Source organism: Pseudomonas sp. PA-4-8C (assembly GCF_021606625.1).
In the GTDB taxonomy this organism is placed as follows: Bacteria; Pseudomonadota; Gammaproteobacteria; order Pseudomonadales; family Pseudomonadaceae; genus Aquipseudomonas; species Aquipseudomonas lactis.
This window is the reverse complement of the sequence record NZ_WKCD01000002.1, coordinates 55,994-109,821: the sequence shown is the minus strand read 5'-3', so window position 1 is coordinate 109,821 and position 53,828 is coordinate 55,994. Positions and strand designations below refer to the sequence as shown.

The window sequence follows — 53,828 nt, the reverse complement described above, 5'->3', positions numbered from 1 at the left end:
CTGTTTACGGCCAACAAGGCCCAGGCTATGGCCGGCGTGCCGGACTGGATGGTCACCGCCGAAGAAGCCGGCGCGCAGATCAAGCTGATTCCCCAGGAACAGATCTTCGAAAGCATGGCCCAGGCCATCCTCGCCTCGGATGACGCCATCAAAAACCACCCCCAGGTGGTGCGCGGTGTGGTGCAGGCCACGCTCAAAGGCATGCACGACATTATCCAGGACCCGCGTGCCGCCGCCGTCACCTTTGCCAAAGCGGTCCCGACCTACGCCGGCAAGGAAGACTCACTGGAGAAAATCTTCAAGCTCTATGTCGAGCACGTCTACGCCAACCAGCGCGTACTGGGGCACATCGACCCCGAGCGCCTGGACAAGGTCCGCCAGTTCTACGTGAGCGAAGGCATCGTGCCCCGGGAAACGCCGCTGGATGAGCTGTTCACCAACCAATTCGTCGACAGCCCGGTCGCCGCGCAATAACGCACCGGACAACAAGGTACGCATACGATGAAAAACTTGAACTCCTCCGTGCTCGGTAGCGTGGCGCTGCTGATCCTGTTCCTGGCGCTCTGGCAATGGGGCCCCGGGCTGCTCGGCATGCCCGAATTCGTCATGCCCAAACTCAGCCGCGTGGCCCAGGAAAGCCTGGTGATGTGGCACAGCGGCGGCCTGCTGGAACACACCCTGATCACCGCCATGGAGATCATCGTCGGCTTCGCCCTGGGCGCCTTGCTGGGCTTGATGATTGGTGTGTCCCTGGGCTTGTCGCCCGCGGCTGAAGCCATGCTGTCGCCCTACATCCTGGCGTTGCAGATTGCACCGAAAGTCGCCTTTGCGCCGCTGTTCGTGATGTGGCTGGGCTACACCATCTACCCGAAGATTCTGATCGCGATTCTGATCGTGTTTTTCCCGGTGATGATCAACGTGCTCTCGGCGATCCGCACGGTCGATCCGGACATGATCAACCTGGTGCGCACCATGAACGCCAGCCGCTGGCAGATCTTTTGCCTGGTGGAATTCCCCTCAGCCATGGCCGCGCTGTTTTCCGGCCTGCGCATCGCCTCCACCCTGGCCGTGATCGGCGTCACCGTCGGCGAGCTGGTCGGCGGTAACCAGGGCCTGGGCTTCCTGTTGGTGGACGCCGAGGGCCAAGGCAACACGGCCGGTGTATTCGTCGCCATCGTCATGCTCACCCTGATTGGGGTGGTCGCCTACGGCGCCGTGGTGTGGGCAGAAAAACGCGTCCTGCACTACATGCCCAAAGCCATGTTGAGCACGCAATGATGACCGACCGTAATCGTTTGCTCGAAGGTCGCCGCGTACTGGTGACCGGCGGCGCCCGTGGCCTGGGTTACGGGTTCGCCCAGGCCATCGGCCAGGCCGGTGCTCGCGTGGTGATTGCCGATGTGCTGCAAGACCGTGTGCAACAGGCGGCGTGTGAACTGCAAGCCCTGGGGCTGGACGTGCAGGCTGTCACTGTCGACCTGGCCCAGCCTGAGTCGATCCAGGCATGCATCAGCGCGACACTCGATTTGCTGGGCGGCCTCGATGGCCTGGTGAACAACGCCTCCATCACCAACTCCGGTGGCAAAGGCTGCGAAGACCTGAGCATCGACACCTGGGACCAGGTGATGCAGGTCAACGTGCGCGGCACCTGGCTGATGACTACCGCCTGCCTGCCGGCACTGCGTGCCAGTGGCCACGGCGCCATCGTCAACCTGGCCTCCGACACGCCCCTGTGGGGCGCGCCAAACCTGTTGGCCTACGTTGCCAGCAAGGGCGCAATCATCGCCATGACCCGCAGCCTGGCCCGCGAGCTGGGCGCCGACAACATCACGGTCAACGCCATCGCCCCTGGCCTGGTGCTGGTGGAAGCCACCGCCTACGTGCCCGAGGCTCGTCACCGTTTGTACAACGACCAGCGGGCCATCCAACGCCCGCAATTGCCCGAAGACGTCAGCGGCGCCGTGCTGTTCGCGCTGTCCGACCTTGCCCGCTTCATCACTGGACAAACCCTGCCGGTCAACGGCGGGTTCGTCATGCCTTGATCTGGAGACTGTCATGACTGATCTATCTGCCCAAAACGACACCCCGAAAAGCTGGGACCGCCCGGCCGGCGCCAGCCTGGAAAGCTGGATGAACACCCGTATCGCCCGTTACGAAACGCGCAAGTACGACTGGGATGCGCTGAAGTTCCAGGCCGACTACGACCCCAAGTTCCGCCGCGCACAAATGCGCTACATCGGCACCGGCGGCACCGGCATCAGCACCGACATGAACACCATCCCGTCGGAGCATTTCACCTTTTCCACCATGGTGATCCCGGCTGGCCACGAAGGCCCGCCGCACCTGCACATCGACGTCGAAGAAGTGTTCTTCGTGCTACGCGGCAAGCTCAAGGTGGTGCTGGAAAAAGACGGCGAGCGCTTCGAGACCATCCTCACTGACCGCGACGTGATTTCCGTGCCACCGGGCGTGTACCGCGAGGAGATCAACATCGGCGATGAAGACGCGTTGATGTGCGTGATGCTCGGCGCGAAAAAACCCATCACGCCGACCTACCCGCCAGAGCACCCTCTGGCTTCGATCAAGCGCGGATAAGCCCATGCTGCCAGGACTCTCTCAAGCCGCGCCGACGGCCGACCTGCAAGCCCAACTGGAGCGTGATTTCCCCCAACGCCTGGTGGCCTCGGCCGGTGGGCAGCAGGCATTGCGCGAATGTGGCGCGGGGCCGGTGGTGGTGTTGCTGCACGGTATCGGCTCCGGAGCGGCATCCTGGCTGCAAGTGGCGCGGCAACTGGCGCCCCAGGCCAGGGTCATCGCCTGGGACGCTCCCGGCTACGGCGATTCCAGCCCGCTGGAGTCGGATGCGCCCAAAGCCGAGCAATACGCAGCCCGTCTGGCGCAGATGATGGATGCACTGGGTGTGGAGGAATGTGTGCTGGTCGGCCATTCCCTCGGCGCCCTCACCGCCCTGGCATTCGCCCGTAGTTCACAGGCCCATCGCGTCAACCGGCTGGTGCTGATCAGCCCGGCGCGCGGCTATGGCGCACCAGCCCTTGGCCAACAGCGCCAGCAGGTGCGTCAGCAACGCCTGGACAACCTGCAACGCCTGGGCATCGCCGGCCTGGCTGAACAACGCAGCGCTCACATGCTGTCGCCCCGTGCCACGCCCCAGGCCCTGGCTTGGGTGCGCTGGAACATGGCGCGCCTGAACCCCGTTGGTTATCGCCAGGCCATTGAATTGCTGTGCGGCGATGACCTGCTGCGCCATGGCCAACCGGCCATGCCCTGCGAGGTTCATTGCGGTGAAGCCGACAGCATCACCCCCGCCGAGGCCTGCCTGAGCGTGGCCAAGGCGCTGGGCGCCAGCTTCAACCTGATTGCCGACGCCGGCCACGCCAGCCCCATCGAGCAACCCCAAGTGGTAGCCGGGCGCCTGGCCTGCGCCATTCATCAATCCCTGACAGGTAGAACCCTATGAACGATTCCGATCTGCTCAAAGACGCTCAGGACAAATACATCGTTCCAGGCCTGGAGCGCGGCCTGCTCCTGCTCTGTGAGTTCAGCCGACGCAACCGCACCCTGACCGCGCCGGAGCTGGCACGCCGGTTGGCACTGCCTCGCTCGACCATCTTCCGTCTGCTGACCACCCTGGAGACCATGGGCTTCGTCACCCGCAGCGGCAATGAATACCGCCTCGGCATGTCCGTGCTGCGCCTGGGCTTCGAGTACCTGGCGTCGCTGGAGCTGACCGAGCTTGGCCAACCGCTGCTGGCGCGCCTGTGCGACCGGGTCAATTACCCGAGCAACCTGGTGGTGCGTGATGGTCGCTCGATTGTCTACGTGGCCAAGGTTTCACCGCCGTCGGTGTTCTCCAACGCGGTCAACGTCGGCACTCGCCTGCCCGCCCACGCCACTGTGTTGGGGCGCATCCTGCTCGAAGACCTGTCGTTGGCCGAGTTGCGTGAGTTGTACCCCGAAGAGCACCTGGAACAACACTCGCCCTGCACACCAAAAACCGTGATGGCCTTGTTCGACCTGGTCCAGGCCGACCGCCAGCGCGGTTTTGTCAGCGGCGAAGGCTTTTTCGAGTCGGCGATTTCCACGGTGGCCGCGCCGGTGCGTGACCAGAGCGGCGGCATTGTCGCAGCCCTGGGCGTGACCATCCCTACCGCGCAGATCGGCCACGTCAACTTTGAAGAACTCTTGAATCAGGTCCGGCGCAGCGCCGACGAGCTGTCACGCCTGCTCAACTACAACGGCGGCGCCCATAACGGCCAGCCCCGCGTTACCGCCTTGATGAGAGACTGACATGAGCCTTTACCAATTGCAGGGCCGCGTCGCCATTGTCACCGGGGGTTCTTCGGGCATTGGCCTGGCCTGTGTCGAACTGCTGCTGGAAGCCGGTGCGGCAGTAGCCTTCTGCGGTCGTGATCAAGAGCGCCTGCGCCGTGCTGAAGCCGGTTTGCGCGAGCGCTTCCCAAAGGCCCGCCTGCTGGCCCAGGCCTGCGATGTGCTCGATGCCGAGTCGGTCAACGCGTTTGCCGCCGCCAGCCTGGCTGCGCTGGGAGCGGCCAATGTGCTGATCAACAACGCCGGGCAAGGCCGGGTCTCGACCTTTGCCGACACCACCGACAGCGCCTGGACCGAAGAGCTGAACCTGAAGTTTTTCTCGGTGATCAACCCGGTCCGCGCGTTTAAGCCTCAGCTGGAAAACCAGCCTGACGCCGCCATCGTCTGCGTCAATTCGCTGCTGGCCAGCCAGCCCGAACCGCACATGGTCGCCACCTCTGCCGCACGCGCCGGGCTCAAGAACCTGGTGCGCTCGATGGCCACTGAATTCGCCCCGCAGGGCATCCGCGTCAACGGCATCCTGATCGGCCTGGTGGAATCCGGGCAATGGCGCAGGCGTTTCGAAGCGCGCGAAGAACGCGACCTCGGCTGGGCGCAATGGACCGCACGGCTGGCACAACAAAAACACATTCCCTTGGGGCGCCTGGGCCTGCCGATTGAAGCGGCCCGCGCGATCCTGTTTCTGGCCTCGCCTCTGTCGGCTTACACCACAGGCAGCCATATCGATGTATCCGGAGGCCTGTCCCGCCATGCGTAATGAAAACAACACTGTCACCGTGGGCGCTGCCATCACCGCCTTTCTCGAGCAATGCGACGTCAAGGCTGTGTTCGGCGTGATCTCGATCCACAACATGCCGATTCTCGATGCCTTTGCAGTGCGCGGCAATATCCGCTTCGTCATGGCCCGGGGCGAAGCCGGCGCCGCCAACATGGCCGACGCCTATGCCCGCACCACCGGCGGCCTGGGTGTGTGCCTGACGTCCACCGGCACTGCCGCCGGCAATGCCGCAGGCGCGATGGTCGAAGCCCAAACTGCAGGCACCCCGCTGTTGCACATCACCGGCCAGATCGAAACGCCGTACCTGGACCAGGAGCTGGCCTACATCCACGAAGCCCGCGACCAGTTGAACATGCTCAAGGCCGTGTCCAAGGCCGCCTTTCGCGTACGCAGTGTCGAGACCGCCCTGAGCACCATGAAGCTCGCGGTGCAGACCGCCCTGACCGCGCCCACCGGGCCGGTCAGCGTCGAAATCCCCATCGACATCCAGTCCACCTTTATCCCGATGCCCACCGACCTGTCGCCCCTGCCGATCCCGGTGGCCGTGCCCGCGCCGGATGCCCTGGACCTGATGGCCGACCGCCTGGCCAGCGCCAAGCGACCGATGCTCTGGCTCGGCGGCGGCGCCCGCCATGCCGGCGTACAGGTCAAGCGCCTGCTGGCGATGGGCGTGGGCGTGATCACCTCCACGCAAGGTCGCGGCGTGGTCAATGAAGACGACGAGCGTTGCCTGGGGGCTTTTTCGCAGAACAAGCGGGTCGAACAGTTCCTGCAAACCTGCGATGCGCTGCTGATCGCCGGCTCGCGCCTGCGCAGTAACGAAACCTTCAAGTACGCACTGAAACTGCCTTCGAATCTCTTGCGCATCGACGCCAACCCGGCGATCGAAGGGCGCAGTTACGCCAGCGAACTGTTTGTCTGCGGCGATGCGGCGCTGGCGCTCGAGGGCCTGGCGGATCGCCTGGAAGGTCGCTTGCACACCGACCCGAGCTTTCTCACTGAACTCAAAGCCGTGCGCGAACAATCACGTAGCCAACTGATGGCCGACCTCGGGCCGTACTCGGCCATGGTCGAGCAATTGCAGGCCGTGACCGGGCGCAACTTCTCCTGGGTACGCGACGTGACCCTGTCCAACAGCATCTGGGGCAACCGCCTGCTGACCCTGTATCACCCACGCGCGGGTGTGCATGCCTTGGGCGGCGGGATTGGCCAGGGGTTGGCCATGGGCATCGGCGCAGCCGTCGCCGCAGCGGAAACGGCGCCGGAGCGCAAAGTGTTCGCAATCGCAGGTGACGGCGGTTTCATCCTCAACCTGGGTGAGCTGGCGACTCTGGTCCAGGAGCGCGCCAACCTGGTGATCCTGCTGATGAACGACCAGCGTTACGGGGTGATCCGCAATATCCAGGACGCGGTCTACGGCAGCCGCCATTGCTACGTCGACCTGCACACCCCGGACTACACCAAGCTCGCCGAGTCCCTGGGACTGCGCCATGGCCTGGTCACCGACCTCAAGGACTTCGGCACGGTGGTGGACAGCGCCCTGAGCCAGCCAGGCCCGTTCCTGCTGGAAGTGGACATGCTCAGCGTCGGCAACTTCGCCACCCAGTTTGCCGGCCCGCCCAACAGCGAAACCAAAGCCCAGAAGGCCACCGCCTGAGGATCGCACCATGTTGCATATCACCATGATCGGCTGCGGTGCCATTGGCGTCGGTGTGCTGGAGCTGCTGGAGAACGACCCACAGCTGTGCGTGGATTACGTCATCGCGTCCGAGGGCTCAGAAGCCTTGGTGCGCCAGCGCCTGGCCAGTTTCAAACAGCCGCCGCAGGTGCTGACCGCCTTGCCCGCCGATGCCCGCCCGGATTTGCTGGTGGAGTGCGCCGGACATCGCGCCATTGAAGAACATGTGTTGCCGGCGCTGGAGCGTGGGATTGCCTGCCTGATTGTGTCGGTGGGCGCGCTGTCCGAAGTCGGCCTGGTGGAACGCCTGGAGGCGGCGGCGGAACGCGGCAAGACCCGCATCGAATTGCTGCCTGGCGCCATCGGCGGCATCGATGCGCTGTCGGCGGCCAAGGTCGGCGGGCTGGACGCGGTCAACTACACCGGCCGCAAGCCGGCCCGCGCCTGGAAGAACACCCCCGGCGAGCAGGCCTGTGACCTGGACACCATCGAGCAAGCCACGGTGATCTTCCAGGGCAGCGCCCGCGAAGCGGCGCGGCTGTACCCCAAGAACGCCAACGTCGCGGCCACCCTGTCGCTGGCCGGCCTGGGCCTGGACCGCACCCATGTCACGTTGATCGCCGACCCCCACAGCGATGAAAACGTCCACCACTTCGAAGCCCGGGGCGCCTTTGGCCGTTTCGAGTTGAGCCTGCGCGGCAAGCCCTTGCTGGCCAACCCGAAGACCTCGGCGCTGACCGTGTACAGCGTGGTCCGTGCCTTGGGCAACCATGCCCACGCGATTTCCATTTAGGAGCCGTCGATGAACACCGAACAGACATTACCCATCTGCATCGCCGGCCAGTGGCGCCCAGGCCGTGGCGAGCGTTATGCCAGCCGCTACCCGGCCACCGGCGAAGCCGTGGCCTGGCTCAATGCCGCCGACCTGCAGGATGTGGAAGAAGCCATTCAGGGCGCGCACCAGGCGTTTTTGCACAGCGGCTGGGCCCAGCGCAAACCCCACGAGCGGGCCGGCGTGTTGTATCGCATCGCCGAGTTGATCCGCCTGCACAGCGAAGAGCTAGCGCAACTGCAGCGCCAGGACAACGGTAAACCGATCAATGAAACCCGCGCCCTGGTAGCCAGTGCGGCCGGCACCTTTCAGTTCTTCGCCGCGGCCTGCGAAACCCTGGAAGAAACCATCACCCCGTCACGCGGTAATTTCATCAGCATGAGCGTGTATGAACCGATGGGCGTGGTCGCCGCGATCACTCCGTGGAACTCGCCGATTGCCAGCGAGGCGCAGAAGGTCGCTCCGGCATTGGCGGCGGGCAATGCGGTGGTGATCAAACCGGCGGAAATCACCCCGCTGCTGGCCCTGCGCCTGGCGCGTCTGTGTGAAGAGGCCGGCTTGCCCAAGGGATTGATCAGCGTGCTGCCGGGCAAGGGTTCGTTGCTGGGGGATGCGCTCACCCGCCACCCGCTGATCAAGCGCGTGTCGTTTACCGGTGGCACGCGCACGGGCAAGCACATCGCCCATATTGCCGCCGACAAGATGATGCCGGTGTCCCTGGAGCTGGGCGGCAAGTCACCGACCATCGTCCTCGAGGACGCCGACCTTGAGCATGCGGTGGCCGGGGTGCTGTACGGCATCTTCAGTTCGTCGGGCGAAGCCTGCATCGCCGGCTCCCGGTTGTTCATCGCCCGCGCCTTGTACGAGCCGTTCATGCAGCGCCTGGTCGCTGCCGCCGCGAACCTGCGGGTGGGCGACCCGGCCGACGAGCATACACAGATGGGCCCGTTGATCAGCGCCAGCCACCGCGAATCGGTGGAGCGTTACGTCGCCCTCGGCCTGGCCGAAGGTGGGCGCCTGCGCCTGGGTGGGCAGCGCCCCAGCGGTAATGTGTATGACCAGGGTTACTTCTATCCGCCGACCATCCTGGAGGGCCTGAGCAACCACCAGCAAGTGTGCCAGGAGGAAATCTTCGGGCCGGTATTGGTCGCCATGCCGTTCGACGACGAAGCACAACTGCTGGAGCAGGCCAACGACAGCGTCTACGCCCTCGCCGCCGGCATCTGGACCCGTGACTACAAGCGCGCCTGGGCCCTGGGCCGGCGTTTGCAGGCCGGTACGGTATGGATCAACACCTACAAGCAGTTCTCGATCTCCACGCCTTTCGGCGGCTGGCGCGACAGCGGCCTGGGCCGCGAAAAAGGTCGCCTGGGCATCCTGCAGTACATGGAACAGAAGAGCCTCTACTGGGGCATGAACGAACAGCCACTGGCCTGGGCCGGTGTGCCACGAGAGGTAGCGCAATGAGCGTTTTAGGTATTGATGAAGTCACTTACGGCGTCGAGGACCTGGACACCTGCGTACGTTTTTTCAGCGACTGGGGCCTGACCCAAGTCAGCGCGCAATCGGACGAGGTGGTGTTCGAGACCCTCAACGGCTGTCGCGTAGTGCTTGCGGACCTGAACAAGCCGGGCCTGCCGCCGGCCATCGAAGCCGGCTCCACGGTGCGCGAAGTGGTATGGGGCGTAGCCAGCACCGCCGACCTGGCGCTGTACAGCCAACGCATCGCCAATGACCCGGGGTTTGTCGAATGTGACGGGCGCATCGGCTGCACCGACCCCAACGGTCTGGCGATCCGCCTGCAAGTCACGCGCAAGCGTGAACTGGAGATTGAATGCAGCGGCCACAACACCTGGCAGACCAAGGGCCGGATCAACAAGGCGGCGCCAATCTATGAACGCGCGACACCGATTGAAGTCGGCCACGTGGTGTTTTTCGTCAAGGACGTGAACGCCTGCGAAGCCTTCTACCACGAGCGTTTCGGCTTCCAGGCCTCGGACCGTTACCCGGACCGCGGCGCCTTCCTGCGCACCGCCGAAGAAGGCGGCCACCACGACCTGTTCATGTTGCAACTGCCGGCACCACGGGCGGGGCTGAACCACGTGGCCTTTACCGTGCGCGACGTTCATGAGGTGTTTGGCGGCGGCATGCATGTGTCCCGCAGCGGCTGGCCGACCGAAATCGGGCCGGGCCGCCACCCGGTGTCTTCGGCGTTTTTCTGGTACTTCAAGAACCCGGCCGGCGCGCTGGTGGAGTACTACGCCGATGAAGACCAACTGACCGGCGAATGGCAGCCACGCACCTTTGAGCCCGGCCCTACGGTATTCGCTGAATGGGCCATTGCTGGCGGTATCGACGGCAACACCCGGCGCCAGCAACACGTCGAAGCGCCGCAAGGCAAGTTCCTCACCGACAAACCCAAACCTTGAGCAGGAGTCGCCCATGCCTTCCCTGAATATTGCTATCGCCGGTGCCGGTATCGGCGGCCTGACCGCCGCCATCGCCCTGCATCGCGCCGGTCACCAGGTCACCGTGTTCGAACAGTCCAAGGCCTTTTTGCGCGTCGGTGCCGATATCAACCTCACCCCCAACGCGGTCCGTGCGCTGGATGGCCTGGGCATTGGCCCCGCCGTACGCATCCCGGCCGCTCGCCCCACGCACCGCATCAGCCGCATGTGGGACACCGGCGAGGAAACCTCGCGCCTGGAAATGTCCGATGCTGCCGAACAAAAATACGGCGCGCCGCAACTGACCATCCACCGCGCCGACCTGCTCGCGGCCCTGGCCGAAGTGTTCCCGCTGAACAACGTGCAGTTCGCCAAGCGTGCCGAACGGATAGAACAGGCTGACGACGGCATTACCTTGCACTTCAAGGATGGCAGCCAGCACCGCTGTGACGTGCTGATTGGCGCAGACGGTATCCACTCAGTGGTGCGCAGCGCGCTGTTTGGCGAAGAGCATCCGCGCTTTACCGGCGTGGTGGCCTATCGCGCGGTGGTACCGGCCGAACAGGTGGCGCATGTGCCGAACATCCAGGCGTTCACCAAATGGTGGGGGCCGAACCCGCAAAGCCAGATCGTCACCTTCCCGCTGAACCAGGGCAAAGACATCTTCATCTTCGCCACCACCGCCCAGGACAGCTGGCACGAAGAGTCGTGGACCAGCGCCGGCGATGCCGATGAGCTGCGCAGCCACTACCAGGCGTTCCATCCGGACGCCCGCGCCCTGCTTGATGCCTGCACCGATGTGCTCAAGACCGCGTTGTATGAGCGTGACCCGCTGCCGTTCTGGTCCAAGGGCGCAATCACCCTGCTGGGCGATGCCTGCCACCCGATGATGCCGTTCATGGCCCAGGGCGCCGGCCAGGCCATCGAAGATGCGGTGGTGCTCGCCCGCTACCTGCAAGACCTCGACAGCCAGGCCTCGGTGGCCGGCGCGTTGCAGGCTTACCAGCAAGCGCGCCTGGAACGCACCAGCCAGATCCAGATCGGCTCGCGGGGCAACCAGTGGCTCAAGGACGGCGGTAATGCCGATTGGGTCTACGGCTACGACGCCTGGGGCGTCCCAACAACTCACGCAGCCTGAACACACCTGTACGGAGGTCAACACCATGAGTACTCACGAACCCTACCTGCAACCCCATCAGGCACGTAAACGACCCAACACCCAGTTCGAAGAGTTGCTGGGCGACTCCATCGAGCGCGCGTTTGGCAGTGGCGTGACCGAACTGCCGGCCCTGCTCGCGCATTTGAACCTGGCCGGCCCGCCGTGCCCGCTGACCAGCGGCGAGTGGACCGAAGATGCCTACAAAACCCTGATGGCCCGGCTGGGCGAATGACCCGGCAGAAGGAATAAAAATGAACATGCAATTGACCGTCGACCCTGTTGAACAGCACCTGGCCAATGGCCTCAAAGACCTCTGGTTCCCGGTATTGCCGTCGGACCTTTTGGGTGAGAAGCCGCTGTCGATACGGCGCCTGGGCTACAAGATCGCCCTGTGGCGCGACAACGATGGCAGCGTTCACGCGCTCGAAGACCATTGCCCCCATCGCGGCGCCCCGCTGTCCCAAGGGCCGGTGTTGGGCGATCGCCTGCAGTGCCCGTATCACGGCGTTGAAGTGCGCTGCGACGGCACCGTCACCAAAGTACCCGGCAGCCCCGGCTGCAAACTGGAAGGCAGCCGGCCCACGCGTATGTTCCACACCCGCGAAGCCGCAGGCGCGATCTTCTTGTTCAACGCCACCGACCCGCACCTGGACGTTGCGCCGGAGCTGGTGCTGCCCGAACAATTGACCTCGCCCGAGTGGAGCAGCTTCGTCTGCTACACCGAGTGGAAAGGCGACTATCGCTACGTGATCGACAACGTCATGGACCCGATGCACGGCACCTACCTGCACAAGATGTCGCACTCGATGAGCGAAGGCGAAGCCACCGCCAAATTCGTCACCCGCGACACCGACACCGGTTTTTTCTTCGAGAAGGAAGGCCAGCGCGGCGTGAACTTCGACTGGACCGAGTTCGTGGACAACGGCTGCCATTGGCTGCGCCTGGAAATCCCCTACCCGAAAACCGGCGGCCCCGGCGGCAACTTCACCATCATCGGCAGCTACACCCCCAGCAGCCGCTCGCTGGCCGCCGCGTTCCACTGGCGCTGCCGCCCGCTGACCGGCTGGCAGCGCGACACCTGGCGGTTTCTGTACAAGAACCGCCTGGAAGCTCGGCATTGGGCGGTACTGGAACAAGACCGAGTGCTGCTGGAGTTCATGGAGCCGGATGCCAATCAGCGTGAAAACCTCTACCAGCACGACCTGGGCGTAGTGCGGCTGCGGCGGTACCTGAAGAACGCCGCCAAAGCCCAGCTCGAGTTGATCGACGCGAAGCAATTGCCATGAACAAAGCCGCGCTCCTCAACGCCCGCGTCCACACCCTGCGCTATGAGGCCGAAGGCATCATCAGCGTCGAACTGCGGCCTTTGGGCGATACCGTGTTCCCACCGTTCGACGCCGGCTCGCACATCGACCTGCACCTGGCCAACGGCCTGGTGCGCAGTTATTCGCTGCTCAATTCGCCCAGCGACCGTGGGCGTTATGTGGTCGGTATCCTGCGTGACCGCAACAGCCGTGGCGGTTCGGAGTATGTGCACAGCCAATTGCGGGTCGGCATGCCGTTGTCGATCTCGCCGCCTCGCAACAACTTCGAACTGGACCTGAGCGCCAGCCACAGTGTGCTGGTGGCCGGAGGCATCGGGATCACGCCGATCTACTGCATGTTCCGCCAATTGCTGGCGCTGGGAAAATCCGCCGAGCTGATCTACTGCGCCCGCTCACGCCAGGAAGCTGCATTGGTAGAAGAATTGGGCGGACTCGGTGCGCGGGTGATTTACCACTTCAATGACGAAAAAGGCGTGCCGCCCGATCTGGCCGCCTACCTCGCCGGCCAACCTGCGGATACCCATCTGTACTGCTGCGGCCCGACGCCGATGCTCGACGCTTTCGAAAGTACCTGTGAGCGCCTGGGTTATCCCCATGCTCACATCGAACGCTTTGCCGCCGCCGAACTGCCGCCCAGCGAAGACGCCCAGAGCAGTTATAGCGTTGAACTGAAAAGGTCCGGCAAAACCCTGGCGGTGGAAACTGGCTTGAGTTTGCTGGATGTGCTGCTGGAGGCGGGTTGCGACATTGATCACAGCTGCCGCGAAGGCGTGTGTGGCTCCTGCGAGACGCGGGTAGTGGAAGGCGAAATCGACCACCGCGATGGGGTGCTGACCAAGGCCGAGCGGGCTGCGAACAAGTCGATGATGGTGTGCGTTTCAGGCTGCAAGAGCCAACGCTTGGTGCTAGACCTCTAACCCCCCTTGTAGGAGCGAGCTTGCTCGCGAAGAACGTCCAGGCACCGCGTTACTCCAAGGTGCTCGCAGTATCGTTAACGTTTTTCGCGAGCAAGCTCGCTCCTACAGGATCACCCGCAAAGTGCCCGTTTCATTGGCAGCGTGCAATAAATACGCACCTATCACGGGCAACTTTGTTACCACACTTACAGGTTGTTTCATGGGTTATACAAACCGCTTTGTTTCCCATATAAACAACTGTTTTTGATGATGTTTTTATAAAGCATTAACTAACAAGCCGCCTGGCACACTTCCTGCTCTACTCCTGTGCATTCACTGATTAAACGGCGTTTCGCCGATAAAACAATAAGAACCAACACTTAAACCCGGTAAGACCCGCTCCCTCCTTAGTTGCCTTTAAAGGCAAGCGGACGAGTGTTGCCGATCACCCGGTAGAGAGGTCTCTATGAAGCGCGTCTTGTGTGCAGGATTGATGTTTGCCAGTTTCAGCAGTTTCGCCGCAGAACCCATTCCTTCCGAGCCGGTACGGGTCAACGCCGCCAACAAACCTTTCCCGCATATTTCCTGGCGCAGCGATAGCGGCGACAGCAGCCTGGACATCGGCGGGGCGTTGCGTACCAACTATCGCGACGAGCATTGGGACACCACCGAAAACAACGGCAGGTTTCTGTTCGACACGTTCCGTCTGGATGTGCAGGCCACCTACAAGAGCCTCTACAGCGATATCGGCTACTGGTTCCAGGATGACGGCAAGCGTTCCATTGACCGCGGGTTCGTGGGCTATCGGCTCAATCCCAACTCCAACCTGCAACTGGGGGCGCCGTTCAAACCCTTCGGTCTGGAGCCTTATCCGCAATTTGGCTGGAGCTACCACCTGCCGTTTTTCATGGGCTACGCGGTGAGTGCCGGCACCGGCCTCAAATACAGCTACAAGGATCAGGATTGGGACGTGCAACTCGGCTACTTCCCGCGCATGCTGCCCAGCGATTTGCGTTACTCGCCGGAAGTGGGGCGTTACGCCGACTTGAATGACAACGCGATTGCCTTCACCCAGTCGCGCCAGGACAACGAGAAGCGCAACCAATTCAACGCCCGCGTGGCGCGCACCTTCAACAACGATGGCTGGAAGACCGAAGTCGGTGCCTCACTCGCCACCGCCCAACTGTACAACGCAACCACCAAAGACAATGGCGACTACTGGGCCGCCGGCGTGCACGCCATCATCAGCAAGGGCCTGTGGACCGTCACCACCCAAGCCATCCGCTACGAATACGACCCCGAAAACCCGGCCGGGGTGAGCAACGACTCAGTGCTGATGGGCGGCAATGGCCTGACGCCTGCGTACCTGATCGCCTCCAAGGCCAGCCTGGCTTCGCTCAACGTCGGCTACGACATCCACACGCCCCGGCTGGGGCAACTGAAGAAGATCAAGCTGTACAGCGATTACAGCCGGATGATGAAAGACAAAAGCGCCTGGGACGACTCGCAGATGTTCACCGTGGGCGCGCAGTTCCTGGCGATGCCGGTGATGGCCTGGGTCGATCTCACGTGGGCGCGTAACGCCAATCCCTATGGTGGTGCGGAGAATGGCAGCGGCTTTACCAGCACCAATTCGGTGGGCAGCAACGACTGGTATTACCGCACCAACGTCAACATTGGTTACTACTTCTGACATCACCCCCCCTGTGGGAGCGGGCTTGCTCGCGAAGGCGCCATATCAGCCACTGCATACGTTGACTGACCCACCGCATTCGCGAGCAAGCCCGCTCCCACAAGGGGGGTGTGCGCTGGCAGTTGGCTTTTTGCTGATATCCGGCCTCGGGTGAGGCTCGTTTGGGTTACCTGAACTTTTCCAGAATGTATGCAGCCGCCAACCAAATCAGAGCCGCCACATAGATAACGCCTCCTATGCCTGTCCTCATTGCTTTACCTCTTATCCATGGTTTGATGGGGCTGCGGCGCCCGATGCCGTGCACCGGGCGCGTATTACTTACTGCGCAGGTGGAGTGCCTGGCTGCATCGCCAGCAGCAGGTCATCGATGATGGCTTTGCCCATTTCGCCCAGGTAATGCGAGGCGAATGCGAACTTCTCGGCCCTTGGGTCCATGGCGGCTTCAAGGGAGAGCATTTTGGCGTAGTAGAGCACGTGGGAGGCGTGTTCGAGGGCTTCCACAAGCGGAACCCCGGCGTTGACGCGGAACAGTTTCAGGTGGCTTTTGTTTTCTCCGCAGTCTGCGAAGGTGGCGGCGCCGATGGTTTCGGCTGATAGAGCATTTGGCATAGCAGAGTCCTTTTGCGTGAACAAAAAGAGCTGCCACTAACGTTTCCAGGCGAAGGGTGGCAGCTGTACGCGGGCTGGAAACCGAGGCAAAAGGAACCCGGCAGACCCGAAGGTCTCCCACGCACAGCCGCCATAAAGCACAAACGGCAGGCATAAAAAAAGCGCCTGCTGATTGTTTGACGACGCTGTAGCGTCCTTAAGCATCGGGTTTCCAGGCCCGGTCGCTGATGAGCAGCGACGCCGCAGAGATTAACGCTATGCACGTGCCCTCGCAACCGGTGGCAAATGGCTGTTGTGGTGAGATATTAATCGTCTACAGCGCGCCTTTTCCGATTGACCGTTCCTCGGCCAATTACGCTCCTTGCAGACGGCTGGCGCGCACCTAGGTATAGTGCCGCCCCTCTTCGCGTCTGCGGCTTTCGGTAACGAGGCCCGGGTACACCGCGAAAGCGCATGAATAACAACACCCGCAAAAGGATGGGGATCGAGCGTCGTGCACTGCCTGGTGCCGAGCGATGCGTCGGACCGTCCTGCGTTTGCCATCAGAAAAATCAGCGAGGAACACTCCATGCTCGAAGTCATCAACGACTTCCTCTCAGGGAAAGTACTGATCGTGCTCATAGTCGGGCTCGGCGGTTATTTCACGATCCGCTCGCGTTTCGTGCAATTGCGTCACTTTTTCCACATGTTCTCGGTGTTTAAAGACAGCCTCAAGAGCAGCGCCGGCCAACTCAGCTCGTTCCAGGCGCTGATGCTCAGCCTGGCCGGCCGCGTGGGTGCCGGTAACATCGCCGGTGTCGGCATTGCCGTGACGTTGGGTGGCCCGGGTGCCGTGTTCTGGATGTGGGTTACCGCGCTGGTGGGCATGTCTTCGAGCTTTATCGAGTGCTCCCTCGGCCAGTTGTACAAGCGCACCGACGCTGAAGGCACCTACCGTGGCGGCCCGGCCTATTACATCCAGCACGGCCTGCACAAGCGCTGGCTGGGTATGGTCATGGCGTTCCTGCTGCTGGTGACCTTCGGCTTTGCCTTCAACGGCCTGCAAGCCCACGCTGTAACGCACTCGCTGAACAACGCCTTCGGCCTCGACACCACCTACACCGGCCTTGCGCTGGCGGTGTTGCTGGGCCTGGTGTTCATCGGCGGGATCAAGCGTATCGCCTCGATTGCCGACCTGCTGGTGCCGGTCAAGACCCTGGTCTACATCGCCGTGACCCTGTACGTGATCGTGCTGCAATTCGACCATGTACCGGCCATGCTCGCGACCATCGTCAAGAGCGCGTTCGGCCTCGACCAAGCCTTCGGTGGCCTGGTGGGCAGTGCGATCATCATGGGTGTGAAGCGCGGCGTGTTCGCCAACGAAGCAGGCTTGGGCAGTGCGCCTAACGTGGCGGCAGTGGCGTCGGTAGAACACCCGATCGCCCAAGGCGTGGTGCAGGCGTTCAGCGTGTTCCTCGACACCTTCGTGATCTGCACCTGTACTGCGTTGCTGATTTTGCTGTCCGGTTTCTACACCCCAGGCTTTGAAGGTGACGGCATTGCCCTGACCCAGAACTCCCTGGCGGCGGTAGTGGGTGACTGGGGCCGCATGTTCATCTCGGTGGCCCTGGCGTTGTTCGTGTTCACGTCGATCATGTACAACTACTACTTGGGCGAGAGCAACCTGCGCTTCCTGGTCGGTAACAACCGCAAGGTGCTGATGGGTTATCGCGCTCTGGTGCTGGTGCTGATTTTCTGGGGTTCCATCGAAAACCTGAGCACGGTGTTCGCCTTCGCCGACATCACCATGACCATGCTCGCGTTCGTCAACCTGTTCGCCCTGGCGTTCCTGTTCAAGATTGCCATGCGCATCCTCAATGACTACGACAACCAGCGCGCGGCGGGCATCAAGACTCCGGTGTTCGATTCCAGCCAGTTCCCCGACCTGGACCTGGACCGCAAGGCATGGCCGGCCAACCCGGTGAAAACCGAAACGGCCCCGGCAGCGGAACTGAGCGCTCAAGCGCAACGTTAATCGCAGCTAGATGACACGCCGCCCGGCCTTGGGCATGCTCTGGGCCCGGCGGCGTTTTTCGTTCAGGAGATTTTCGATGCAATCAGCTAATAACGTGATGGTGCTCTATACCGGCGGCACCATTGGCATGCAGGCCAGCGCCAACGGCCTGGCGCCCGCGTCTGGTTTTGAAGTGCGCATGCGTGAACAGTTTGCCGGCGCAGACCTGCCCGCGTGGCGCTTCCAGGAAATGTCGCCACTGATCGACAGCGCCAACATGAACCCTGCCTACTGGCAACGCCTGCGCAGCGCCGTGGTCGAGGCGGTAGATGCCGGCTGCGACGCCGTGCTGATCCTGCACGGCACCGACACCCTGGCCTACAGCGCGGCGGCCATGAGCTTCCAACTGCTGGGCCTGCCGGCGCCGGTGGTGTTCACCGGTTCGATGCTGCCAGCGGGTGTACCGGATAGCGATGCCTGGGAGAACGTCAGCGGTGCGTTGACGGCCTTGGGCGAAGGCCTGAAGCCGGGTGTGCACCTGTACTTCCACGGAGCGCTGATGGCGCCGACTCGCTGCGCGAAGATTCGCAGTTTTGGGCGCAACCCGTTTGCCGCACTGCAACGCAATGGCGGTGTTGCGCTGGCAGACAAGCTTCCCGCCGCGCTGGCCTACCGCAACGACAAGGCCCCGGCCAACGTTGGTGTCCTGCCGCTGGTTCCTGGCATTGCTGCCGCGCAACTGGATGCATTGATCGACAGCGGCATCCAGGCATTGGTACTCGAATGCTTCGGCAGCGGCACCGGGCCAAGTGACAATCCGGCCTTCCTCGCCAGCCTGAAACGTGCGCAGGATCAAGAGGTGGTAGTGGTTGCAATCACCCAATGCCATGAAGGCGGCGTGGAACTGGATGTCTACGAAGCCGGCAGCCGCCTGCGCAGCGTGGGTGTACTGTCCGGCGGCGGCATGACCCGAGAAGCGGCCTTCGGCAAGCTCAACGCCTTGATCGGCGCGGGGCTGGACAGCGCAGAAATCCGCCGCCTGGTGGAATTGGACCTGTGCGGCGAGCTGAGCTGACCGGCATGTAACTTGCTCCACTTCCAGCTATCCCCTGGCTGGAAGTTCCCATGCTGCATTCCCACCTCACCACCCTCAATGCCGTTTCCCTAGTGCTGCGTACCTTCGAGGTCGAAGGCTTGCCCCCTGAAGCATTGCTGGCCGGCAGCGGCATCTGTGCGGCGGATTTGAGCCGCGCCGACACGCGTATCGCCACACATCAGGAGATGCAAGTGTGTGCCAATGCCGTGGCCCATCAGCGTGATATCGGCCTGATCGTTGGACGGCGTATGCATGTTTCCTCGTACGGCCTACTGGGCTATGCCCTGCTCACCAGTGCCACTTTCGGTGACGCTTTGCGCCTGGCCCTGCGGTATCCGGCGCTGTTGGGAACACTCTTCGAACTGAGCCTGGAAGAGGACGGCGAGCGTATCTGGTTCACGGCCGGCGATTACCGCGAAAACCCGGCACTGACTGCCTTCAATGTCGAGCTGTGCCTGGGATCACTGAAGGTCATTTGCGACGACCTGCTCGGCCATCCACTGCCGTTGCTGGGCGCTCGGTTCGAGCACGATGCGCCGGATTATCAGGCCCGCTACGCCGAGAGCTTCGACTGCCCGCTGCAGTTTCAGGCTATCGCCAACGCGTTCGCCTTTGATAAACGCTGGCTCGCCCAACCTTTGCCCCTGGCCGACGCGGTCACCCACCAGGCCATGGTCGAACGTTGCCGCAAACAGAACACCGAATTCACCGGGCGCGAGGCCTGGCTGGGGCGAATCCGCCAGCTGCTGGCTGCACAATTGCACGCCGCACCTGGGCTCGATGGCCTGGCTCAGCAGATGAACTGTTCTGCGCGCACCCTGCGCCGGCACCTGCACAACCTGGGTTGCAGCTATCAGGAACTGCTCGATGAGCTGCGTTTCGAACGCGCCAAACAGTTGTTGGCTAACGGCCTGTGGCCGATCCACCGGATTGCCGAGACGCTGGGGTTCAGCGAAACGGCAAGCTTCAGGCATGCGTTCGTGCGCTGGAGCGGCGTCACGCCGAGCCAATTTCGTGCATGACGCGCCAATGAGGGGCGAATTGCGGACACACACTTTGGCCATATTGATCCCCTTTTGGCCGCTCCTGTCGTTCTCATAAACCGCGTGCGCCGCAAGACTGCACTCACGAATACAGCCTGCGGAGAACAACAACATGCTGACGATCTACTCGGACGATCACCACCTGCACCATGGCCGCTGTGAGCTGATGGACGGGCAACTGATGCCCTGCTTCGAAATGCCCTCGCGCGCCGACCATGTGCTGCAACGGGTCAAGGACCGCGAACTGGGCCCGGTGCAGGCCCCGGAGGATTTCGGCCTGGCACCGCTGCAACGTATCCACAGCCGCGACTACCTCGACTTCTTCAAAGGCGCCTGGCAACGCTGGACCGAATACGGCCAGGACGGCGACCTGCTGCCTTACACCTGGCCTGCGCGCACGTTGCGCCGCGTGTTGCCCACCAGCCTGCACGGCCAGTTGGGCTATTACAGCTTCGACGGTGGCGCGCCGATCACCGCCGGCACCTGGCAAGCGGCTTACAGCGCAGCACAAGTTGCCCTCACCGCCCAGGCCGCTATCGCCCATGGCGCCCATAGTGCCTTCGCGCTGTGCCGCCCACCGGGGCATCACGCCGCCAGCGATTTGATGGGCGGTTATTGCTACCTCAACAACGCGGCCATCGCGGCCCAGGCGTTCCTTGATCAGGGCTGCAAAAAGGTCGCGATCCTCGACGTGGATTACCACCATGGCAACGGCACGCAGTCGATTTTCTATGAGCGCAGCGACGTGCTGTTCACCTCGATTCACGGCCATCCGGAGGCAGAGTTTCCGTTCTTTCTCGGTTATGCCGATGAGCACGGCGAAGGCGAAGGCGCGGGTTTCAATTTCAACTATCCGTTGCCGGCGGGCTCCGGCTGGCAGGCCTGGAGCGCGGCGCTGGAACAGGCCTGCGCCGAGATCGAGCGCTACGCTGCCGACATCATCGTGGTGTCCCTGGGCGTGGACACGTTCAAGGACGACCCTATCTCGCAGTTCAAGCTCGACAGCCCCGACTACCTAGCCATGGGCGCACGCATTGCGCGCCTGGGCAAACCCACGCTGTTCGTGATGGAAGGCGGCTACGCGGTGGAAGAAATCGGCATCAACGCCGTCAACGTGCTGGAAGGTTTCGAGGAAGCAGCCCAATGAACATACTCAAGTCGCTCGCCCTGTGCGCCGTGGTTGTCAGCGGCGCAGCCCAGGCCGAAGAAAAAACCCTGAAGGTCTACAACTGGTTCGACTACATCACGCCCAAGGCGCTGGAAGACTTCAAGGCCCAGCACCCGTCGATCAAGCTGGTGTACGACATCTTTGACACCAACGAAGCCCTGGAAGCCAAACTGCTCACCGGCAACTCCGGCTATGACGTGGTGGTACCGTCCAACGTGTTCCTGGCCAAACAGATCGAAGCCGGCGTGTTCCAGCCCCTGGACCGCAGCCAACTGCCCAACTGGAACCACCTCGATCCCAAGCTGATGAAGCTGATCGAGGCCAACGACCCCGGCAATCAATACGCCGTGCCCTACATGTACGGCACCATCCTGATCGGCTTCAACCCCGCCAAGGTCAAGGCGGCCCTGGGCGACAACGCCCCCGTGGACAGCTGGGACCTGATCTTCAAGGAAGAGAACATCAGCAAGCTCAAGCAATGCGGCGTCGCACTGCTGGACTCGCCCTCGGAGATCCTGCCCCTGGCCTTGCAGCACCTGGGCCTGGACCCCAACAGCAGCAACCCCAAGGACTACGACAAGGCCGAAGCCCTGTTGATGAAGATCCGCCCGTACATCACCTACTTTCACTCCTCCAAATACATGGCCGACATCGCCAACGGCGATATCTGCGTGGCGGTGGGCTACTCCGGCAGTTTCTCCCAGGCCGCCAACCGTGCCAAGGAAGCCAAGAATGGCGTGACCGTGGACATGCGCCTGCCCAAGGAAGGCGCGCCGATCTGGTTCGACATGCTCGCCATCCCCAAGGGCGCCAGCAACCCGGGCGACGCCTACACCTTTATCAACTACCTGCTGCAACCCAACGTGATCGCGCCGATCAGCGACTTTGTCGGTTACCCCAACCCCAACAAGGATGCCAGCGGGTTGGTCGAACCAGCCATTCGTAACAACCCCAACCTGTACCCGACCGACGCAGCCATGGCCACGCTCTATACCCTCAAACCCCTGGACAGCAAAGCCGAACGCGCCAGGACGCGGGCCTGGACCAAGATCAAATCCGGCAGGTAACGCCCTGCAGATTTTACAGTAGGCCTACGTAAGCACCGCCTCCCCGGCTGGCCGAGCCCTAGCATGGAAAACCCGAGCCTGGACCTCGGGTTATTTCCATCAATCGGCCAGACAGGGAAGCCTCATGACCTCAGCCGCTGCAAACACGCCCTCTACGAACGCAAAGCGCCTGGATGAACGTTCAGCGCTGTTCACCGAACTCTACGTCGGTCCCTCATTCAGGGAGACCGCGTCCCACTTGTTGCGCCAGTCGCTGCGAGAACACTACCCAACGCTGGATATTGACCCGGACATCGCCATGGTCGGTACACCCACCTGGCAATTGATCGACAATGAGATCGTCGCCGGCCCCACGCATTATCAGTCGCTCAGTGAAATCCTCGCGATACAGGCCGTCGTGGCCGAGCCCGCCCTGTACATCGAGGGCGAGCACTTTCTCACCCAGCAACCGATCGTCGAACCAGCGGTGCACCTGCCCGTGCGCATCTGTGAAATAGCCAAGACCCTCAACCTGCTGGCCCCGGTCATGCTGCGGGCCTTCCAGCAACAGCTGGTCGATTATTGGAACCAGACCAACGGCAACGGCGCTCACTGGCAGCGACTGTCGAGCGTATTGCGAGCGATCTGGAACGTTGAGACCGCCGATGACTGGAGCGCCACCGAATGCGCCATGGCGCGCACCCTGTTCACGTCCCCCGATAAAGCCGACCGCAAGGGTAAAGACCCCTATAACCTCAAGGCCTGCCTGATTGAAATCGACCGAATCGACGCAGAACAAGTGACACACCGCAATGAGGTGGTGATCGCGGTACTGCTCGGCGAACATGAAGGGCAAACCTCGATCCTCATGCATTCGCTGCTCAAGGGTTATGAAAAATTCCCTTCGCTGGAGCAACTGGGCCATTCGCTGCCTGAGCATTTGCCGGGCTCTACCGCAAAGCAGGAAATCCATTGGCGCCTGTACGAACCCGAGGGCAATTTTTTTGATCAGCAAGCTTGCGCGTTGGTGGCTGTGCTGGTGGAGGCCGTGGGTGACATTGATTTTTCAGACGTGCATCACACCCACGCCGCTGATGTCGCAGTGGGCACGCCGCCCGCCGTCGTCCCCCTTGCGACGGATAAAAGCCCCGACCTTGCGTGGTATCAGAGCCAATTGCCCGATTGGTTGATGAATGCCTCCAACGCAGACCAGGATTTCTTCGCTCGCCACTTGAAGGACCTCGCTCCGCTGCACAGCCAGAACGACGGCCGCTCCTACCTGGACGATATCCCTTCCATCGAAGCGTACGCGTTGAAGATGGCCAAAGCGCAAATGCTCAAGGATCATCCTGACAGCGCCAACGTTCCCTTGGATAAAATCCGGCTGGAGGTAAAAAGCCCGGTCATCTGGGGCGCCTTCGTGGTGCCGGGTCAGTTCGACACCAGCACCTTCAGCGTGGCCGAGTTGGCCCTGCAGAATCTGATTGCGCTGCCGACCGGTAATCGCTCTCTCAAGACCGAAAATGGCTTCAACCTGCCCGAATGGTTGGACGCGGATTATGTTGTATCACTGGTCACCGCTGTCGATATCGGCAGCACCTATCCCGCCCTGGTCAAAGAGAAACTGCTGGATGACCCGCAGGAATCCTCGCGCCGTAAAACGCTCTTCAAACAGCACCTGCGTATCCAGCTGCCGATGCAGGCCTTGCAAGCCAAGATTCGCCAGCAGGAAGGTATCGACGAGCGTGGCTACCGTTACGTGGCCGCCGTCTTACAGGACGACCCCACTGACCGTCTAGTGGACGGACAAACCCTTGTGCTCAGGCCATTGGCTTTCCGGCCATTACGGCGCACGTCGGCTTCTTTGGACACGGTGGCTAACATGTATGTGATCGGCCCCGACGACCCGGCGGCGGGACCCTGCCTGCTGTATCGGCCGATGTTCACGCCGGCACTGATGCAGTTCCCGTCACCGGCCAATCTGATCTATGCGATCTCGCAGTCGAGCAGCCTGCGCGAGTCGGTGCTGGCCTGGCTACCGGAAGCCGTGCGCAGCGACTATGCCAATTATGTATTTCCCGGCACGCTGCCATCCCCCTGGCAGGTAGCCGATGCCCTGATAGAGCCCGATAAGCTGTGGACCATGAGCGGGCCCATGACGCTGGGTGAGCAGGTACTCAACGGCGATCGGTTCTACGCGCTGTTCAAAGCCAACGCTGATGCCTTGATCGAACTGGCCGATCGGCAATCGGTCTCCAACGCCGAAAACCGCTGGGCCACCTTCAAGCGCGCCGGTTGGCTGATCTTCAATCTCGTGCTGCCTTTTCTCGGTCGTAGCGTAGGCACGGCGGCGTGGATCTGGCAGGTGGTCGATCAACTGCAGAACTTTATCGAGGCTCAGGAACACGGTGAAAAGCAGGCCGAGTGGTCGGCGCTCACCGATGTGCTCCTCAATCTGGGCATGGCAATCACCTTGCACGTCGCCAGCCGCAGCCACCGCCCCGGTTACCCACGCAAGTCCAGGCCAGCATTGCCGAAGGCGACAACCGCCAAAGACGTCACGGTCAAACAACAGCCGTCGGCATCTCATGAGCTGCCCGCACCTCATTTGCACATCGATGGCGCAATCAAGCGCGCCCCAGGTGAACTCGTCAAACTGCTCGACAGCTTCAAGGTCAGTAAACCGCAAAACCTGGGCACCGTTGAAACTGCCGAAGGCCAGTACCAGTACCTGTACCGCCAGGCGCAGCACTACTACGCCCCCGTGGGGGAGCGCTGGTTCGAGGTGAGCGTCGGCGAGGATGAGCCGGTGGTCATCATCGATCCCAAGAAGCCTGAACGCACAGGCCCGGCATTGATCCACAACGCCAGGGGCCAATGGTTCATCGACACACGCTTGCGCTTGCGCGGCGGCGGCCCCAAGAAACAGCAGCAAAAGTCGCAGACCGACGCGCAGGCCGAGGCCGATAAGGCCCAACAGCGCTTGTCACAATTCGAGCAAGACAAGACGGCCACGCAAGAGCAGCTGCAACAGGCGCGAGTGGCCATGGACGATCCTCAGGCCAGCACGTCGGCCCAGGCCCGCCGTCACACCTACCTGCAGAAACTCGAAACCCAGAGAAACAGCTACGAATCGGCGCTGCAACAACTCAAGATCTTGAACGTCTTCGCGCCGACCGCAACCTATCAGGAGCAAGCCGTTAGCTATGTAGACGCCGAGCTGAAGCTGAGCGAAACCGGGATACGCGAGGCTCAAGTCACCTTTACGCCCAAGCTCGAAGCCGTGCTGGACCAGATCAAACATCAGATCAGCCACCCGCAGGATCGTCAGATTGACGATGCCCGGGCCCTGACCGATATGAGCCAGGACATGATCGAGCGCCTCAATTACATCGAATCGCGCTTTAATCAACTCAGGGCAATGGGCAAGAAAGGCTTCGAAGCCATTCGCGAGCACCGCAAGCACTTGCCGGCCTACACCGCCCAATACCTCAGGGCCCTGCAGGTAACGATGGCGCGTAACCTGTGCGTGGACGAGAGCAGCACCACCGCACTGGATGCGTGGAATGCCATCGACCGTATTGTCGACAGCGCCGACCTGACCATCCTGAGTTTTCGTGAAAGTCTGCTGGAGCGCAGCGAGTCGCGGCTGGACGAACGCATCGAAATCCTCGCCAGCCTGGTGGAGCAATTCAACATCATTGATGAACGCCTGCAGGATTTTGCCCAGGAGTTCAACGACGTCGCGCTGACCAGCCCGCTCACACGCCTGCGTGAAAAAGTCCGTGGTTTCTACAACGAAACCGTGGGTCACCTGGAGTTGCTGCACAATGCCCGCGAAGCACTCAGAAGCCGACCCACACCGCCACCCACCCCTCCAAAAATCAGGAAAAAAATCATCTATACGCGCTACAACGGCGTTCTGATTGGGGAGCCCCGCCGCTCAGCCCTAGGCGAGGAAACCGGACTGGTGGATATCAGATCACCGCTCAACGACGAGATCATCGCGACCTTTCACGAAAAACCCGCAGGCATCTGGGTGCAGCGCGAGAGCCCCATCGAAGCATCGTCCGCCCCTACCCTTGATGTCGCCACCTGCGTCAATCAGGCACAGGATCTGTTAGACCAGTTACAAGCCTTCAAGCAACGTGCCGCCGAGCAAGCGGCCAAGCCGGAACGCAGCGCCATCGGCATCGAATGGCTGTATCACCAGCACGCGCTGAAATTGGAGCAGGCCTCGGCCAACATTGAACAGGCCTTGACCGAAGGCAATATCACCGACAGCCGCCTAGGCTCAGCGGCGGTTGTCAACAAACAACTCAGCGAAGCAGTGCAAGCCCTTTACAGCGAGGCGCGAAGCTACAAGTCGCTGTTAATCAAAAAGCACCCACCCACTGTGCAAGGTGTGGAATGGCTGATGCAAAACAACGAGATCGTCATCAAGAAAACCGTCAAGCGCCGCCGAATCAAAGGCCCTGACAAGGACTATCTGGACGAGTACACCATCAGTAACCGCAACGACCGAAGCGTGCTGTGGTATGCCCATTTCCATTACTCCACCGACTGGGTGCCCGCCAAGGCGTTTTTGCGCGCACGCCTCAAAACGCCACAAGAGCACGGGCGGGGCGAAGAAGCCGATACCCTCAACGGCCTTAGCGAGAAGCAGAAAACCGCGATCTATCTCAGCGAAATCAATCTGGACCAGGCACGACGGTTGTTTTTCAACGTGAAATAAATCACCCACCTGTGGCGAGGGTGCTTGTCCCACACTGAACGGCTGCGCCTCGACGTATCTACCGCCCTCGTCACACCGGCGCTCGCTAACTTGCCGACTCCTGATGCCCGTCCGGGCCATCGAATGCAGAGGAGCGGCACATGCCCAATGACATCGCTAACAACCACCGCCCACCCAGTACCTATGAAGTGCTCACCCAATTGACCACCGGCCCCTCCACCCGGGAAGTCGCCGCCGCCACACTGCGCTCGGCACTCAAGGAGCTGTACCCCACGCTCAACATCGATCCCGACCTGGCCGTGGTGGTCAGCCCTCAATGGCAGGTGGTCGACAACGCCATAGAGCGCGCGCCGCCCTTTGTCGAGTCACTCACTTCGGTGTTGGCACATCAGGCACTGTCCGACGAGAGAGTGACCTACATCGACGGCCAACACTTCCTCACGTTGCAACCGAACGCTGCGGTGCCTGTGCATCTGGCGGTAAAAATCGATGACATCGCCCGCCTGATCAACGAATTGTCCGACCTGCTGTTCACCGCCGCACAGGAACAGCAGTTGGACTTCTGGAACGCCTCCAACGACAGCACCGGTCCGCGCTGGCAGGCCTTTTCCAACACCCTGAAAAAGGTATGGAACATCACTGAAGAGCAAGGCCTGGGTGAACACGAATGCACCATGGCCCGTACGGTTTTCCAGGAACCCGACCGGGCCAGGCGATCGCTGAAAGACCCTTACGACAGCCATGCCTACCTGGTAGATATCGATATCCTCAAGGACGGCCAGCCCCACCACACTAGCTTTCTGGACCTCACCGTATTGGTGGGCGAGCACGACAAGCGCCAGATGGTCCTCACGTACTCGTTGGTGAACGGATACGAGACGTTCGAGTCACTGGACAAGTTCGGCGCCTCGCTGCCCGCGCGCTTGAGTGCGCCAGAGCAGGACACCACCTTGCAATGGCGCCTGTACGAGCCTGACGGCAACTTCTTCGATGCACTGGCCTGCAACTTGATTTCGCTGCAGATCCAAGCCATCGGCAGCCTGGGCGAATCCCGTCTGCCGGAGCAGATGCAGGCCCCCACCCTCGTCCGTATCATGCCCAGCATCGAAGAGATGAGCGACCATCAACTGTCGAATATCCGCGAGGTTCATCAGCAAATTCCAGATTGGCTAGCCTCGGCGACCGACTCTGATACTACCGCTTACAGCCGTTACCTGATCGACATGGCCCTCCTGCATAGCCATTACCATGGGGAGGCCTTTCAGGATGGCATCCCTCCTATTCGTGACTATGCCCTGTCACAGTTGCAAAGCCGTATCCGCGCCCCCGAAAAGGACGTGAACCTGAACCTGGAAAAAGTTGAGATTGTGATCGAGAGCCCGGTGCTGTGGGGTACGTTTGTCGTTCCCGGGGCGGTGGATATCACTCGTCGCAGCCTGATCGACCTGGCCCTGGAAAACCTTACCGGCCTGCCCACCGGCAACGCGACGGTGCACTACAACGGCAAGGACAATAACGCACCCGCCTGGCTGACCTACCGTTATCTGAAAGACGTCATCGAAGACATCGACATCGGCCAGTACTACCCAGCCCTGGTCAAACAGAAACTGCTCGATGACCCGCAGCAATCGAGCCACCGACAGCAGCTCTATACCCGCCACCTGCAAATCCAACTGCCGCTGTTGGCCCTGCAGATGAAAATCCGCAATCAGAACGGCATCGATGAGCTCGGTTACCGCTACGTCGCCGCGGTGGTGCACGCCGAGGTACATGAGCGCCATGTCGACGGACAGCCAATCGTCATCCGAAACCTGGCTTTCATGCCCACCCTGCGCCCTGGCCATGAGCAAGATGTGGTCGCCAATATGTTCGTGATCGGCCCGAGGCGTTCCGAGGCTGGCCCCTGCATACTTTATCGACCCCTGATGGAACCGGCCCTGATGCAATTTGCGTCGCGGCAAAACCTGCTATACGCCATCAAACACGAGCACGCCTTGCGCGAGTCGGTGTTGGCTTGGTTGCCTGAAGCACAGCGCTTCAACTATGCCCAATACGTTTTTCCAGACACCCTGCCCTCGCCTTGGACCGTGGTGCGCGCGCTGGTAGAACCGCTCACCGTGCTTTACATGAGCGGCCCGATAACGCTGAGCGATGAAGAAGTGGGTAATGACACCCTGACGACGCTATTCAAGACCAACGCCAATGCGATGGTCGAGTTGGCTACACGCCAGTCAGTGTCCAACGTGCAAAAACGTTGGGCGACGTTGCGACATGCCGGCTGGCAGATATTCAATGCCGCCCTGCCCTTCATGGGCCGCACCCTCGGGGTTGCCGCCTGGATCTGGCAAATCATGGACGATCTGCAAGCTGCCGGGGAGGCGGTGAACAAGGGTGACCAGAGCGCTTCCTGGACAGCGTTGGCGGATGTGTTCCTCAACTTGGGCATGGCACTGACGCTGCACATCGCCCTACGACACCCGCGCCCGCTCAAGCAATTCGATACCCCCACAACCGAGGCAGAATCCGCGACAACGACGATCGAAACAGCAGGCAAACCGGCTATTACCGAGAAAAAATACACCGCCGTACAACAGGCCACTCTTACCGACAACCAACTGCCCGCCCAGCATCAAGGCGCCGTGCACACCCGCGGTGCCCTGAGCCATAGCCGCCTGGGGCTGGGCACGACACTCGACAGCTTCAACATCGCCAAACCCGAGATGCTGGGCGAACAAGACAAGACCCCCGGTCGTCACCTGAATCTCTATCCGCTTGCAGACAAGAGGTATGCGCCGGTGGGCGAGCGTTGGTTCGAGGTGAAGGTGGATGACAACGACAGCGTCATTATCGTCGACCCCAAGGACCCCTTGCGTACCGGCCCACCGTTGATCGGCAACCTGGCGGGCCAATGGTTTGTCGACGTCCGGCTGCGGTTGCGCGGCGCAGGCCTTCGAAAACAACGCCGAGCCGTCAAGGTCAACCAAACTGAGCGCATCCCGCAACTTAAGGCCCAGCTCAACACCTTTGACGCAGTTGCCGCCAGTAAACAGCTGGACGTACTTGAATCAATGCCTGCGCCGGACGCAACTCCCGGCCCTTCCACCGACCTGCGGCGTGCGTCGTTCATCGGCAAAGTCGATAGCCGGATGACGGAGTACGACGAAGCGATCAGCCAGTTGAAGTCGTTGAGTACCATCGACGCCGTACCTACCTATCAGAGCAATATGAGCGGGTATCTGAAACAACAGGTGCAACTGACACAGCTTGCCTTGCAACAGCAGTTGGTGAGCTACCAAGTTGCCTTGAGGGCGTCATCTTCAATCCTCGAAGCGGAGGTAGACATTGACTACAAACGCCAGGCAAGCACCGCACAAGCCCTGTCCATTCAGAACCAGGCGATCCTCGAGCGTTTGACCTTCATAAATGATCGGTTCGACGATCTCGAAGAGCTGGGGGATGCAGGCGCCGCAGTCATTCTGAAAAGCAAGCAGGAGTTACCGCAGCTCAATCTCGATGAACTCAAATCCCTGGAAATCGGCTTGGTCCGTTACCTGTGTATCGATGAAGAGCAGCGCCAGATTCCCGCCACGCTACGTGAACGGATGGGCCAGATCGCCGATACCGCCGAACTCAACGTCGAAAGTTTCAGTGAGATGATGGAACGGGCCGACAGCACGTCGCTGGAGGAGCGTATTGACGTACTCAACAGCCTGGTTGAGCAATTTTCCAGCGCTGATGAACGCCTGCTGGACCTGCATGCCGATTACCCGCAGCACTTGCTCAAAAGCCGTTTGGAAAGTTTTCGCCAGCAGATTGACGAGTTCAAGCAGCGGGCCGTGCACGACCTGGCACAGTTGCTCAGAGAGAGAAAAAACCTGGAGCCCAAACCCGGTAGCTCAAAGGCAAAACCACCACCACGGCGCAAAGTGATCAAAACGCGCCATCACGGCTTGGTGATGGGCGAACCGCGTGAAAGCGACAGTACGCTGGTCGATGTCAAAACAGGCATGACCGGCAAGGTGATCGCCACGTTCCACGAGAAGGCACCCGGTGTTTGGGTCAAGAGGGAGAAAACCCCGTCACAGCAGCCCACGCCTGCCACCGTGGACCTGGACATCAGCATCAACGCAGGCCAAGCGTTGTTGGATGGCGAACAAGCGGAAATCCGCAAATACCAGAGCTTCACCAAGAAACCCTGGCATGCCCCGCAGGACATTCAAGATATGTTCGATGGCTATGCAAGAGACTTGGAAAGAGCCTCAAACAACATCGAAGAAGCCCTGACCCAGCGCAACCTCACCGAAAGCGATCATACTTCCGCCGCCACGACCAACCGCGACCTCAGCGATGCCGCGCAACGCTTCTATCGGCTAGGCAGAAAAACCTACATCGAGATGATCAAGCATCAAGCACCCACCGCCGAGCGTGTCGAGTGGCTGCACAGCCAAGGGCTGATCAGTATCGTCAAGGTCGTCAGCCGCCGTGCCCTGAAAGGGCCCAACAAGGACTATCTGGACGAGTACGAGATTCGCGATAAAGAGAGCGGCACGGTGCTGTGGTATGCGCACTTTCACTATGACGCCAAAGGTGCGGCGCTGGAGGACTTCACCGCAGACCACCTGAAGACCCGCGAACAACGACGCTTAGGAGGTGCTCGCCAGCGTACCGGCCCCAGCGACTGGGACACCATCGAGATTCACCGCCGCAGGATTGGTAAACCACTGGCCACTTCACTGTTCTTCAAAAGCTGAACGCGTTTTACGGCAACCACGCCTGGCGCAAACGGGCCAGCGCTTGTGCGATGTCGGCTTCGGGCACGGCGGCGAAACCCATCACCAGGCCGGCACGCTGGTCCGGCGGTGGGCTGGGGCCGGTCAGCCAATAGCTGCTCAGGCCGTTGATTTCCACACCGGCCGCGTGGGCCTGAGTGAGTAGCGCCTGCTCACGGGCCAGGCTATCCACGCGCACCGTCATGTGCAGCCCCGCCGCCACACTGGGCAAGACGCCGACGCCGGGCAACCCGTCGGGCCAACCGGCCAGCAAGGCATTGCGTCGGCTCAACGCAGCGCGACGCATGCGGCGAATGTGACGCTGGAAATGCCCCGTCGCCATGAACTCGGCCATCACCGCCTGGGTGCTGACTTCGGAATGACGCATATCCACGGCGCGGCGCCGGGTGAAGGCTTGCACCAGGCCTGGTGGCAACACCAGGTAACCCAGGCGTAACGCCGGAAACGCCACTTTGCCGAAGGTGCCGACGTACAGCACGCGGCCATTGCGATCCAGCGCAGCCAACGGTGACAGCGGCGCACCACTGTAGCGGTACTCGCCGTCGTAATCGTCTTCCACGATCCAACCGCCTGAACGTTCGGCCCAGGCCAGCAATTCCAGGCGTCGTGCCAGGCTCATCACCACGCCCAGCGGATACTGATGGGAAGGCGTGACATACGCCACGCGGCAATCATTGAAGGTACTGAGCACCTGGCAATCCATGCCCTCACCGTCCACCGGCACGCCGTGCAGTCGCCCCCCGGCCAAAGCGAATGCATGGCCAGCCGCACGATAGCCAGGGTTTTCAACCGCCACGCCGTCTCCAGGCTCTACCAGCAACTGTGCACAAAGGCTGATGGCCTGCTGTGCGCCACTGGTGATCACAATTTGTTCAGCCGTGCATTGCATGCCCCGCGAGCTGCGCAGGTACGCGGCGATCAAACCGCGCAGGCGGCCATCGCCTGCCGGGTCGCCATAGCACAGCTGTTCCAGGTCGGGCTTGCGCCAGAACGCCCCATTCAGCTTGGCCCAGACCTCAAACGGGAACAGGTCGAAGGCGGGTACGCCCACCCGAAATGCCCGAGGCGGTCCCAACGGCGGCTGTGGCAGATGGTGGTCTTTCACCCGCGCCAACCCGGCACTGTGGATAACTTCGTCATCCAGATCCTCGGGCAAATTCGCCCATTTTGTGGATAACCCTGGGGATAAGCCTGTTGACAACCCTGTGGATACTTTTGTGGATAATTTTTTGGCCATCGGCAATTGGGCAACATAGGTGCCATCACCGACCCGGCTTTCGATAAACCCCTCCGCGTACAGCTGATCGTAGGCGCGCACCACGCTGTTGCGGGAAATCGACAATGCCGCCGCCAGATCGCGGGTCGCGGGCAGCCGCGTGCCACTGACCAATCGCCCATCCAATACCCGCTGGCGCAGGGCCTCATAAAGCTGGCGCGTGAGGCCCTGGCGGCGGTCCAACTCGATACCGGCAGGGTTGAAGGACAACGGCGGCGAAATGGGCGGCATATTGGACCTATGAAATTAGCGCTAGATGGCTCTTACAACGAACCAATAGCCTGCCTAGGATGCAGGCATTCGCCAAGGAAAATCTCCATGTACACACCCCGCGCCTTTGCTCTCGATGACTTGCCCGAAATCCAGCAACTGATCCAGCACACCCGCTTGGCGCAGTTGGTCACCGTGGGTGAAAACGGCCTACAAGCCAGCCATTTGCCCTTGCTGCTCAACCCCGATGAAGGTCCCAACGGCACGCTGTACGGCCACTTGGCCAAGGCCAACCCGCAATGGCGCGAGCTGCAAAACGGCAGTGAGGCACTGGTGATCTTCGCGGGTGCCGAGGCCTATATCAGCCCGGCGTTTTACCCCGCCAAGGCCGAGCACGGCAAAGTGGTGCCAACCTGGAACTACATCGCCGTGCACGCCTATGGCAAGCCCGAAGTGTTCAGCGACGACGAGCGCTTGCTCAAGGTGGTCACGGCTCTTACCGACCGCCATGAAAGCGGCCGCGCCCAGCCCTGGCGTGTCAGCGACGCACCGGCGGACTACATTGACGGCATGCTCAAAGCCATCGTCGGCTTCGCCCTGCCGATCGAGCGCCTGGTGGGCAAACGCAAACTCAGCCAGAACCGCAGCGCCGCCGACATGGCCGGTGTACGTGATGGCCTGGCCGCCAGTGCCGATGTACGCGACCAGACCCTGGCCCGCTTTATTCCCCAAGGAGTTTCAGAATGAGCTTGATCGACATTCGCCAGGTCAGCGCCGCCGACCACGCCGCCTGGCTGCCGCTGTGGCAGGCGTACTTGAAGTTCTATAACACCGAACTGCCGGACGCCGTCAGCCAGAGCACCTGGCAGCGCCTGATCGACCCCAGCGAGCCGACCCATTCGGCACTGGCCTGGCAGGACGGCAAGGCGGTGGGCATGGTCAACTTCATTTACCATCGCTCCAACTGGAGCATCGAGAACTCCTGCTACCTGCAGGACTTGCTGGTAGACCCGGCCCAACGTGGCACGGGCGTGGGTCGCAAGCTGATCGAATTCGTCTACGCCACCGCCAAGGCCGATGGCTGCTGCAAGGTGCACTGGTTGACCCATGAGACCAACGCCACGGCGATCCAGCTCTATGAGCGCATCGCCGAACGCCCAGGCTTCATTCAATTTCGCAAAGGTCTCTAAGGAGCGCAGCATGACTACTTCCCTCGCCGACTGGAAAGGCGCCCCGGCGCCCAGCGCGCACCTGCTTGAAGGGCGCTTTATCCACCTGGAAAAGCTCGACCCGGCGCGCCATGCCGACCAACTGTGGCAAGCCCTTGAAGGCCCAGGGGCCGACCCGAAGCTGTGGGATTACTTGCCCTACGGCCCGTTCACCGAACGCAGTGCCTTCGACGCCTGGTTGAACAATCACGCCGCCCACAGCGACCCGTACTTTTTCAGCGTGATCGACCGTGCGACGGGCCAGGTTCAGGGCATCCTCAGCCTGATGTCCATCGTCCCGGCGCAAGGCCGTATCGAAATCGGCCACGTTACCTTCGGCGCGCCGATGCAGCGCTCGCCGAAAAGTACTGAAGCGGTGTACCTGCTGGCCAAGTATGCGTTCGAGCAGGGCTACCGTCGGCTGGAGTGGAAGTGCAACAACGGCAACGCGCGGTCCAAGTACGCGGCCGAGCGGTTGGGGTTCAGTTTTGAAGGGGTGTTCCGCCAGCACATGGTGGTCAAGGGACAGAACCGCGATACGGCGTGGTATTCGATCCTGGATTCGGAATGGCCGAAGGTCGGTGCCGGGTTTGAGGCGTGGTTGTCGGAGGCGAACCAGAGTGATTCGGGCCAGTTGAAGACACTCACAGAGTGTCGGGATTAATGCTCACATCTGTGGGAGCTGGCTTGCCTGCGATACAGACACCTCGGTGTATCAGGCAAAACCCGTTGATGCCATCGCAGGCAAGCCAGCTCCCACAGTTTTGACCAGCGGTGAATCAGTGGGTCAGGCGCTGGGCCAGCACCGCAATATGCTCCGGCCCGATGCCGCAGCACCCACCCAAATGGCTGGCGCCGCGTGCTTGCCAATCCGCCGCCCATTGCAAGTAGCCGGGCGGGTCGAGGTCGTCGCGCAACGGGTCCAGGCCGTCGTTGGCCGTGGCTTCCTTGGGTTGCGGTGGGAAGGCATTGGCGTAGGCGCCAATCTGGATGGCCACGCCCAGTCGGTCGAAGGTCTGGCGGGCAGCATCAATCGCCGCGCCGATCACTTCCGGCTGGCTGCAGTTGAACAGCAATACCTGCACGCCCAGTTGCGCCGCCGCCTCGGCTGCGTCCGCCACCGGTTCGCCGGAGCGCAGGCGCGGCACCTCGTCGGTGTCTTCGTCTTTCAAGGTAAACGACAGCCAGAACGGCTTCCCATCTTTAGGCAGCCCGGCATGGATCGCTCGTGCTTCAGCGATCGAGCTCTGGGTTTCCGCCAGCCACAGGTCTACATGCGGGGCCAGGCCGTTCACCAACGGTGTCAGCAACTCACTGACGCGCTCGGCCTGGAACAGATCAGGGCGATAAGAGCCAAACAGCGGCGGCAATGAGCCGGCTACCTGCACGGCTTTACCGGAGGCCTGCACCGCCCGTCGCGCCAACTCGCCGGCCAACGCGGCCAACGCCTGGCCTTCTGCGGCAAACCGCTCTTCGCCAATATGGAACGGCACCACCGCGTAACTGTTGCTGGTGATTACATTGGCACCACTGTCGATGTAGGCCGCGTGCACCGCCTCCACCGCTTGCGGCGCTTCGCTCAAGGCCAGTGCCGACCATTCCGGCTGACGGAACGGCGCGCCACGGCGTTGCAGTTCACGGCCCATGCCGCCATCGAGAATTACTGTGCTTACTGCGCCCATATGCTTTTTACTCATATGCTTATGAAAATAACTCACTATGAGAGTCGTTCTTATAACTATTTAATGCGTACCGTTCAGTTAATAACAACCTCTTTTTTATTCGGGTGTTCGATTTTGAAATTCAGACCGCTGTTGGCCCTGGGCCTAACGATGTTGGCTGCTTCAACCCAAGCCTTTGGCGGTGCCACGCTGGATCGTGTCGAGCAGAAGAAAGAACTGGTCGGCGTGCTGATGGAAAGCTATCCGCCGTTTTCATTTCTCAATGACCAGAACCAGCTCGACGGTTTCGACGTGGACGTGGCCAAGGCCGTGGCACAAAAACTGGGCGTGAAGTTGCGCCTGGAAACCCCGTCCTGGGACGTGATCGCCGCCGGCCGCTGGAGCGGGCGCTACGACATCTGCATCTGCTCCATGACCCCAAGCAAGGCACGCGCCGAGGTGTTCGACTTCCCGGTGGAGTACTACGCCTCGCCGGCCGTGATCGTGGTCAATGCCAAGGACGAGCGCATCCACGGAGCCCGGGACCTGAGCGGCAAGAAAGTCGGCCTCACCAGCGCCTCCAGCTACGAAAGTTACCTGAACAAGAACCTGGTGATCGAAGGCGCCGAAGACACGCAGTTGCAGTACCCGTTCGAGGAGGTGCAGATCGCCCCGTACGACACCGACAATGTGGCATTCCAGGACCTGGGCCTGGGCGCCGGCGTGCGCCTGGACGCGATCCTCACCAACCTGGTCACCGCGCAGCCGCGCCTGAGCCAGGACAAGCGCTTCAAGCTCGCCGGTGCGCCGCTGTACTCGGAGCCCAACTCGGTGGCCATCGAGAAAGGCGACCCGCAGTGGGACAGCAAAGTGCGTGAGGTCTTCGCCCAGCTCAAGCAGGACGGCACCTTGAGCGCGCTGTCGCAAAAATGGATCGGCGCCGATATCAGCCGATGAGTTTTCGCCTACGGCTTTACCTGACCTGGGCGGCGCTGTTCGGCCTGTTTGCGAGTTTCTTCCTGAGCTTTGACCTGAAGTTCTCGATCATCCTCGACAAGCTGCCCAACCTGGTCGGCCTGCACCTTGCGCCCAACGGCTTCCTGCAAGGTGCGGCGCTGACGCTGTTCTTGTGCCTGTGCGCCATCGTCACCTCGTCGGTGCTGGGCTTTATCACCGCATTGGGGCGCCTGTCCAAAAGTGCGGTGGCGTTCGGCATCGCCAGTTTCTACGCCTCGTTCTTTCGCGGCACGCCGCTGCTGATCCAGATCTTGTTGATCTACTTGGGCCTGCCGCAACTGGGGCTGGTGCCAGGCGCCATCGTCGCCGGCATCATCGCGCTGTCGCTGAATTACGGCGCCTACCTGAGTGAAATTTTCCGCGCCGGCATCCTCGGCGTGCCCCATGGCCAACGCGAGGCCGCGCTGGCCCTGGGCATGCGCGACAGGGCGATCTTCTGGCACGTGACCCTGCCCCAGGCCATGCGCACCATCATCCCGCCGGCCACCAACCAGTTCATCTCGATGCTCAAGGACTCCTCCCTGATCTCGGTGATGGGCGTGTGGGAAGTGATGTTCCTGGCACAGTCCTATGGCCGCTCGAGCTACCGCTATATCGAGATGCTCACGACGGCGGCGATCATTTATTGGGTGATGTCCCTGGGGCTGGAATTGATCCAGGCGCGCATGGAGCGGCATTTCGGCAAGGGCTACGTGCGGCGCGGTTGACGTGCAGAATGTGCAATATATTGCAGCGCTCAGGCTGAATAGGCTCAAGGATCTGCAATAGATTGCATATTCATTGTCGTCATCTTTTCGACACATTCCTGCAACTCCCCTCCGCTATACAGGTCGACTCGCTTGCCATAACAAGGTCGCCCAGCATGCCCCCGTCTCCACAACGCCTCGCGCTCGCCATCACCCTGTTGGCCGGCGGTGGTTTCATCGAAGCAGCCGCAGCCAAGACCCTGCAGATCGACACGCCTACCACCCAGGGGCAAACCCTGGGTGGCAGTGATACGTTGACCACGTCGGCGCCTGGCAGCATTACAACCTCCGGGGTAGCAGTGACGCTCAAGGACGGCACCCGCAGTGCGGGGGTGGTGGTGACTAACGCGGGCAATCTGATCTCCAGTGGCGGCCGGGGTATCGACAGTTCGGGCAGTGTCAGCGGGGAGCGCAGGTACAGCATTTACAACCTTGCCGGTGGGGTGATCCAAGGCGCCAATGATGCGTTGCGCATCAACAGTAACGTTGCCAGCGGCAGCGTGCTGATCGACAACAGCGGCACCATTCGCTCGGCCACCGGCCAAGGGCTGGACCTGGATGCGCTGCGCAGCAGTAACGTCACCACCACGATCATCAACCGTGCCGGTGGCTTGATTCGCGGGGAGGCCAGCGACGGCATGAAGACCGGCGCCAACGCTTCTATCACTAACTACGGCGAGATCTCCACTGGCGACACCTTCTCCCGCGATGACAAGTTCGATGGCGTGGACATCGACTCCGCCAGCGGCGTGACGGTCACCAATTACGGCCTGATTTCCGGTGGCCGCCATGGCATCACCACGGACGAGGGCGCCACGCTGACCAACTACGGCACGGTGATCGGCCGCAACGGCTCGGGCTTTGGTTCCGATGGCGACGGCACTGTGGTCAACCACGGCACCATCATAGGCGCGTTCTCCGGCCTGCAACCGGATGGCGACGGTGACGGTGTGGACATCGACAAGATCGCCCATATCGAAAATTACGGTGTTATCCAGGGTGTAGGCGCCGGGGGTGTCGACAAGAACGGCTTCGCCAACGGCAGCGAAGGGATCGCCCTGGGCGGTGGCTCTCTCTACAACGCCAAAGGCGCGCTGATCAGTGGTGCCAGCAATGCCATCCTGGTGGACGACGGCAGCGACGGGCCGGGGCTCGCGGCCACCACCCTGGAGAACCACGGCACGATTGAAGGCCTGGATGGCTTTGGCGTGAAGTTCGTCGGCAACTATGCCGACACGGTCATCAACAGCGGCACCATAAGCGGCAGTAATGGCCTGGCCCTGGATTTGGGCGGCGGCGATGACCAGCTGATCTTGCGTAACGGCAGCCGCTTTATCGGCACGGTGGACGGCGGCAGCGGTTACGACCGACTGACCCTGGACGACGTCGCCGGTGGCAGTTTTGGCGACAGCCGCAACCTCGAACGGTTGGAGGTCAAGCAAGGCACCTGGACGTTGACCGGCCAGGGTGACTTCAGCGACGGCGGCGAGATTTCCAGCGGTGCCACGCTGGTCAACCAAGGCGGCATTGCCGGTAACGTGACGGTCGACGCAGGCGGTGTGTATGCCGGCGGCGGCTCGGTGGGCAGCCTGCTGGTCAACGGCACTCTGCAGACCAACACCGTATTGGGTACCGCCAGCATCAGCCGTGACTTGCGCATGGGCAGCGGCTCGACCCTCGCCTATGGCGTCAACGCCGACGGCAGTAGCGCACCGATCAAGGTCGGCGGCACCGCTTACCTTAATGGGGCGACGCTGACGGTCAACCCCGGCGAAGGCACCTACCCGTGGCAAAGCCATTACAGCGTGCTGCAAGCCGCCAGCATCAATGGCACGTTTGGCAAGGTCACCAGCGACTACGCCTTCCTGACCCCGACCCTGGATTACAGCCCCACTCAGGTCAGCCTTACGTACACCCGTAACGACATCGCCTTCAACCAGTTCGCCAGCACCGCCAACGGTGCCAGCGCCGCCAACAGCCTGGCGGGCCTGGGCACGACCAACCCGCTGTACAACGCCCTGCTCAATACCACCACCGGCACAGCCGGTGCCGCTATCGAGCAACTGGCGGGCAGCAGCACCGCCAACCTCACCAGCGCCACCCTCAATGCCAGTGCGCAAGTGGGCAACAGCATGCTCGCCGCCATGCACAAGGTGGGCGGCGGTGCGGGACTGCTGGTAGGGCTCAATGACAAAGATACACCGGTACTGGCCGCCACCGGTGTGCCCGCCGAGGTGCGCAACCTCAATGACCCGAATGCCCGCGGCCGACTGTGGCTGCAAGGCATCGGCAGCTACGGCAAGCTTGATGGCGAGCACGGCAGCAACGGCTTGACCCAACGCACCAAAGGCACAGTGCTCGGCGCCGATTGGGCGCTGGACAGCGACTGGCGCTTGGGTGTGCTAGGGGGTTACTCCAAGACCGACCTGGACACCACCGGTGTCGACGGCAGCGTCGACAGCTGGCACGCCGGCGTCTATGCCCTGCGCCAGAGCGGCCCATTGGCGTTGCGACTGGGTGCGGCCTACAGCGGGCACCAGGGCGACAGTAAACGCACGCTGGCCTTCAGCGGTTTTAACGACCGCGCCAAAGGCGACTATGACGCCAACAGCCAGCAGGCTTTCGCTGAACTGGGCTACGCCATGGGCAGTGGTCGCTTGAGCGCAGAGCCGTTCGCCAACCTCGGCTACCAGCGCTATCAGCGCGACGGTTACAACGAAAAAGGCGGCGCCGCTGCGTTGCACGTGGAAGGCCAGACCCAGGACAACTTCAGCAGCACCTTCGGCCTGCGCCTGGCCCACCTGAGCCAGCTGGACAACGGCGTCAGCCTCACACCCCGTGCCAGCCTTGGCTGGAAACATACCTATGGCGATGTCGACAGCACCACACGCCAGGCTTTCCTGGCCGGTGGCACCGCCTTCAATGTGCAAGGCAGCGCCCTGGACCGCGACAGCCTGTTGCTCGAAGCAGGCCTGGACGTAGGCTTATCCGCCCGTCATCGCCTGGGCTTGGGCTATACCGGCGAAGTGGGCAGCAACAGCCGCAACCATGCGCTGACCGGCCAATGGCAGATGAGTTTTTAATCGCACCGTACTAGAGACAACTCCCGCAAATCAGCGGTCGATAGCCTGACAGTTATCCCCCCGCACCTCGCCTAAATTCCCGGCCTCATTCATCAGAGGTTGGGAATTCATGCGCTTTACACTTCAAAGAATCGCGATAGTCATCAGCCTGGCAGTGGCCGCCAGTTTTCAGCCCGCCCATGCGCGAGGCGATATCGAATACAGGCCCTACGGGAGCTATCCCTACGACGCCGCCGACGATAGTTGGGCATTCCTGTCGGCGTTCGAAGCGCCGCCCCTTCCACCGCCCTTCGACGGATTCCTCACCCAACAGGCCACGTCGCACAATGGCTTGCAGGTTGCCAAGGTGCTGGAGCCGGCATTGATTCAACTCGTGGCCTCCGGCGAACTTAACTCGCAAGAGCTCAAGGAATTGCAGAAATCATTCGAGCAATTGAGCAATCAGCCCGGCGGAATCGGCGCAGCCCTCGAGCAACTGGCCGCCAGCCAAAACGCCAACCTGGCCACCGCAACCCAGGCCACCACCCAGCACCTGAGCCGCCAATTGCTGGCCACTCTGCGCACACTGCCTACTGACGACGACGGCCACTTCTGGGTGCAAGGCCTGGGCAACGGCGGCAGCCTAGACGCACAACACGGTAGCGCCGGCTTGAAACACGATACCCAAGGCCTGTTGCTGGGCGCCGACTGGGCGGTCGACCATGCCTGGCGGGTGGGTGTCATGGGCGCCAAGACCTCTAGCCGCTTGGATGCCCCGCGTTATGCCGCCGACCTGGACAGCTGGCACTTGAGCGGCTACGCCGTGCGCCAGGACGGCCCCTTCGCCCTGCGCCTGGGGGCGATCTACAGCAACCATGCCGGGCAGAACAAACGCAGCGTCAGCCTGCTCAATTACCACGACTCGCTCAAAAGCAAATACAACGCCAGCAGCCAGACCCTGTTCTCCGAACTGGGCTATCAATTGGGCAGCGGTGATTCCACTGTCGAACCCTTCGTCGGTCTCGGCTACCAACGCTATCAGCGCGACCGTTTCAAAGAGAGCGGCGGCGTGACCGCATTGAACGTCGGCCCACAAACCCAGCGAAACCTGAACAGCACCTTTGGCCTGCGCCTGGCAACGCTGTATCGCTTCGACAACAACATGAGCCTCACGCCCCACCTCAGCACGAGCTGGAAACACCTCTACGGTGACGTCAACAGCCAGGTCCGCCAAACCTCGCGCTATGCACCGGGCCTGATCGACGAGTACACCATCACCGGCACCGCCCTGGACCGCGATAGCTTTGACTTGCAAGCAGGCGTGGACCTTGCCCTGTCGACCCAACACAGCGTCGGCCTGACCTATAGCAGCCAAGCCGGCAACCATGGCCACGACCAAGGCCTGATGGGCCAGTGGAAAATGAGCTTCTAAGCCCGTGAACGCCTGAATTGCAGGCGAAAAAAAAGGGGAGCACCTGCCCCCCCGAGGATTAAACGTTAGTCTCGAAGGCTGTGATCAGCCTTCGATCTCAATCAGGATTTCGCCAGGGTTCACCCGGTCGCCCTTGGCCACATGTACAGCGCTCACCTTGCCGGCAATTGCTGCCTGCACTTCGGTTTCCATCTTCATGGCTTCGGTAATCAGCACGGCCTGGCCGGCCTTGACCACGTCGCCGACCTTGACCAGCACATCAACGATATTGCCCGGCATCGCCGTGCTGACGTGGCCCGGTTCGGTCGCGTGCTTGCGCTTGCTGCCGCCGCTGCTGACAAACTCGTTGAGCGGTTCGAACACCACTTCTTCCGGCATGCCGTCGATGGACAGGTAGAAGTGGCGCTTGCCTTCGGCCTTCACGCCGACACCGGTGATATCCACGCGGTAGCTTTCGCCGTGCACATCGATAACGAATTCGGTCGGTACGCCTTCGCCGCCAGCACGGGCCACGCCGCCCGCTTCCGGGATCGGCAACAGCACTTCAGGAGCCAGGGTGCCGGCGTCGCGTTCTTCGAGGAACTTGCGCCCGATGTCCGGGAACATGGCGTAGGTCAGCACGTCTTCTTCGGACTTGGCCAGTGCGCCGATTTCGCCGCGCAGCTTGGTCATTTCCGGCTTGAGCAAATCCGCCGGGCGCACGTCGATCACGTCTTCGCTGCCGATGGCCTGGCGGCGCAGTTTTTCGTTCACCGTGCCCGGCGCCTTGCCGTAACCGCCTTGCAGATAGAGCTTCACTTCGTTGGTGATGGTCTTGTAGCGCTCACCGGCCAGCACGTTGAAGAACGCCTGGGTGCCGACGATCTGCGAGGTCGGCGTTACCAGCGGCGGGAAGCCGAGGTCTTCACGGACCCGCGGGATCTCGGCCAGCACTTCGCTCATGCGGTTCAGAGCGCCCTGCTCCTTGAGCTGGTTGGCCAGGTTGGAGATCATCCCGCCCGGCACCTGGTTGACCTGCACACGGGTGTCGACGGCGGTGAATTCGCTCTCGAACTGGTGGTACTTCTTGCGCACGGCGTAGAAGTACAGGCCGATCTCTTGCAGCAGTTCCAGGTCGAGGCCGGTGTCGAACTCGCTGCCTTTAAGGGCAGCGACCATCGACTCGGTGCCCGGATGGCTGGTGCCCCAGGCAAAGCTGGAGATGGCCGTGTCGATATGGTCGGCACCGTTTTCGATGGCCTTGAGTTGGCACATCGCGGCCAGGCCGGCGGTGTCGTGGGAGTGGATAAAGATCGGCAGGTTCTGCTCGGCTTTGAGTGCCTTGACCAGCTCGCCAGTGGCGTAGGGCGTGAGCAGGCCAGCCATGTCCTTGATCGCGATGGAGTCGCAGCCCATGGCTTCCAATTGCTTGGCCTGGGCCACGAACGCCTCAACGGTATGCACCGGGCTGGTGGTGTAGGCGATAGTGCCTTGTGCATGTTTGCCAGCGGCCTTGACCGCTTCAATGGCCACGCGCAAGTTACGCACGTCGTTCATTGCATCGAAAATGCGGAACACGTCGATACCGTTGACCGCCGCCTTGGCCACGAAGGCTTTGACCACGTCGTCGCTGTAATGGCGGTAGCCCAGCAGGTTCTGGCCGCGCAGCAGCATTTGCAGGCGTGTGTTAGGCAGCGCGGCGCGCAGTTGGCGCAGGCGCTCCCACGGGTCTTCCTTGAGGAAGCGCACACAGGCGTCGAAGGTCGCGCCGCCCCAGACTTCCAGGGACCAGTAGCCGACTTTGTCGAGCTTCTCGCAGATCGGCAGCATGTCGTCGGTGCGCATGCGGGTAGCCAGCAACGATTGGTGGGCGTCGCGCAGGATGGTGTCGGTTACGAAGATCTTCTTGCTCATTGTTATATTCCTCACAGGCCTGCGTGGGCGGCGATGGCGGCGGCGATGGCCAGGGCCAGCTCTTCGGGTTTGCGCTTGATCGAGTAGTTGGTCAGCTCAGGGTGGCTTTCCACAAAGCTTGTATTGAACTGGCCGCTACGGAATTCCGGGTTGCGCAGGATTTCCTGGTAGTAGGCGGCGGTGGTCTTCACGCCTTGCAGGCGCATGTCGTCCAGGGCACGCAGGCCGCGGTCCATGGCTTCTTCCCAGGTCAACGCCCACACCACCAGTTTCAGGCACATGGAGTCGTAGAACGGTGGGATGGTGTAGCCGGTGTAGATCGCCGTGTCGGTACGCACGCCAGGGCCGCCGGGGGCGTAGTAACGGGTGATCTTGCCGAAGCTTGGGAGGAAGTTGTTCTTCGGGTCTTCGGCGTTGATGCGAAACTGCAACGCGAAACCCCGGTGCTGGATGTCTTCCTGCTTGACCGACAATGGCAGGCCGGAGGCGATGCGGATTTGCTCGCGAACGATATCGATGCCGGTGATTTCTTCGGTGATGGTGTGTTCCACCTGCACCCGCGTGTTCATCTCCATGAAGTACACCTCGCCCTCGGCGAGCAGGAACTCCACGGTGCCGGCGTTCTCGTAGCCCACGGCCTTGGCGGCGCGCACCGACAGGTCGCCGATGTAGGCGCGCTGTTCCGGGGTCAGTTGCGGGCTGGGGGCGATTTCGATCAGCTTCTGGTTGCGACGCTGGATCGAACAATCACGTTCGAACAGGTGCACCACGTTGCCAAAGCTGTCACCGAGGATCTGCGCCTCGATGTGCTTGGGATTGACGATGCATTTTTCCAGGAACACTTCCGCCGAACCGAAGGCCTTGGTGGCTTCGGAAATCACGCGGGGGAAGGCTTGCTCGAGTTCTTCGCGGCTGTTGCAACGACGAATGCCACGTCCGCCGCCACCGGAGGTGGCCTTGAGCATCACCGGGTAACCGATGCGGTCGCCTTCGGTGAGGGCTTCATGGATGTCGGCGACGTTGCCTTCGGTGCCCGGCGTAACCGGCACACCGGCCTTGATCATGCTGCGGCGCGCTTCGGTCTTGTCGCCCATGCGGCGAATCACTTCTGCCGAGGGGCCGATAAACTTGATGCCGCGTTCGGCACAGATGTCTGCCAACTCGGCGTTTTCCGACAGGAAGCCGTAGCCGGGGTGCAGCGCATCGCAACCGGTTTCCACCGCCAGGTTCACCAGCTTGCGCGGGTTCAAGTAACCGGCCAGTGGCTCGGCACCGATGCTGTGGGCTTCGTCGGCACGCTTGACGTGCAACGCGTGGCGGTCGGCGTCCGAATAAACCGCGACCGAGCGAATGCCCATCTCGGCGCAGGCACGCACGATTCGTACGGCAATTTCACCACGGTTGGCGATCAGGATCTTTTTTATCACTTGGAAATTCCCTTGAGCCGATTTGCGTGCTTCGACCCGTTGCAGCCGGGCCGGCGCGTGACCAAATGTTTCATGACAGTCGCGAGACACACACTATGCGCATAGGAGAATTAACAAAAATCAATAATTATTGGGTTGTGTATAAGTAAAGACTTATAGTTGGCCGGACGACTTGGGAGCTAAGGGCTTATAAAATGCGTAAGTCATTGATGCGTATGACATTGCGTCAATTGCAGATCTTCAATGAAGTGTGTGATTTGCGTTCCTACAGCCGTGCCGCCGAGGAAATGTCCCTCACCCAACCGGCGGTCAGCCTGCAAATTCGCCAGTTGGAAGAGCTGATCGGCCAGCCGCTGTTCGACTATGTTGGCAAAAAGCTCTACATGACCGAGGCTGCCGAAGCCCTGCAACGGGCCAGCCGCGATATTTTCGGGCGCCTGGAAAACCTCGATATGCAGCTATCGGACATGCAGGGTTCACTGCAAGGCCAACTGAAACTGGCGGTGGAGTCCAGCGCCAAGTATTTCGTGCCGCACCTGTTCGCCGCCTTCAAGCGTCAGCATCCGGAAGTGCAATTGCAGCTCACGGTAGTCAACCGTGCCCAGGTGATCCGCAGGCTCTCGGACAACCGCGACGACCTGGTGATCATGTCCATGGTGCCCCAGGACATGGGCCTGGAGTTCCTGCCGTTTCTCAACAACCCGATTGTGGCCGTGGCATTGCCGGATCATCCGTTGAGCCTGCAAGGGCCGCTGCGCCTGCAGGACCTGGAGCCTTATACCCTGCTCATCCGTGAACCGGGCTCTGGCACACGGCTGGCCTGCGAAGAGTACTTCAAGGAAAAACGCGTGCACTTCACCCAGACGGTAGAAGTGGCCTCGGCGGAGGCGCAGCGTGAGTGCGTGGTCGCAGGGTTGGGCGTGGCCCTGCTGACGCGCCACGCCTTGAACCTGGAGCTGGCCACCGGCGGGCTCAAGGAACTGCCGGTGGAAGAACTGCCGCTGTACCGCAGTTGGTGCCTGGTGCAGGCCAAGGCTAAGCGCCTGTCACCGGTGGCCCATGCGTTCCTGGGCTTTATTCGCAGCGAACGGGTGCAGATCAGCGCGTTGGCTGAGCGTTTCGCTGGGCAGCCACGGGTGCCTGCCAATGCAATTCCGGGTAGTCACTGATGCTCTGGAGCAACTGGCGCTCCTCACAACGGTCTTCGATGGCGCGACGGAACGCCATGCGGCGCTGGTCTTCCTGCTGACGACGGGTCTTGACGGTGCTGTTGCTGTCTTCGTAGGGCCGGGTCATTTGGAGTCTCCCAATGCGAGTACGGGGAGTACAGGATGGGCGTGGGGGATGACGGTTTGGCGGCGCGGGGGTTACAGGATGATGAATCTTGCGAAACTGGCGCAAATTCCCTGTGGGAGCTGGCTTGCCTGCGATGGCGGTGTATCAGGCAATGAAGAGGGTAACTGGCAGACCGCTATCGCAGGCAAGCCAGCTCCCACAGGCCCTCAGTCGTCGAGGGCTTTGACGGACTTGGGCGACAACCGCAGGCTGCGCAAGCTGCGCTTCACGCTCTTGAGGTGGTTGACCAGGCTCGGGCCACGGGCCATGGCCACGCCCATCGCCAGCACGTCGATCACCACCAGGTGGGCAATGCGTGAGGTCAGCGGCGTGTAGATTTCGGTGTCTTCATGCACGTCGATCGCCAGGTTCACCGTGGACAGCTCCGCCAATGGCGTCTGGCTCGGGCACAGGGTAATCAGCGAAGCGCCGCTCTCACGCACCAGGTTGGCGGTGATCAGCAGGTCTTTGGAACGACCGGATTGGGAAATGCAGATGGCCACGTCTGTGGGCTTCAAGGTCACCGCCGACATCGCCTGCATGTGCGGGTCGCTATAGGCCGCGGCGGTCAGCAGCAGGCGGAAGAACTTGTGCTGGGCATCGGCCGCCACCGCGCCGGACGCACCGAAGCCGTAGAACTCGACGCGCTGGGCCTGGGACATTGCGGTCACGGCCTTTTGCAGCTCCACCGGGTCGAGCTTCTCACGCACTTCCATCAGGGTGTGCAAGGTGGTGTCGAAGATTTTCAGGCTGTAGTCGGCGACGGAGTCGTCTTCATGGATTGCAAACTGGCCGAAGCTCGCACCAGCAGCCAGGCTTTGCGCCAGCTTGAGTTTCAGATCCTGAAACCCGGAGCAACCAATGGCGCGGCAAAAGCGCACGATGGTCGGCTCACTGATGCCCACGCTGTGGGCCAGGTCGGCCATGGAACTGTGCATCACGGCCGCAGGGTCAAGCAGCACATGATCGGCAACCTTGAGTTCCGATTTGCGTAACAGGTGGCGCGACTGGGCGATATGTTGCAACAGGTTCAAAGGGCAGGACTCTTGTTATTGGCAGACGCCAGGGATGTAGCAAGCTTGTAGTTATACTACAAGAATTGTCGTTTTGCCCGTCCGATGCATCACTAAATCGCCCCGCTCCCCCCCTGATTCAGCGGGCAGGCGCTATGTAGCCATAAAGGCGGCCTACGCTGCGTTAAGAAAAATCTGCATTTTTACGTAACAAATCCGCCAGCCCTTCGGCCCGCATGGGCGGGCTGATCAGGTAACCCTGCACCTCGTCACACTGCTCGCCGCGCAGGAAATCCAGCTGCTGCTGATCCTCCACACCTTCGGCCACTACCTTGAGCGCCAACCCGTGGGCCATGGCGATGATCGCGCGGGTGATCGCCGCATCTTCGCGTCCCTGGCCAAGCCCGCGGATAAAGGCCTGGTCGATCTTTACGTAGTCCACCGGGATGCGCTTGAGGTAGCTGAGGGATGAGTAACCGGTGCCAAAGTCGTCGATGGCCAGCTTCACCCCCAGGTCGCGCAATTGCTGGAAGGTGGCGATGATGTGTTCAACGCTGTCGAGCAACTGGCTTTCGGTCAGTTCCAGCTCCAGGTATTGCGGGTCCAGTGCGGTTTCTTCCAGCACTTGGCGTACCAGGCTTACCAGCTTGCCCTGACGCAGCTGATGCACCGACAAGTTGACCGACACGCGAATCGGCGCCAGCCCCTGGCGCTGCCATTCGCAGGCCTGCCAGCAGGCCTGGCGCAGCACAAATTCGCCCAACGGCACGATCAAGCCGGTTTCTTCCGCCAAACCGATAAAGTCACCCGGCGGCACCATGCCCCACTGCGGATGCTCCCAGCGGACCAACGCCTCGGCAGCGTTCAGTTTGCCAGTGGCCAGGCACAGCTTGGGTTGGTAGAACACTGTGAGCTGACGCTCGTCGATGGCTTTGCGCAGGTGGTTTTCCAGCTGCAAACGCTCCAGGGTGCTGGCTTGCAGGCTGTCGGTGAAGAACTGGAAATTATTCCCGCCCAAGTGCTTGGCATGCTGCATCGCCATATTCGCTTGGCTGACCAGCGCAGAAATTTCCCGCGCGTTATCCGGCAATAGGCTGACGCCCATCGAGGCGCTGACCACCAGTTCATGCCCCTCCACATTCACCGGCACGCGCAATTTCGCCAGCAGCCGGGTCGCCACCCGCGCCAGGCTCGATAAGTTGCCATAGGCGTCGAACAGCACGGCGAATTCATCCCCGGACAGGCGCGCGATGGTGTCAGCCTCCGGCAGCGCGTTGATCAAGCGCCGTGCCATTTTTTGCAGCAGTTGGTCAGCCACTTCATGGCCCAGGCTGTCATTGAGCAATTTGAAGCGGTCGAGGTTGATATGCAGCAGCGCCAGGCTGCGCCCGCCTTGGCGCACGCGCTGGTGAGCTTCGCGCAGCCGTTCGCGAAACAGCGAACGGTTGGCCAGGCCGGTCAACTCGTCGTAGTGAGTGAGGTAGCGCATACGCTCTTCAGACTCGCGCCGCGCCGACAGATCGGCGAAGAACCCTACAATATGGCTGACATTTCCCCGTACATCGCGCACCACGTTCAGCTGTAGCCATTGCGGGTAGAGTTCGCCATTCTTGCGCGTTTCCACCAATTCGCCCTGCCACGTGCCGTGGCTGAGCAATGCCTGGCGGATCAGCGGGAAGTGGCGCCGGGCATCGCGACTGCAGGGCAGTTCCACGACGTTGCGGCCAAGCATGTCGTCGATGTCAAAGCCGGTGACGCGGCTGAACGCCTGGTTCACGGCGATCAACGCATAGTTCGGGTCGAGGATCACAATGCCTTCGCTGGCCGCCTCGAACACCGTCGAAGCCAGGCGCTGCTGCTCTTCCACCGCCTTGGCGGCACTGATGTCACGGCGCGTGCCGAGCATACGGATGACTCGGCCACTGGGCGTGCGCTCCACGGCGCGCCCGCGGTCTTGGATCCACACCCAATGCCCATCGCCATGACGTATCCGGTATTCCACCTGATAGTCCTCGCTGCGGCCTTTGAGATGCTCCACCAACGCGTGCTTGAGCAAGGGCAGATCGTCGGGGTGCAGGCGCGGTTTGAGGTGGCTGAGCATCGCCGTGACGTATTCGGGCTCCAGGCCAAACAACTCCTTGAGCTGGGTGTGGTGGACCTCGTCGGTTTGCAGGTTCCAGTCCCACAGGCCCAGTTCACTGGCTTGCAGGGCCATGGCCAGGCGCGCTTCGCTTTTACTCAAGGCGAGACTGGCAGCATCCAGTTGCTGGCTGCGTTGCGCCACACGGTCTTGCAGGCCGACCTGGGCTTCACGCAAGTCCTGCTCCACCTCGCGGCGCTGCTCGACTTCGCGCACCAGCTCCTGGTTCAACTGCTCACTGCGTTGCTGCGCCTGCTGTAGATGCTCGATCAGGGCCTGGTTCTGGAAACGGCGCAACAGCCCGCGCTGGATCAGGCGGTTGACCTGCCACGCGACCAGGCTCAGGGACGCCAGTAGGATCAGGCCGAGTACGCCCCAGCCTTGTTGCTGCGGGGTGCCATCCCAGAACAGGTAGACGATGGCCGGCACCAGGCACGGCAAGGCAAACGACAGGTAGGCCCACAGGCTCACGGCATAGGCCACGCTGGCCGACAAGGTGGCGGCGCCAATCAGGCCAAACACCCAGGCCTGATGCATGAAGCTGTCTGTGGGCACCAGGGCAATGGCCGCAACGGAGAGGGTCAGGCCACTGACCGCCGAGCCGAGCATGAACATACGCCGCCACACGGGCTGGGCCTGGCGGCTGGGCATGGCCGAGTCAAAGGCCGCCACTTGGATCACGCGCATTGCCACCAGGGCGAGCAGCCAGAGCAGCCAGACGCTGTCCAGCAGGTACTGATCGGGGTTCCACAGCAGCCAGGCGCAGACCAGGCCATTGACCAGCATCAACAGCGTCGGCAGCAACGAACCCTGATACAGCAGGCGTGTGCGCTCAACCGCGATTTCGGTTGCATAGTGTTTATGGATGACCTGTGCTGGGGCCGGCGAGAGGCCAAACAGGTCGGTGCTAAGGGTCATAGGCGGTGTTCTTATAATGGTGAGCCCGAAACGTCGACGGAGCATACACAAGCAAGCGCCCGGGCCAAACTGCTACAAGTCATAAAAAACCTGTTGCGATTGGCCGCAAACCTTTGGCCCAGACCGCTTGGGCAAGACACGGCACGGGCTGCGGCCGATGACCAACCGGTCATCACCCACGCCAGAATGTACGCCCCCGGCGCTAGCGTGCAGGCGTTTTGCATCGACCATCCGGCATTGGGATTTGCCCAGGCCCCCCAAGGCCCATAGAATGCGTCGATGCGCGATGATCTCTCTCTTTTGCTGAACTCCCTCAACGATGCCCAACGCCAGGCCGTAGCGGCCCCCGTTGGCCGTCAGTTGGTCCTGGCCGGTGCTGGCTCCGGTAAAACCCGAGTGCTGGTGCACCGTATCGCCTGGTTGATCCAGGTCGAAAACGCGTCCCCGCATTCCATCCTGTCGGTGACCTTCACCAACAAGGCCGCTGCCGAGATGCGTCATCGCATCGAGCAGTTGATGGGCATCAGCCCGGCCGGCATGTGGGTGGGCACCTTCCATGGCCTGGCGCACCGCCTGTTGCGGGCGCATTGGCAGGAAGCGGGGCTGAGCCAGACCTTCCAGATTCTCGACAGCGACGACCAGCAACGCCTGGTCAAGCGCGTGATCCGCGAGCTGGGCCTGGACGAACAACGCTGGCCGGCGCGCCAGGCGCAGTGGTTTATCAACGGCCAGAAAGACGAAGGCCTGCGCCCGCAACATATCCAGGCCAGCGGCGACCTGTTCCTAGCCACCATGCGCAGCATTTATGAAGCCTATGAAGCGGCCTGCGTGCGCGCCGGCGTCATCGACTTCTCCGAACTGCTGCTGCGTGCCCTCGACCTGTGGCGCGACAACCCCGGTTTGCTGGCCCATTACCAGAAACGCTTCCGCCACATTCTGGTGGACGAGTTCCAGGACACCAACGCCGTGCAGTACGCCTGGTTGCGCCTGCTGGCCAAGGGCGGCGACAGCCTGATGGTGGTGGGCGATGACGACCAGTCGATCTACGGCTGGCGTGGCGCGAAAATCGAGAACATTTACCAGTATTCCGAAGACTTCCCGGACGCGGTGACCATCCGCCTGGAGCAGAATTACCGCTCCACCGCCGGCATCCTCAAGGCTGCCAACGCCTTGATCGCCAACAACACCGGGCGCCTGGGCAAAGAGCTGTGGACCGACGGCGGCGAAGGCGAAGCGATCAACCTGTACGCAGCGTTCAATGAGCACGATGAAGCGCGATACGTGGTCGAAACCATCGAAAGCGCACTGAAAACCGGCCTGGCCCGCAGCGATATCGCGATTCTGTACCGTTCCAACGCCCAATCGCGGGTGCTGGAAGAAGCCTTGCTGCGCGAACGCATCCCGTACCGCATCTACGGCGGCCAGCGCTTCTTTGAACGTGCCGAAATCAAGAACGCCATGGCCTACCTGCGCTTGCTGGAAGGCCGGGGTAACGATGCGGCGCTGGAGCGGGTGATCAATATCCCGGCGCGTGGCATTGGCGAGAAAACCGTCGAAGCGATCCGCGACCATGCGCGCCATGCCGATGTGTCGATGTGGGAAGCCATGCGCTTGCTGATCGCCAATAAAGGCCTGACCGGCCGTGCTGCCGGGGCGTTGGGGGTGTTCGTCGAGCTGATCGAGAACCTGGCGGCCAAGTGCGCAGAAATGCCGCTGCACCTGATGACCCAAACTGTCATCGAGCAGTCCGGGCTGATCGCCTATCACGAAGCGGAAAAGGGTGAGAAAGGCCAGGCCCGGGTAGAAAACCTTGAGGAACTGGTCAGCGCTGCTCGTGCGTTCGAAAACACCGAGGACGACGAAGAGCTGACGCCGCTCGCCGCCTTCCTGGGCCACGCCTCGCTGGAAGCCGGCGATACCCAGGCCGATGAGCATGAAGACAGCATCCAACTGATGACCTTGCACAGCGCCAAGGGCCTGGAATTCCCTTACGTGTTCCTGGTGGGCATGGAAGAAGGCCTGTTCCCTCACAAGATGAGCCTGGAAGAACCCGGCCGCCTTGAAGAAGAGCGCCGCCTGGCCTACGTGGGCATTACCCGGGCGATGCAGAACCTGGTGATGACCTACGCCGAGACCCGACGGCTGTACGGCAGCGAAACCTACAACAAGGTGTCGCGCTTCGTACGTGAGGTGCCGAAGGGGCTGATCCAGGAAGTACGCTTGTCCAACAGCGTCAGCCGCCCGTTTGGCGGTGGCCAGCAACAGAATTCCAGCAGCCTGTTTGCCGGCTCCGAAATACCAGAAACCCCGTTCAGCCTGGGCCAGCAGGTCAAGCATGCGATCTTCGGCGAAGGCGTGATCCTCAACTTCGAAGGCGCAGGCGCCCAGGCGCGGGTGCAGGTGAACTTCGCCGAGGGCAGCAAGTGGCTGATGATGGGTTACGCCAAGCTCGAGGCTATCTGAACCCCATTCCTGCAGGAGCGAGCTTGCTCGCGAAGAACGCCCAGACAATGCGCTCATCCAGAATGCCCGCGTGATCGTTGACGATTTTCGCGAGCAAGCTCGCTCCTACGGGAAGATACGGCCGCGCCCTTGTATTTCACGCGTGCGGGCCAATATCTGTAATTAGTCCTACAGACCCTTCGGATTTGGTCTTACGCAAAAGCCCGAAACATTATGCCGCTAGCCACTGCCACGACACCTGTGCAACATGGCGCGCGTGCAATCCACAAATGGGAATTCCCTATATGAAACGTTTTCTTAGCATCGCCATGGCGTTGTGCATCGGCCTGACGATGAGCCTCGACGCCAACGCCAAACGCTTCGGTGGCGGCAAAAGCTCGGGCGCGGCA

At 61.6% G+C, this 53,828-nt stretch carries 41 protein-coding genes (1 of these 41 cut by a window edge); 33 read left to right on the top strand and 8 right to left on the bottom strand.

The window, feature by feature from the left end; genetic code table 11:
- The 16 genes from GIW04_RS01085 to GIW04_RS01010 form a co-directional block, all read left to right on the top strand.
- The coding region (locus tag GIW04_RS01085; RefSeq protein WP_236478921.1) for an ABC transporter substrate-binding protein at positions 1-474 on the top strand (474 nt) is incomplete at its 5' end.
- Between the two features lie 27 nt (positions 475-501).
- A complete protein-coding gene (locus GIW04_RS01080) occupies positions 502-1,278 on the top strand; it encodes an ABC transporter permease (protein WP_120247435.1) in 777 nt (258 codons plus the stop codon).
- The gene (locus GIW04_RS01075) at positions 1,275-2,042 is read left to right on the top strand and encodes an SDR family oxidoreductase (RefSeq protein ID WP_003195665.1); all 768 of its coding nucleotides are present in this window, start codon (positions 1,275-1,277) and stop codon (positions 2,040-2,042) included. Before GIW04_RS01080 ends, GIW04_RS01075 begins: the two co-directional genes overlap by 4 nt.
- 13 nt (positions 2,043-2,055) lie before the next feature.
- On the top strand, positions 2,056-2,595 hold the full coding sequence (locus GIW04_RS01070) for a cupin domain-containing protein (protein ID WP_014720525.1): 540 nt from the start codon (positions 2,056-2,058) through the stop codon (positions 2,593-2,595).
- 4 nt (positions 2,596-2,599) lie between these two features.
- Entirely contained in the window at positions 2,600-3,478 is an 879-nt protein-coding gene (locus GIW04_RS01065) for an alpha/beta fold hydrolase (protein ID WP_120247434.1), read from the top strand.
- Complete coding sequence (locus tag GIW04_RS01060; protein ID WP_003195671.1) at positions 3,475-4,308, top strand: IclR family transcriptional regulator; 834 nt, start codon at positions 3,475-3,477, stop codon at positions 4,306-4,308. The genes GIW04_RS01065 and GIW04_RS01060 overlap by 4 nt, the downstream gene beginning before the upstream one ends.
- A gap of 1 nt (position 4,309) precedes the next feature.
- Positions 4,310-5,107: an SDR family oxidoreductase gene (locus GIW04_RS01055; RefSeq protein WP_120247433.1), complete on the top strand. Its 798-nt coding sequence runs from the start codon at positions 4,310-4,312 to the stop codon at positions 5,105-5,107.
- Positions 5,100-6,785 (top strand): thiamine pyrophosphate-binding protein, encoded by a 1,686-nt coding sequence (locus GIW04_RS01050; protein WP_032900944.1) that lies wholly within the window; start codon positions 5,100-5,102, stop codon positions 6,783-6,785. The genes GIW04_RS01055 and GIW04_RS01050 overlap by 8 nt, the downstream gene beginning before the upstream one ends.
- Positions 6,786-6,795: 10 nt before the next feature.
- Entirely contained in the window at positions 6,796-7,599 is an 804-nt protein-coding gene (locus tag GIW04_RS01045; protein WP_034134086.1) for an aspartate dehydrogenase, read from the top strand.
- A gap of 9 nt (positions 7,600-7,608) precedes the next feature.
- The gene (locus tag GIW04_RS01040; RefSeq protein WP_120247432.1) at positions 7,609-9,105 is read left to right on the top strand and encodes an aldehyde dehydrogenase; all 1,497 of its coding nucleotides are present in this window, start codon (positions 7,609-7,611) and stop codon (positions 9,103-9,105) included.
- Positions 9,102-10,067: a VOC family protein gene (locus GIW04_RS01035; protein WP_003195680.1), complete on the top strand. Its 966-nt coding sequence runs from the start codon at positions 9,102-9,104 to the stop codon at positions 10,065-10,067. The genes GIW04_RS01040 and GIW04_RS01035 overlap by 4 nt, the downstream gene beginning before the upstream one ends.
- 13 nt (positions 10,068-10,080) lie before the next feature.
- Complete coding sequence (locus GIW04_RS01030) at positions 10,081-11,223, top strand: FAD-dependent monooxygenase (protein WP_034134088.1); 1,143 nt, start codon at positions 10,081-10,083, stop codon at positions 11,221-11,223.
- 25 nt (positions 11,224-11,248) lie between these two features.
- Complete coding sequence (locus GIW04_RS01025) at positions 11,249-11,476, top strand: recombinase-like helix-turn-helix domain-containing protein (RefSeq protein WP_003195684.1); 228 nt, start codon at positions 11,249-11,251, stop codon at positions 11,474-11,476.
- A 19-nt stretch (positions 11,477-11,495) separates the two neighbouring features.
- Positions 11,496-12,530 carry an aromatic ring-hydroxylating oxygenase subunit alpha gene (locus GIW04_RS01020; protein WP_003195686.1) on the top strand — a complete coding sequence of 345 codons (1,035 nt, stop codon included), beginning with the start codon at positions 11,496-11,498 and terminating at the stop codon, positions 12,528-12,530.
- Positions 12,527-13,486 (top strand): PDR/VanB family oxidoreductase, encoded by a 960-nt coding sequence (locus tag GIW04_RS01015; RefSeq protein WP_120247431.1) that lies wholly within the window; start codon positions 12,527-12,529, stop codon positions 13,484-13,486. Before GIW04_RS01020 ends, GIW04_RS01015 begins: the two co-directional genes overlap by 4 nt.
- Before the next feature lie 445 nt (positions 13,487-13,931).
- The gene (locus GIW04_RS01010; RefSeq protein ID WP_120247430.1) at positions 13,932-15,158 is read left to right on the top strand and encodes a hypothetical protein; all 1,227 of its coding nucleotides are present in this window, start codon (positions 13,932-13,934) and stop codon (positions 15,156-15,158) included.
- Positions 15,159-15,476: 318 nt separating this feature from the next.
- Here GIW04_RS01010 and GIW04_RS01005 read toward each other — a convergent pair whose 3' ends face one another.
- Positions 15,477-15,767 (bottom strand): DUF3077 domain-containing protein, encoded by a 291-nt coding sequence (locus GIW04_RS01005; protein WP_120247429.1) that lies wholly within the window; start codon positions 15,765-15,767, stop codon positions 15,477-15,479.
- A 568-nt stretch (positions 15,768-16,335) separates the two neighbouring features.
- Between GIW04_RS01005 and GIW04_RS01000 the strand changes: the two genes are divergently transcribed.
- The 7 genes from GIW04_RS01000 to GIW04_RS00970 all read left to right on the top strand — a co-directional run bounded on the left by GIW04_RS01000 (position 16,336) and on the right by GIW04_RS00970 (position 31,599).
- Positions 16,336-17,781, top strand: a complete 1,446-nt coding sequence (locus tag GIW04_RS01000; RefSeq protein WP_003195697.1) for an alanine/glycine:cation symporter family protein — start codon at positions 16,336-16,338, stop codon at positions 17,779-17,781.
- Between the two features lie 76 nt (positions 17,782-17,857).
- The gene (locus tag GIW04_RS00995) at positions 17,858-18,835 is read left to right on the top strand and encodes an asparaginase (RefSeq protein WP_034134093.1); all 978 of its coding nucleotides are present in this window, start codon (positions 17,858-17,860) and stop codon (positions 18,833-18,835) included.
- Between the two features lie 50 nt (positions 18,836-18,885).
- Complete coding sequence (locus GIW04_RS00990) at positions 18,886-19,878, top strand: AraC family transcriptional regulator (RefSeq protein WP_003195702.1); 993 nt, start codon at positions 18,886-18,888, stop codon at positions 19,876-19,878.
- A 133-nt stretch (positions 19,879-20,011) separates the two neighbouring features.
- Positions 20,012-21,046: a histone deacetylase family protein gene (locus GIW04_RS00985; protein ID WP_003195706.1), complete on the top strand. Its 1,035-nt coding sequence runs from the start codon at positions 20,012-20,014 to the stop codon at positions 21,044-21,046.
- On the top strand, positions 21,043-22,134 hold the full coding sequence (locus GIW04_RS00980; protein WP_003195708.1) for a polyamine ABC transporter substrate-binding protein: 1,092 nt from the start codon (positions 21,043-21,045) through the stop codon (positions 22,132-22,134). Before GIW04_RS00985 ends, GIW04_RS00980 begins: the two co-directional genes overlap by 4 nt.
- A gap of 124 nt (positions 22,135-22,258) precedes the next feature.
- Positions 22,259-26,848, top strand: coding sequence for a hypothetical protein (locus GIW04_RS00975; protein WP_236478920.1), 4,590 nt, complete (start codon positions 22,259-22,261; stop codon positions 26,846-26,848).
- Between the two features lie 140 nt (positions 26,849-26,988).
- Positions 26,989-31,599: a dermonecrotic toxin domain-containing protein gene (locus tag GIW04_RS00970; RefSeq protein ID WP_120247427.1), complete on the top strand. Its 4,611-nt coding sequence runs from the start codon at positions 26,989-26,991 to the stop codon at positions 31,597-31,599.
- A 7-nt stretch (positions 31,600-31,606) separates the two neighbouring features.
- Here GIW04_RS00970 and pdxR read toward each other — a convergent pair whose 3' ends face one another.
- Positions 31,607-33,145, bottom strand: coding sequence for a MocR-like pyridoxine biosynthesis transcription factor PdxR (gene pdxR / locus GIW04_RS00965; RefSeq protein WP_120247426.1), 1,539 nt, complete (start codon positions 33,143-33,145; stop codon positions 31,607-31,609).
- Positions 33,146-33,232: 87 nt separating this feature from the next.
- Between pdxR and GIW04_RS00960 the strand changes: the two genes are divergently transcribed.
- Genes GIW04_RS00960 through GIW04_RS00950 form a run of 3 tightly spaced genes read left to right on the top strand, consistent with a single transcriptional unit; the run spans position 33,233 to position 34,996 of the window.
- Entirely contained in the window at positions 33,233-33,871 is a 639-nt protein-coding gene (locus GIW04_RS00960) for an FMN-binding negative transcriptional regulator (protein WP_120247425.1), read from the top strand.
- Positions 33,868-34,314, top strand: a complete 447-nt coding sequence (locus GIW04_RS00955; RefSeq protein ID WP_003195716.1) for a GNAT family N-acetyltransferase — start codon at positions 33,868-33,870, stop codon at positions 34,312-34,314. Before GIW04_RS00960 ends, GIW04_RS00955 begins: the two co-directional genes overlap by 4 nt.
- Positions 34,315-34,324: 10 nt before the next feature.
- The gene (locus GIW04_RS00950; protein ID WP_057710611.1) at positions 34,325-34,996 is read left to right on the top strand and encodes a GNAT family N-acetyltransferase; all 672 of its coding nucleotides are present in this window, start codon (positions 34,325-34,327) and stop codon (positions 34,994-34,996) included.
- 115 nt (positions 34,997-35,111) lie between these two features.
- On the opposite strand, the gene GIW04_RS00945 is transcribed toward GIW04_RS00950, so the two are convergent.
- Positions 35,112-36,014: a homocysteine S-methyltransferase family protein gene (locus GIW04_RS00945; protein ID WP_120247424.1), complete on the bottom strand. Its 903-nt coding sequence runs from the start codon at positions 36,012-36,014 to the stop codon at positions 35,112-35,114.
- 114 nt (positions 36,015-36,128) lie between these two features.
- Between GIW04_RS00945 and GIW04_RS00940 the strand changes: the two genes are divergently transcribed.
- The 4 genes from GIW04_RS00940 to GIW04_RS00925 all read left to right on the top strand — a co-directional run bounded on the left by GIW04_RS00940 (position 36,129) and on the right by GIW04_RS00925 (position 42,250).
- Positions 36,129-36,950 carry an ABC transporter substrate-binding protein gene (locus GIW04_RS00940; protein WP_120247423.1) on the top strand — a complete coding sequence of 274 codons (822 nt, stop codon included), beginning with the start codon at positions 36,129-36,131 and terminating at the stop codon, positions 36,948-36,950.
- Positions 36,947-37,717, top strand: coding sequence for an amino acid ABC transporter permease (locus tag GIW04_RS00935; protein ID WP_003195723.1), 771 nt, complete (start codon positions 36,947-36,949; stop codon positions 37,715-37,717). The genes GIW04_RS00940 and GIW04_RS00935 overlap by 4 nt, the downstream gene beginning before the upstream one ends.
- A 155-nt stretch (positions 37,718-37,872) precedes the next feature.
- A complete protein-coding gene (locus GIW04_RS00930) occupies positions 37,873-40,839 on the top strand; it encodes an autotransporter outer membrane beta-barrel domain-containing protein (protein ID WP_120247422.1) in 2,967 nt (988 codons plus the stop codon).
- A 109-nt stretch (positions 40,840-40,948) separates the two neighbouring features.
- Positions 40,949-42,250, top strand: coding sequence for an autotransporter outer membrane beta-barrel domain-containing protein (locus tag GIW04_RS00925; protein WP_120247421.1), 1,302 nt, complete (start codon positions 40,949-40,951; stop codon positions 42,248-42,250).
- Positions 42,251-42,334: 84 nt separating this feature from the next.
- On the opposite strand, the gene oadA is transcribed toward GIW04_RS00925, so the two are convergent.
- Positions 42,335-44,143, bottom strand: a complete 1,809-nt coding sequence (oadA, locus tag GIW04_RS00920; protein WP_057710616.1) for a sodium-extruding oxaloacetate decarboxylase subunit alpha — start codon at positions 44,141-44,143, stop codon at positions 42,335-42,337.
- Positions 44,144-44,154: 11 nt separating this feature from the next.
- Complete coding sequence (locus GIW04_RS00915; protein WP_003195732.1) at positions 44,155-45,570, bottom strand: acetyl-CoA carboxylase biotin carboxylase subunit; 1,416 nt, start codon at positions 45,568-45,570, stop codon at positions 44,155-44,157.
- A 194-nt stretch (positions 45,571-45,764) separates the two neighbouring features.
- Between GIW04_RS00915 and GIW04_RS00910 the strand changes: the two genes are divergently transcribed.
- Positions 45,765-46,739 carry a LysR family transcriptional regulator gene (locus GIW04_RS00910; RefSeq protein ID WP_003195734.1) on the top strand — a complete coding sequence of 325 codons (975 nt, stop codon included), beginning with the start codon at positions 45,765-45,767 and terminating at the stop codon, positions 46,737-46,739.
- Here the strand turns inward: GIW04_RS00910 and GIW04_RS00905 are convergent.
- The 3 genes from GIW04_RS00905 to GIW04_RS00895 form a co-directional block, all read right to left on the bottom strand.
- Positions 46,669-46,866 (bottom strand): PA3496 family putative envelope integrity protein, encoded by a 198-nt coding sequence (locus GIW04_RS00905; RefSeq protein ID WP_020302818.1) that lies wholly within the window; start codon positions 46,864-46,866, stop codon positions 46,669-46,671. The two genes, GIW04_RS00910 and GIW04_RS00905, sit on opposite strands and share 71 nt — an antisense overlap.
- 206 nt (positions 46,867-47,072) lie before the next feature.
- Positions 47,073-47,939: a transcriptional regulator HexR gene (gene hexR / locus GIW04_RS00900; protein WP_003177007.1), complete on the bottom strand. Its 867-nt coding sequence runs from the start codon at positions 47,937-47,939 to the stop codon at positions 47,073-47,075.
- A gap of 163 nt (positions 47,940-48,102) precedes the next feature.
- Entirely contained in the window at positions 48,103-50,976 is a 2,874-nt protein-coding gene (locus GIW04_RS00895; RefSeq protein ID WP_003195736.1) for an EAL domain-containing protein, read from the bottom strand.
- A gap of 279 nt (positions 50,977-51,255) precedes the next feature.
- Between GIW04_RS00895 and uvrD the strand changes: the two genes are divergently transcribed.
- A complete protein-coding gene (uvrD, locus tag GIW04_RS00890) occupies positions 51,256-53,439 on the top strand; it encodes a DNA helicase II (RefSeq protein ID WP_003195738.1) in 2,184 nt (727 codons plus the stop codon).
- A gap of 284 nt (positions 53,440-53,723) precedes the next feature.
- A protein-coding gene (locus tag GIW04_RS00885; RefSeq protein ID WP_003195740.1) for a Tim44 domain-containing protein crosses the window boundary here: on the top strand, positions 53,724-53,828 show its 5' portion. It continues 762 nt past the right edge of the window; only the first 105 of its 867 coding nucleotides appear in the window; it begins with the start codon at positions 53,724-53,726; its stop codon lies beyond the right edge, outside the window.

Coding starts and splice junctions, on each gene's coding strand:
- GIW04_RS01020 (WP_003195686.1), top strand. CDS start 11,496: ATGAACATGCAATTGACCGTCGACCCTGTTGAACAGCACCTGGCCAAT.
- GIW04_RS00995 (WP_034134093.1), top strand. CDS start 17,858: ATGCAATCAGCTAATAACGTGATGGTGCTCTATACCGGCGGCACCATT.
- GIW04_RS01010 (WP_120247430.1), top strand. CDS start 13,932: ATGAAGCGCGTCTTGTGTGCAGGATTGATGTTTGCCAGTTTCAGCAGT.
- GIW04_RS00895 (WP_003195736.1), bottom strand. CDS start 50,976: ATGACCCTTAGCACCGACCTGTTTGGCCTCTCGCCGGCCCCAGCACAG.
- GIW04_RS01040 (WP_120247432.1), top strand. CDS start 7,609: ATGAACACCGAACAGACATTACCCATCTGCATCGCCGGCCAGTGGCGC.
- GIW04_RS01025 (WP_003195684.1), top strand. CDS start 11,249: ATGAGTACTCACGAACCCTACCTGCAACCCCATCAGGCACGTAAACGA.
- GIW04_RS00990 (WP_003195702.1), top strand. CDS start 18,886: ATGCTGCATTCCCACCTCACCACCCTCAATGCCGTTTCCCTAGTGCTG.
- GIW04_RS01005 (WP_120247429.1), bottom strand. CDS start 15,767: ATGCCAAATGCTCTATCAGCCGAAACCATCGGCGCCGCCACCTTCGCA.
- GIW04_RS00955 (WP_003195716.1), top strand. CDS start 33,868: ATGAGCTTGATCGACATTCGCCAGGTCAGCGCCGCCGACCACGCCGCC.
- GIW04_RS01080 (WP_120247435.1), top strand. CDS start 502: ATGAAAAACTTGAACTCCTCCGTGCTCGGTAGCGTGGCGCTGCTGATC.
- GIW04_RS01030 (WP_034134088.1), top strand. CDS start 10,081: ATGCCTTCCCTGAATATTGCTATCGCCGGTGCCGGTATCGGCGGCCTG.
- GIW04_RS00980 (WP_003195708.1), top strand. CDS start 21,043: ATGAACATACTCAAGTCGCTCGCCCTGTGCGCCGTGGTTGTCAGCGGC.
- pdxR (WP_120247426.1), bottom strand. CDS start 33,145: ATGCCGCCCATTTCGCCGCCGTTGTCCTTCAACCCTGCCGGTATCGAG.
- GIW04_RS00985 (WP_003195706.1), top strand. CDS start 20,012: ATGCTGACGATCTACTCGGACGATCACCACCTGCACCATGGCCGCTGT.
- GIW04_RS00910 (WP_003195734.1), top strand. CDS start 45,765: ATGCGTAAGTCATTGATGCGTATGACATTGCGTCAATTGCAGATCTTC.
- GIW04_RS01065 (WP_120247434.1), top strand. CDS start 2,600: ATGCTGCCAGGACTCTCTCAAGCCGCGCCGACGGCCGACCTGCAAGCC.
- oadA (WP_057710616.1), bottom strand. CDS start 44,143: ATGAGCAAGAAGATCTTCGTAACCGACACCATCCTGCGCGACGCCCAC.
- GIW04_RS01015 (WP_120247431.1), top strand. CDS start 12,527: ATGAACAAAGCCGCGCTCCTCAACGCCCGCGTCCACACCCTGCGCTAT.
- GIW04_RS01075 (WP_003195665.1), top strand. CDS start 1,275: ATGATGACCGACCGTAATCGTTTGCTCGAAGGTCGCCGCGTACTGGTG.
- GIW04_RS00935 (WP_003195723.1), top strand. CDS start 36,947: ATGAGTTTTCGCCTACGGCTTTACCTGACCTGGGCGGCGCTGTTCGGC.
- GIW04_RS00945 (WP_120247424.1), bottom strand. CDS start 36,014: ATGGGCGCAGTAAGCACAGTAATTCTCGATGGCGGCATGGGCCGTGAA.
- GIW04_RS01045 (WP_034134086.1), top strand. CDS start 6,796: ATGTTGCATATCACCATGATCGGCTGCGGTGCCATTGGCGTCGGTGTG.
- GIW04_RS01070 (WP_014720525.1), top strand. CDS start 2,056: ATGACTGATCTATCTGCCCAAAACGACACCCCGAAAAGCTGGGACCGC.
- GIW04_RS00970 (WP_120247427.1), top strand. CDS start 26,989: ATGCCCAATGACATCGCTAACAACCACCGCCCACCCAGTACCTATGAA.
- GIW04_RS00930 (WP_120247422.1), top strand. CDS start 37,873: ATGCCCCCGTCTCCACAACGCCTCGCGCTCGCCATCACCCTGTTGGCC.
- GIW04_RS00960 (WP_120247425.1), top strand. CDS start 33,233: ATGTACACACCCCGCGCCTTTGCTCTCGATGACTTGCCCGAAATCCAG.
- uvrD (WP_003195738.1), top strand. CDS start 51,256: ATGCGCGATGATCTCTCTCTTTTGCTGAACTCCCTCAACGATGCCCAA.
- GIW04_RS00950 (WP_057710611.1), top strand. CDS start 34,325: ATGACTACTTCCCTCGCCGACTGGAAAGGCGCCCCGGCGCCCAGCGCG.
- GIW04_RS01060 (WP_003195671.1), top strand. CDS start 3,475: ATGAACGATTCCGATCTGCTCAAAGACGCTCAGGACAAATACATCGTT.
- GIW04_RS01000 (WP_003195697.1), top strand. CDS start 16,336: ATGCTCGAAGTCATCAACGACTTCCTCTCAGGGAAAGTACTGATCGTG.
- GIW04_RS01035 (WP_003195680.1), top strand. CDS start 9,102: ATGAGCGTTTTAGGTATTGATGAAGTCACTTACGGCGTCGAGGACCTG.
- GIW04_RS01050 (WP_032900944.1), top strand. CDS start 5,100: ATGCGTAATGAAAACAACACTGTCACCGTGGGCGCTGCCATCACCGCC.
- GIW04_RS00905 (WP_020302818.1), bottom strand. CDS start 46,866: ATGACCCGGCCCTACGAAGACAGCAACAGCACCGTCAAGACCCGTCGT.
- GIW04_RS00975 (WP_236478920.1), top strand. CDS start 22,259: ATGACCTCAGCCGCTGCAAACACGCCCTCTACGAACGCAAAGCGCCTG.
- GIW04_RS01055 (WP_120247433.1), top strand. CDS start 4,310: ATGAGCCTTTACCAATTGCAGGGCCGCGTCGCCATTGTCACCGGGGGT.
- GIW04_RS00925 (WP_120247421.1), top strand. CDS start 40,949: ATGCGCTTTACACTTCAAAGAATCGCGATAGTCATCAGCCTGGCAGTG.